General features: G+C 71.9%; 50 protein-coding genes and 1 riboswitch (1 of these 51 running past the window's edge). Of the genes, 27 read left to right on the top strand and 23 right to left on the bottom strand.

Annotated elements, in window-relative coordinates:
• Positions 1-1,679: AAA family ATPase (locus tag AB0K82_RS25520; RefSeq protein WP_364401252.1), on the bottom strand; the 1,679-nt coding region annotated here is incomplete at its 3' end.
• Positions 1,680-1,833: 154 nt separating this feature from the next.
• Here AB0K82_RS25520 and AB0K82_RS25525 point away from each other — a divergent pair.
• Positions 1,834-2,790 carry a quinone oxidoreductase gene (locus tag AB0K82_RS25525; RefSeq protein WP_364401253.1) on the top strand — a complete coding sequence of 319 codons (957 nt, stop codon included), beginning with the start codon at positions 1,834-1,836 and terminating at the stop codon, positions 2,788-2,790.
• Between the two features lie 66 nt (positions 2,791-2,856).
• Positions 2,857-4,566: a serine/threonine-protein kinase gene (locus tag AB0K82_RS25530; protein ID WP_364401255.1), complete on the top strand. Its 1,710-nt coding sequence runs from the start codon at positions 2,857-2,859 to the stop codon at positions 4,564-4,566.
• 7 nt (positions 4,567-4,573) lie between these two features.
• Here the strand turns inward: AB0K82_RS25530 and AB0K82_RS25535 are convergent, their stop codons facing one another.
• The 3 genes from AB0K82_RS25535 to AB0K82_RS25545 all read right to left on the bottom strand — a co-directional run bounded on the left by AB0K82_RS25535 (position 4,574) and on the right by AB0K82_RS25545 (position 7,484).
• On the bottom strand, positions 4,574-5,656 hold the full coding sequence (locus AB0K82_RS25535) for a transposase (protein ID WP_364401256.1): 1,083 nt from the start codon (positions 5,654-5,656) through the stop codon (positions 4,574-4,576).
• Between the two features lie 578 nt (positions 5,657-6,234).
• Positions 6,235-6,990 (bottom strand): class I SAM-dependent methyltransferase, encoded by a 756-nt coding sequence (locus AB0K82_RS25540; RefSeq protein ID WP_364401258.1) that lies wholly within the window; start codon positions 6,988-6,990, stop codon positions 6,235-6,237.
• Positions 6,991-7,055: 65 nt separating this feature from the next.
• Positions 7,056-7,484 carry an ATP-binding protein gene (locus AB0K82_RS25545; protein WP_364401259.1) on the bottom strand — a complete coding sequence of 143 codons (429 nt, stop codon included), beginning with the start codon at positions 7,482-7,484 and terminating at the stop codon, positions 7,056-7,058.
• 175 nt (positions 7,485-7,659) lie between these two features.
• On the opposite strand from AB0K82_RS25545, the gene AB0K82_RS25550 reads away from it, so the two are divergent.
• Positions 7,660-8,562, top strand: coding sequence for a UTRA domain-containing protein (locus tag AB0K82_RS25550; protein ID WP_364401261.1), 903 nt, complete (start codon positions 7,660-7,662; stop codon positions 8,560-8,562).
• A gap of 35 nt (positions 8,563-8,597) precedes the next feature.
• On the opposite strand, the gene AB0K82_RS25555 is transcribed toward AB0K82_RS25550, so the two are convergent.
• The gene (locus AB0K82_RS25555) at positions 8,598-9,524 is read right to left on the bottom strand and encodes an alpha/beta hydrolase (protein WP_364401263.1); all 927 of its coding nucleotides are present in this window, start codon (positions 9,522-9,524) and stop codon (positions 8,598-8,600) included.
• A gap of 295 nt (positions 9,525-9,819) precedes the next feature.
• Between AB0K82_RS25555 and AB0K82_RS25560 the strand changes: the two genes are divergently transcribed.
• The 4 genes from AB0K82_RS25560 to AB0K82_RS25575 all read left to right on the top strand — a co-directional run bounded on the left by AB0K82_RS25560 (position 9,820) and on the right by AB0K82_RS25575 (position 13,975).
• Complete coding sequence (locus tag AB0K82_RS25560; protein ID WP_364401265.1) at positions 9,820-10,674, top strand: endo alpha-1,4 polygalactosaminidase; 855 nt, start codon at positions 9,820-9,822, stop codon at positions 10,672-10,674.
• 94 nt (positions 10,675-10,768) lie between these two features.
• Complete coding sequence (melA, locus tag AB0K82_RS25565; RefSeq protein ID WP_364401266.1) at positions 10,769-12,100, top strand: alpha-galactosidase; 1,332 nt, start codon at positions 10,769-10,771, stop codon at positions 12,098-12,100.
• A complete protein-coding gene (locus tag AB0K82_RS25570) occupies positions 12,097-13,113 on the top strand; it encodes a carbohydrate kinase family protein (protein WP_364401268.1) in 1,017 nt (338 codons plus the stop codon). The genes melA and AB0K82_RS25570 overlap by 4 nt, the downstream gene beginning before the upstream one ends.
• 97 nt (positions 13,114-13,210) lie before the next feature.
• A complete protein-coding gene (locus AB0K82_RS25575) occupies positions 13,211-13,975 on the top strand; it encodes a DeoR/GlpR family DNA-binding transcription regulator (RefSeq protein ID WP_364401270.1) in 765 nt (254 codons plus the stop codon).
• A 123-nt stretch (positions 13,976-14,098) separates the two neighbouring features.
• Here AB0K82_RS25575 and AB0K82_RS25580 read toward each other — a convergent pair whose 3' ends face one another.
• The 6 genes from AB0K82_RS25580 to AB0K82_RS25605 all read right to left on the bottom strand — a co-directional run bounded on the left by AB0K82_RS25580 (position 14,099) and on the right by AB0K82_RS25605 (position 23,586).
• Entirely contained in the window at positions 14,099-14,980 is an 882-nt protein-coding gene (locus tag AB0K82_RS25580) for a carbohydrate ABC transporter permease (protein WP_364401272.1), read from the bottom strand.
• Between the two features lies 1 nt (position 14,981).
• The gene (locus AB0K82_RS25585; RefSeq protein WP_364401274.1) at positions 14,982-15,941 is read right to left on the bottom strand and encodes a sugar ABC transporter permease; all 960 of its coding nucleotides are present in this window, start codon (positions 15,939-15,941) and stop codon (positions 14,982-14,984) included.
• Positions 15,941-17,245 (bottom strand): ABC transporter substrate-binding protein, encoded by a 1,305-nt coding sequence (locus AB0K82_RS25590; protein WP_364401275.1) that lies wholly within the window; start codon positions 17,243-17,245, stop codon positions 15,941-15,943. The genes AB0K82_RS25585 and AB0K82_RS25590 overlap by 1 nt, the downstream gene beginning before the upstream one ends.
• Positions 17,246-17,490: 245 nt before the next feature.
• The gene (gene cobN / locus AB0K82_RS25595; protein ID WP_364401276.1) at positions 17,491-21,129 is read right to left on the bottom strand and encodes a cobaltochelatase subunit CobN; all 3,639 of its coding nucleotides are present in this window, start codon (positions 21,127-21,129) and stop codon (positions 17,491-17,493) included.
• A 62-nt stretch (positions 21,130-21,191) separates the two neighbouring features.
• Positions 21,192-21,314: riboswitch (cobalamin riboswitch) on the bottom strand.
• 255 nt (positions 21,315-21,569) lie between these two features.
• Positions 21,570-22,256: a hypothetical protein gene (locus AB0K82_RS25600; RefSeq protein ID WP_364401278.1), complete on the bottom strand. Its 687-nt coding sequence runs from the start codon at positions 22,254-22,256 to the stop codon at positions 21,570-21,572.
• Positions 22,257-22,383: 127 nt separating this feature from the next.
• A complete protein-coding gene (locus AB0K82_RS25605) occupies positions 22,384-23,586 on the bottom strand; it encodes an MFS transporter (protein ID WP_364401279.1) in 1,203 nt (400 codons plus the stop codon).
• Positions 23,587-23,721: 135 nt separating this feature from the next.
• On the opposite strand from AB0K82_RS25605, the gene AB0K82_RS25610 reads away from it, so the two are divergent.
• The 3 genes from AB0K82_RS25610 (at position 23,722) to AB0K82_RS25620 (ending at position 25,631) form a co-directional block, all read left to right on the top strand.
• Positions 23,722-24,180 (top strand): MarR family transcriptional regulator, encoded by a 459-nt coding sequence (locus AB0K82_RS25610; RefSeq protein WP_364401282.1) that lies wholly within the window; start codon positions 23,722-23,724, stop codon positions 24,178-24,180.
• A 208-nt stretch (positions 24,181-24,388) separates the two neighbouring features.
• Positions 24,389-25,234, top strand: coding sequence for a helix-turn-helix domain-containing protein (locus tag AB0K82_RS25615; protein ID WP_364401283.1), 846 nt, complete (start codon positions 24,389-24,391; stop codon positions 25,232-25,234).
• 4 nt (positions 25,235-25,238) lie between these two features.
• A complete protein-coding gene (locus tag AB0K82_RS25620) occupies positions 25,239-25,631 on the top strand; it encodes a VOC family protein (RefSeq protein WP_364401286.1) in 393 nt (130 codons plus the stop codon).
• Here the strand turns inward: AB0K82_RS25620 and AB0K82_RS25625 are convergent.
• Positions 25,610-26,437 carry an AMP-binding protein gene (locus AB0K82_RS25625; protein WP_364401289.1) on the bottom strand — a complete coding sequence of 276 codons (828 nt, stop codon included), beginning with the start codon at positions 26,435-26,437 and terminating at the stop codon, positions 25,610-25,612. The two genes, AB0K82_RS25620 and AB0K82_RS25625, sit on opposite strands and share 22 nt — an antisense overlap.
• A gap of 103 nt (positions 26,438-26,540) precedes the next feature.
• On the opposite strand from AB0K82_RS25625, the gene AB0K82_RS25630 reads away from it, so the two are divergent.
• Together AB0K82_RS25630 and AB0K82_RS25635 are read left to right on the top strand one after the other, a co-directional pair.
• Positions 26,541-27,548 carry a Gfo/Idh/MocA family oxidoreductase gene (locus AB0K82_RS25630; protein ID WP_364401292.1) on the top strand — a complete coding sequence of 336 codons (1,008 nt, stop codon included), beginning with the start codon at positions 26,541-26,543 and terminating at the stop codon, positions 27,546-27,548.
• 162 nt (positions 27,549-27,710) lie between these two features.
• Positions 27,711-28,004, top strand: a complete 294-nt coding sequence (locus tag AB0K82_RS25635) for a hypothetical protein (protein ID WP_364401295.1) — start codon at positions 27,711-27,713, stop codon at positions 28,002-28,004.
• Positions 28,005-28,193: 189 nt separating this feature from the next.
• Here the strand turns inward: AB0K82_RS25635 and AB0K82_RS25640 are convergent, their stop codons facing one another.
• From AB0K82_RS25640 to AB0K82_RS25650, 3 genes are all read right to left on the bottom strand, one after another.
• Positions 28,194-28,379 carry a hypothetical protein gene (locus AB0K82_RS25640; protein ID WP_364401297.1) on the bottom strand — a complete coding sequence of 62 codons (186 nt, stop codon included), beginning with the start codon at positions 28,377-28,379 and terminating at the stop codon, positions 28,194-28,196.
• Positions 28,380-28,679: 300 nt separating this feature from the next.
• Positions 28,680-30,182 (bottom strand): cobyric acid synthase, encoded by a 1,503-nt coding sequence (locus AB0K82_RS25645; RefSeq protein ID WP_364401439.1) that lies wholly within the window; start codon positions 30,180-30,182, stop codon positions 28,680-28,682.
• Between the two features lie 58 nt (positions 30,183-30,240).
• On the bottom strand, positions 30,241-30,843 hold the full coding sequence (locus AB0K82_RS25650) for a TetR/AcrR family transcriptional regulator (RefSeq protein WP_364401300.1): 603 nt from the start codon (positions 30,841-30,843) through the stop codon (positions 30,241-30,243).
• A 158-nt stretch (positions 30,844-31,001) separates the two neighbouring features.
• On the opposite strand from AB0K82_RS25650, the gene AB0K82_RS25655 reads away from it, so the two are divergent.
• Positions 31,002-32,231, top strand: a complete 1,230-nt coding sequence (locus AB0K82_RS25655; RefSeq protein ID WP_364401303.1) for an MFS transporter — start codon at positions 31,002-31,004, stop codon at positions 32,229-32,231.
• Positions 32,232-32,252: 21 nt separating this feature from the next.
• The gene (locus AB0K82_RS25660) at positions 32,253-32,741 is read left to right on the top strand and encodes a hypothetical protein (RefSeq protein ID WP_364401306.1); all 489 of its coding nucleotides are present in this window, start codon (positions 32,253-32,255) and stop codon (positions 32,739-32,741) included.
• Here the strand turns inward: AB0K82_RS25660 and AB0K82_RS25665 are convergent.
• The gene (locus AB0K82_RS25665; protein WP_364401309.1) at positions 32,710-33,657 is read right to left on the bottom strand and encodes a cobalamin biosynthesis protein; all 948 of its coding nucleotides are present in this window, start codon (positions 33,655-33,657) and stop codon (positions 32,710-32,712) included. The two genes, AB0K82_RS25660 and AB0K82_RS25665, sit on opposite strands and share 32 nt — an antisense overlap.
• Positions 33,658-33,748: 91 nt before the next feature.
• Here AB0K82_RS25665 and AB0K82_RS25670 point away from each other — a divergent pair, with 91 nt between their 5' ends.
• Entirely contained in the window at positions 33,749-34,618 is an 870-nt protein-coding gene (locus tag AB0K82_RS25670) for an SMP-30/gluconolactonase/LRE family protein (protein ID WP_364401312.1), read from the top strand.
• Positions 34,619-34,977: 359 nt separating this feature from the next.
• Positions 34,978-35,367, top strand: a complete 390-nt coding sequence (locus AB0K82_RS25675) for a nuclear transport factor 2 family protein (RefSeq protein WP_364401314.1) — start codon at positions 34,978-34,980, stop codon at positions 35,365-35,367.
• Here the strand turns inward: AB0K82_RS25675 and AB0K82_RS25680 are convergent.
• Positions 35,359-36,426: an FAD-dependent oxidoreductase gene (locus AB0K82_RS25680; RefSeq protein WP_364401317.1), complete on the bottom strand. Its 1,068-nt coding sequence runs from the start codon at positions 36,424-36,426 to the stop codon at positions 35,359-35,361. The genes AB0K82_RS25675 and AB0K82_RS25680 overlap by 9 nt on opposite strands.
• 133 nt (positions 36,427-36,559) lie before the next feature.
• Here AB0K82_RS25680 and AB0K82_RS25685 point away from each other — a divergent pair, with 133 nt between their 5' ends.
• Positions 36,560-37,093: a hypothetical protein gene (locus tag AB0K82_RS25685; protein WP_364401320.1), complete on the top strand. Its 534-nt coding sequence runs from the start codon at positions 36,560-36,562 to the stop codon at positions 37,091-37,093.
• Between the two features lie 18 nt (positions 37,094-37,111).
• On the opposite strand, the gene AB0K82_RS25690 is transcribed toward AB0K82_RS25685, so the two are convergent.
• The 3 genes from AB0K82_RS25690 to AB0K82_RS25700 are packed head-to-tail and all read right to left on the bottom strand — an operon-like array spanning position 37,112 to position 38,979.
• On the bottom strand, positions 37,112-37,612 hold the full coding sequence (locus AB0K82_RS25690) for a GNAT family N-acetyltransferase (protein WP_364401322.1): 501 nt from the start codon (positions 37,610-37,612) through the stop codon (positions 37,112-37,114).
• 9 nt (positions 37,613-37,621) lie between these two features.
• Positions 37,622-38,191, bottom strand: a complete 570-nt coding sequence (locus AB0K82_RS25695) for a GyrI-like domain-containing protein (protein ID WP_364401325.1) — start codon at positions 38,189-38,191, stop codon at positions 37,622-37,624.
• On the bottom strand, positions 38,188-38,979 hold the full coding sequence (locus AB0K82_RS25700) for a MerR family transcriptional regulator (RefSeq protein WP_364401326.1): 792 nt from the start codon (positions 38,977-38,979) through the stop codon (positions 38,188-38,190). Before AB0K82_RS25700 ends, AB0K82_RS25695 begins: the two co-directional genes overlap by 4 nt.
• A 67-nt stretch (positions 38,980-39,046) precedes the next feature.
• On the opposite strand from AB0K82_RS25700, the gene AB0K82_RS25705 reads away from it, so the two are divergent.
• Both AB0K82_RS25705 and AB0K82_RS25710 read left to right on the top strand, forming a co-directional pair.
• Positions 39,047-40,165: a DUF5931 domain-containing protein gene (locus AB0K82_RS25705; protein WP_364401329.1), complete on the top strand. Its 1,119-nt coding sequence runs from the start codon at positions 39,047-39,049 to the stop codon at positions 40,163-40,165.
• Entirely contained in the window at positions 40,155-40,802 is a 648-nt protein-coding gene (locus AB0K82_RS25710; protein WP_364401332.1) for a response regulator transcription factor, read from the top strand. The genes AB0K82_RS25705 and AB0K82_RS25710 overlap by 11 nt, the downstream gene beginning before the upstream one ends.
• A 33-nt stretch (positions 40,803-40,835) precedes the next feature.
• Here AB0K82_RS25710 and AB0K82_RS25715 read toward each other — a convergent pair whose 3' ends face one another.
• Positions 40,836-41,855: a LacI family DNA-binding transcriptional regulator gene (locus tag AB0K82_RS25715; RefSeq protein WP_364401334.1), complete on the bottom strand. Its 1,020-nt coding sequence runs from the start codon at positions 41,853-41,855 to the stop codon at positions 40,836-40,838.
• A gap of 186 nt (positions 41,856-42,041) precedes the next feature.
• On the opposite strand from AB0K82_RS25715, the gene AB0K82_RS25720 reads away from it, so the two are divergent.
• Positions 42,042-43,814, top strand: a complete 1,773-nt coding sequence (locus AB0K82_RS25720; RefSeq protein ID WP_364401337.1) for a carbohydrate-binding module family 20 domain-containing protein — start codon at positions 42,042-42,044, stop codon at positions 43,812-43,814.
• 45 nt (positions 43,815-43,859) lie between these two features.
• On the opposite strand, the gene AB0K82_RS25725 is transcribed toward AB0K82_RS25720, so the two are convergent.
• Positions 43,860-44,276, bottom strand: coding sequence for a DUF6010 family protein (locus tag AB0K82_RS25725; RefSeq protein WP_364401340.1), 417 nt, complete (start codon positions 44,274-44,276; stop codon positions 43,860-43,862).
• 237 nt (positions 44,277-44,513) lie between these two features.
• Between AB0K82_RS25725 and AB0K82_RS25730 the strand changes: the two genes are divergently transcribed.
• The 6 genes from AB0K82_RS25730 to AB0K82_RS25755 all read left to right on the top strand — a co-directional run bounded on the left by AB0K82_RS25730 (position 44,514) and on the right by AB0K82_RS25755 (position 52,502).
• Complete coding sequence (locus tag AB0K82_RS25730; protein ID WP_364401342.1) at positions 44,514-45,503, top strand: LacI family DNA-binding transcriptional regulator; 990 nt, start codon at positions 44,514-44,516, stop codon at positions 45,501-45,503.
• Positions 45,504-45,577: 74 nt separating this feature from the next.
• Entirely contained in the window at positions 45,578-46,873 is a 1,296-nt protein-coding gene (locus AB0K82_RS25735) for an extracellular solute-binding protein (protein ID WP_364401345.1), read from the top strand.
• Between the two features lie 86 nt (positions 46,874-46,959).
• Entirely contained in the window at positions 46,960-47,907 is a 948-nt protein-coding gene (locus AB0K82_RS25740; protein ID WP_364401348.1) for a sugar ABC transporter permease, read from the top strand.
• A gap of 64 nt (positions 47,908-47,971) precedes the next feature.
• Positions 47,972-48,835, top strand: a complete 864-nt coding sequence (locus AB0K82_RS25745; RefSeq protein WP_364401351.1) for a carbohydrate ABC transporter permease — start codon at positions 47,972-47,974, stop codon at positions 48,833-48,835.
• Between the two features lie 14 nt (positions 48,836-48,849).
• Positions 48,850-51,162, top strand: coding sequence for an alpha-xylosidase (gene yicI / locus AB0K82_RS25750; protein ID WP_364401354.1), 2,313 nt, complete (start codon positions 48,850-48,852; stop codon positions 51,160-51,162).
• Positions 51,159-52,502, top strand: a complete 1,344-nt coding sequence (locus tag AB0K82_RS25755) for a GH1 family beta-glucosidase (RefSeq protein WP_364401356.1) — start codon at positions 51,159-51,161, stop codon at positions 52,500-52,502. The genes yicI and AB0K82_RS25755 overlap by 4 nt, the downstream gene beginning before the upstream one ends.
• Here the strand turns inward: AB0K82_RS25755 and AB0K82_RS25760 are convergent.
• Positions 52,465-53,652, bottom strand: a complete 1,188-nt coding sequence (locus tag AB0K82_RS25760) for a transposase (protein ID WP_364401357.1) — start codon at positions 53,650-53,652, stop codon at positions 52,465-52,467. The two genes, AB0K82_RS25755 and AB0K82_RS25760, sit on opposite strands and share 38 nt — an antisense overlap.
• Before the next feature lie 372 nt (positions 53,653-54,024).
• Here AB0K82_RS25760 and AB0K82_RS25765 point away from each other — a divergent pair, with 372 nt between their 5' ends.
• Positions 54,025-56,570, top strand: partial view of a glycoside hydrolase family 3 C-terminal domain-containing protein gene (locus AB0K82_RS25765; protein WP_364401359.1) — the 5' portion only. It continues 415 nt past the right edge of the window; only the first 2,546 of its 2,961 coding nucleotides appear in the window; its start codon is at positions 54,025-54,027; its stop codon lies off the right edge, out of view.

Genomic DNA, 56,570 nt, shown 5'->3' on the forward strand with positions numbered 1-56,570 from the left:
CGGGGACGGGCCGATCGCGGAATCGATTTGCGCGGGGCGTCGTGTCCGCATAACGTAAGGGCACACCGACGCGGGGTGGAGCAGCTCGGTAGCTCCGGGGCGATGCGCGGGAGCAGGCGGCTCGCGAAGTCGATGATCTGGCGCGGCACGCGGTAGCCGCGATCGAGGACGGTCAGGTCCGCGCCCGGCTTCCCCAGGTGCCGCAGCAGTGTCGGCCAGTCGCCGACCGCCCACGGCGTGGTGCCCTGGGCGATGTCGCCGAGTACGGTCACCGAGCCGGTCTCGCAGCGCCGGCCGACCGCGCGGCACTGCATGGCCGACAGGTCCTGCGCCTCGTCCAGGACGACGTGGCTCAGGCTCGAGGTGCGGCTGACCAGGTCGGCGGCCTCGTCGACGAGGACGGCGTCGGAGAGCGTCCAGCGGGCCGACTTCGGGCCGCGCGGCGGCCGGTCCCACAGCAGCGCCGCCTGCTCGGCCGGGTCGAGGAGGCCGTCGGCGGCCCGGCCGAGGAACTCCGCGTCGGAGAGCAGGCGCATCACCACGCGCACCGGGTCCACGGCCGGCCAGACCTGGTCGACCATCGCCTTGACCGGGCGGGTCCGGCGGACCGCCTCGTGGGTCCGGTCGTCGCACACCTCGCCCCCGGTCTCCATCCGCACCAGGACGGCGTGCGCGATCCGGTGGCCGAGCAGGTCGCGGCCGGCGCCGTACCGGACGCCGCGGTCGCGCAGCGCCTCGGCCAGCTCAGTGATCTCGTAGCCGGGGACGCGCCAGCGTCGGGTGCCGCGCGGTACCACGAGCGCCTCGGACGGCTCGCTCAGGTGGCTCCAGACCGCGCGGCGCAGCACCTCCGCCATGCGGGCGTCGCCCTTGATCCGCCCGACGGCGGCCTCGTCCCGGGCCGTCACCGGAACGGCGGCCACGACCTGGTCGAGGGTGCGCTGCTCGACGTTCACCTCGCCGAGGGCGGGCAGCACGCCGCGGATGTAGTCGAGGAAGGACGCGCTCGGGCCGATGACGAGGACGCCGCCCCGGCGCATCCGCTCCCGGTGGGCGTACAGCAGGTAGGCGACCCGGTGCAGGCCGACGGCGGTCTTGCCGGTGCCCGGCGCGCCCTGGACGCACAGCGTATGGTCCGCGTCGGCGCGGACGATGTCGTCCTGCTCGGGCTGGATCGTGGCGACGATGTCGCGCATGGGGCCGACGCGGGGCCGCTCGATCTCCTCGATCAGCAGCCGTGACTCCACGGGAGCGGAGAAGTCCTCGTCCTCGAACGCGGTCAGCTCGCCGCCGGAGTACCCGAACCGGCGGCGCAGCACGAGCCCCATCGGGTCCGCGGTGCTCGCCTTGTAGAACGGCCGCGCCATGGGCGCCCGCCAGTCGATGACCAGTGCCCGGCCGCCGTCGTCGTGCACGTGCCGCCGCCCGACGTACAGGCGTTCGTCCGGATGGTCGACGCGTCCGAAGAACAGGGCGGTGGCGGGGTCGTCCCGCAGCGACTCGGCGCGCTTGGCGAGCTCGGCGCTCAGCACCTCGGCCGAGACCCAGTCGCCGGCCACGGACGCGTCCAGCGCCAGGACGTTCTCCCGCATGCGGTGCAGTGCCTCCCGCGAGAGCGTCAGGTGCGCGCGTTCGGCGGATATCTCGGGGTCGGTGTCCTCCGCCTCTCTTGTGGGCATGACGAAAGCCTTTCGGTCGATGGGAAGCGCGAAGTTCCGAACTTAGTACGTGGGCGGGCCCGCCTCAGCCCGTTTTTCCCGCGCCCGGACCGGCGCGCTAGCGCCCGGACCGGCGCGCTAATGTTCGATGGGAATCGAACGTAAGGAGGTCGCGATGCGCGCGATCCAGATGACCGAGCACGGCGGACCGGACGTGCTGCGGCTCAGCGAGGTCCCGGATCCGCAGCCGGGCCCGGGCGAGGTCGTCATCGAGCTCGCCGCCGCGGGGGTCAACTTCAGGGACGTGTACGAGCGGCAGGGCGTCTATCCGAAGGAGACGCCGGCCGTTCCCGGCGCCGAGGGGGCCGGGCGTGTCACGGCGGTCGGCGACGGGGTGACCGACGTACGGGTCGGCGACGTCGTGGCCTCCGCCGAGCTGCGGGGGGCGTACGCCGAGCGCGCCGTCGCCCCGGCCGACCGGGTCGTCCCGGTGCCCGACGGAGTGGCCCCCGACCTGGCCGCCGCGGTGCTGCTGCAGGGCCTGACCGCCCACTACCTGACGCACTCGACGCATGAGATCAAGCCGGGCGACACCGCGCTCGTGCACGCCGCGGCCGGTGGCATGGGGCTGCTGCTCACCCAGATGATCAAGTTGCGGGGCGGCCGGGTGATCGGCACCGTCTCCACCGACGAGAAGGAGAAGCTCGCCCGCGACGCCGGCGCCGACGAGGTCCTCCGTTACGACGGCTTCGCCGAGGAGGTCCACCGGCGCACCGGCGGCGTGCCGGTCGTCTACGACGGCGTCGGCAAGACCACCTTCGACGGCAGCCTCGCCTCCCTGCGGCCGCGCGGCCTGCTCGCGCTGTACGGCGCCGCCAGCGGGCCGGTGCCGCCGGTCGACCCGCAGCGGCTCAACGCGGGCGGCTCGCTGTTCCTGACGCGACCCACGCTGGTGCACTACGTCGCCACCCGCGAGGAGCTCCTGTGGCGGGCCGACGACCTGTTCGGCTGGATCGCCTCCGGTGAGCTGTCGGTGCACGTCGGCGGGCGGTATCCCCTCGCCGACGCGGGCCGGGCCCACGAGGACCTCGAGGGCCGCCGGACGACCGGCAAATTGCTGCTCGTCCCGTAAGTCCGGAACCGCCCGCCCCGCCCACTAGTCTTATCGCTCATCGAGCGACAGGAGGGGCGGGCCGTCGTGACGGGAACGAGCTCGATCGATCGGCTGCGGCCCGAGGACCCGCCCCGGCTCGGCGACTACCGGCTCGTCGGCCGGATCGGCCGGGGCGGCATGGGCACGGTCTACCTCGGGGAGAGCGCGCGCGGGGAGCGCGTCGCGGTCAAGGTCATCAACCCGGAGCTGGCCGACGACGAGATGTTCCGGGACCGGTTCCGCCGGGAGGTCGAGTCCGCCCGCAGGGTGCGGCGCTTCTGCACGGCTCCGGTGCTGGACGCCCGGATCGACGGCGAGCCGCTGTTCGTCGTGACCGAGTTCGTCGACGGACCCGACCTGGACGCCTTCGTACGCGACGGCGGGCCGATGCGCGGAGCCGCTCTGGAGCACCTGGCGGTCGGGGTCGCCACCGCGCTCACCGCGATCCACGCGGCCGGCGTGGTGCACCGTGACCTCAAGCCCGCGAACGTCCTGCTGTCGTCGGTCGGCCCGCGCGTCATCGACTTCGGGATCGCCCGGGCGCTGGACACCGTCTCCGGCGCGACGCGGACCGGGCAGTTCATCGGGACGCCCGCCTACATGGCGCCCGAGCTGGTGATGGGCGAGACCGCGACGCCGGCCTCGGACATGTTCGCCTGGGGGTGCGTCGTCGCGTACGCCGGCACGGGACGGCCGCCCTTCGACGGCCCGACCGTGCCCGCCGTCCTCTACCGGATCGCGCACGGCGAGCCGGACCTCGCGGACCTGGACGAGGGGATGCGCGAGCTGGTCGTGCGGGCCCTCGACAAGGATCCGCGGCGACGCCCGTCCGCGCAGGAGCTCCTCGACCGGCTCACCGGGCGCCCGCACGAGGACACCGCGCACGCCGCCGACACCCTCGGCCGTACGTGGGCCCTCCCGGACGACCGGACGTCACCGCCTCCGGCGGACCGCACGGTGTCCGCGGCCATGGGACCCGCCCGGGACCGGCCGGTGCCGAACGGCCACGAGACGCGCCCCGACGCTCCTCGCGGCGCCGCGCCGCGTCGCCGGCGATGGCTGCTCGCCGGGGGCGGGGCCGCCGGGGTGCTGGTCGTCGGCCTCGGCGCCGTATTCGCGCTGACCGGCTCCGACGGGCCGCCGTCGAAGACGGTCCCCTTCTACGCCGACGACTTCTCCAACACGTCCTCGGGCTGGTCGGGCTCGACCTGGTACGCCGGGAGCGGCTACTACGCGAGCGGATACCGCATCGACGCGGGGAGCAGCATCTACACGCGCCGGGCGGAGAAGGCCCCGTCCGACAAGGTCGCCAGGGACGCGCCGAAGCGGGCGCTCATCAGCGCGGACGCGACGGTGCTGGGCGGCCCGGCGTACGGGATGCTGGGCGTCTTCTGCCGGAGTACCGGCACGAGCGACGACACCGCCTACTACGAGTTCCTGGTCCGCGCGGACGGCCAGGGCGTACTGATCCGGAAGGCCGCCGGCAGGGCCGGCACCCGGGAGCTGGTCAAGAAACAGTCCGCCGCCGGTTTCGAGCATCGAAAGCGGAACCGCCTCCAGGCGGCGTGCGAGGAGCAGGACGGTGGAGTACGGCTGCGCCTGTGGCTGAACGGCACCCTCGCCGCCGAGACCTCCGACAAGAGCGGCCCCCTCGCCAACGGCGCGGCAGGGCTGGTCGCCGCGCAGGAGAACGGCGGAAGCGGCGGGAACGTGCAGGTGTGGTTCGACAACTTCGACCTGTCCGCGATCCGCTAGTGCCGCGTCAACCAACGTTGGTCGTTTTGGCCGTGTTGGTTGATCCTCGCATGGGGCGAGCGACTCCCCACGGGGGTGGGGCGGGCCGCGGCCGGCCATTGGACCTTTTGACGGTGCCGTGATGGGGGCGTCGTCTTGGGTCACGCCGGGCTGGTCCGGTACCGGGGAGGTGCCGTCCGGCTCGACGGTGCGTGATCACCACGGGGAACGGGTTGTTGGTGGTGATGGTGCCGCCCGGTCCTCGCCGGGCGATGTTGGCGCCGCCGACCAGGTCGCGGTGCCCGCTGAAATCACAATGCGTGCAGGTGAAGCGGCGGCCGGTGGGTTTGGGTACCCGCCGGTCGCAGGACGGGCAGGTCGAGGACGTGCCGCGCTCGTCCACGAGCACGACGCGGATCCCGGCCTGCTCGGCCTTGTCCTTCAAACAGCGGAGCAGGTAGCCGACCCGCCAGTCCCGGACGCGTTTGTTGTGCCGCCGCCCGGCCTTCAGGCCCAGCACCCCGCGCGGGTCACCGATCACCAGCGTCCCGACGCGGCGCTGCACCGCCCAGCCGATCACGGTCTTGGCCGCCTCGTGCTGGGCCTGCCTCACGCGGCGCTTGTGCCGGGCCTCCAGCTTCCGCTGCCGGGCCCGGAACTTCCGCAACCGTCGCGACCCCACCTGCCCCGGCTTCGGTGCTCGGGCGGCCATCGTCCGGCGGCGGTATTTGCCGTCTTTGAGATGCAGGTGGGTTTCGGCGCGGATCGCCCGCCCCGACACGATGAGACCTTCTGCGTCGGGTCCGGCCACCGCGAACGGATGAATCACTCCCGGATCTACTCCGGCCACCCGGTCCGGGTCGGGCTCATAGGTGGCGACGGGGACTTCGGCGGTCACCTCGACGAACAACCGGCGGCCCTCGTTCAGCAAGGTGACCGACCGGACCTGCTCGATCGGGTAGGGCGCCTCCCGGTCCAGCCGCACCCACAACGGCGGACACCCGCGACCGGCGGGAAGTCGTAACCGCTGGTCCTCCAGGGTGAAGATGCCGTGGTAGTACCGGACCGGCACCAGGCGGCGTTTGCGGCGGCGGGAACCGGGCGCAGGCATCCCCGTCCTTGCGGCGTTTGGCGGCGGCGAACCACGCGTCGCTGTAGCGGCGTAGCACCGACCGCGCCCCCTTGGTGTCCAGTTCACCGAACGTGCCCGGACCGGCCGCCGACAACTCCCGGCACAACGCCTGATACGAGGCCACGGCGGGCAGGCCGCGCTGGCGCCGCCACCGGTTCATATCCAGCACGCACGCCCACACGTCCCCGGCTGAGGCAAGCAGCCCGAAACACCGCTCCCGCTGGCCGGGCGTGAGACGCAGGCCGACCCGGGCGGTACGCATCACCGTCCGGGCAGCATCCGGATCAACACGTCGAGGCATGAGGTGATTACAGCAGGTGCCTGCGACAGAACAGAGACGGTCGGCGGTGCCGCACTACCAACCTCCCGAATCGGTGATCGCAAACGCCTCATCTCCCGGAGCCGGCACCAAGACGGCGCGTCATCCCGGCAGGACCAACGTTGCTTGATGCGGCACTACGAACAGGCCTCCGCCGTACAAGGTCATCCGGCGGCCGGGCGGCCCCGCCTGGCGCGCGGCCCAGGTGCGGGACCGGGTATCGGCCGCGAGGCACCGGTCAGGGCTTGCGGGCCTCGATGAGCGTCCGGGTGGATTGCGCTGTGAACGCGCCCTGCTCCTGGATGTGCCGGTGGAGTTCGAGCAGCCGGTCGCGGTACGCGTCGACGGTGAAGCCGGGGACGGTCCAGACGACCTTGCGAAGGAAGTAGACGACGGCGCCGACGTCGAAGAACTCCATCCGCAGGCGTTCCATCCGCACGTCGATGACCTGGAGCCCGGCGGCGCGGGCCTCGGCCGTCTCCAGATCCGGGTGACGCCGGTGACGGGATTCCGGCTGCGGGCCCAGGAAGTACTCGACGAGCTCCCACGAGGTCTCGGGGCCGACGTGCTGGGCGAAGTAGGTTCCCCCACCGCGCAGCACTCGGGCGATCTCCCCCCACCACACGGTGGCGGGATGCCGGGAGGTGACGAGGTCGAAGGCCGCGTCGGCGAAGGGCAGCGGAGGCGCGTCCGGGGAGGCGACGACGACGACGCCGCGCGGGTGCAGCAGCCGGGTCGCCTTCGCCACGTTCGGCGGCCATGACTCGGTGGCGGCCATCGTCGCGGGGAGGACGGGCGCCTCGGCGAGCACCTCGCCGCCACCGGTCTGGATGTCCAGCCCCGCGCTCGCCGACGCCAGCCGCTCACTCATGAGCCGCTGGTACCCCCATGAGGGCCGCTCCTCCGTGGCTCGCCCGTCGAGCCAGGAGAAGTCCCAACCCTCTACCGAGACCACCTCGGCCTCCGCCACGAGTTCTTCGAACGATCTCACCATGCCGACATTCTCCCGGGGAGCAGGGATCGCCTCGCCGGGCGGGGTCCCGCCTCAGGAGCGCGCGGTCAGAGCTCGAACCAGAAGGTCAGGCCGTCGTCGTGCCTGCGGATGCCGCAGGCCGCCGAGAGCTCCTCGATGAGGAAGACGCCGCGCCTGCCCTCACGCAGTTCGTAGCCGTCGTACATCGTCGGGAGCGTGTCACCCCCCTCGTCGCTGACCTCGATCCGCACGCCGGCGGGCGTCTCGAGCACGACCACCGTCACCATCGTGCTGTCGGTGTGGACCACGGAGTTGGTGACCGCCTCACTGGTCAGCAGGACCGCGGTGTCCACCTCCGGGCGACCGGCGAGCGCCTTGGCGACGAACCGCCGGGCCGCCGCCACCTCTCCCGGACGCCCTGGAACGGTGATCGCCCCCAGCACCGACCGGGCCATCAGCCCGTCACCGAGGTGTGACGGAATGTGGCGAACTTGCCGGTAATCCCACCCCTCCATGCCTCCCCTGTAGCAAGATGGGCAGGGTGATCGAGACGAACACGCATGGACCAGAGCCCTCTCAGCGGCGGCCTTTAGGGGGCCTAAACGGGATAGAGTGTGAGCATACGGCGACTTTGTGTAATCGTGCAATAGCGAGGTGGAGGCTCCTTCGAGCGAGAGAGGCCGCAGCGCCATGAGCCACAGCAGACTGCGGGAGATCGCCGCTCTCTCCGACCCGATCGAGCGCGCCCGCGTCCTCGGCACGGTCATGGCGGAGCAGCAGGCGCTGGTCGAAGAGGCGGCCCGGATGCGCCGGCAGGCGATCGCCGAGGCGCGGGAGAACGGCCACCGCCTCGAGGACCTCGCCCACACGCTCGGAGTCTCGCCCGGCCGGATCTCGCAGATGCGCAAGGGGTCGGCCACCCGCGCCCCCGAGCCGCTCGTGCCCACCCCCGAGCCGCGCGCCCCCGAGCCGGTAGCCCCCGAGCCGCTCGCCACACGCGCAGCCGAGCCGCGCGCGTCCGACCCCGAGCCGCTCGCCGAGCGCATGCCGCCGGTCGTCGTGCGGCGGTCGCTGCCGACCGAGCCGCCGGCGAGCGGCGCCGGGTGGACGTTCGTCAGCATGACCGAGCGGAACGACATCCGCACCGAACTGCGTCTCCTGGGCGTCGACCGGGAGCCCGCCCGTGAGCACATCGCGACCTGCCTGCGCGTACGGCCCGGCGAGGACGTCATCGCCCGCCGCCGACTGATCCTCGCCGGCGGCGTTCCGGTACGCGCCGCCGCCTCGTACTTCCGCGTCGACCTGTTCGCGGACACCTCCATCGTGCAGCCCGAGCTGCTGGCGCCCTCCCTGCACGAGGCGGTCGCCGCCCACGGGCACGCGTTCGGGCACGCCGAGGAGACACTGATGGCACGGCGGGCCACCGAGTCGGAGACCGGCCTGCTCCGCCTCGATCCCGGCGACTGGGTCGTGCAGGTCCTCCGGGCCGCGTACTCCATCGAGGACACGCCGGTGCACGTGCTGGAGACCGTCTGCGCCGCCACGCGCCACGTGTTCTCGGTCAGCCAGGCCGGCGGGAGCGACCAGTTCTGAAGGCCCCGGCTCGGCGACGGTTCTGAACGCCCGGCTCAGAGATAGGCCGTCAGCCAGCGCTCCAGCTCGTCGAAGACCTTCGCCCGTACGGGCTCGGCGGACAGCACCAGGTCGTGCAGCCCGTTCTCGACGCGCACGCAGGTGACGTGCCGGCCGAGGCGCGTCGACCAGCGGGCGATGTCGTCGGCGTTCAGCACGCCGTCGCCGGTGGAGAAGTCGCCGTTCCTGCCGCGTACCGTCGTCGTGGAGGCCATCACCAGGACCGGCACGTCGATGGCGAGGCCCGCCTTGACCTGGCGCTGCGCCTTGATGATCGCCGACAGCCAGCCGAGCCGGACGCCGAAGCCCTCGGCCGGCTTCCAGGCCAGGTCGAAGTCCCACTCCCCGTCGTGGTCGCGGTGGATGCTGCGGACGTACGCCGTGCTGACGCCGGCCGGGATGGCCATCTTCGGGCGGCCCTTGGCCAGGGCACGGACGACGGGGCCGAGCGTGCGGCGGGCCCCTGCGGGGACGTTCAGCTCCAGGAACGGGCTGTTGAGGAACAGGCCGTCGACGACTCCCCGGCCGCGGACGCGATCGGCCCACAGGGCGGCGACCAGCCCGCCCGTCGAGTGGCCGTTCACCAGCAGCGTGTCGTTCTCCGCGCGGATGAGGCGGACCGCCTCGTCGATCTCCGGGAAGTAGTCGGACATGCTGTGGGCGAAGTTGGGCGTCTGGTGGTCGAGCAGCGAACGCCCGTACTTGCGCAGGTCCAGGGCGTAGAAGGAGTACCCGCGTTCGACGTAGAAGTCGGCGAGGTGCGTCTGGAAGAAGTAGTCGACGAACCCGTGGATGTAGAGCACGGCCTTCCGGCTTCCGGGGCAGGGCCGCCGGACGAGCGTGGCGACCACCTCGCCCTCGGCGTCCTCGTCCAGCGTCAGCCGGATCGCCTCGTAGTCCGCCCCGAGCACATCCTGTTCCATGGCGGCACAGCGTAAGGCGTGGCCCCGGACCGCGCCACGGCCGATCCCCCTCCGTGCGGTCGAACGGTCAGGATTATGCTCGTTTCTGCACCGAAGCCTTGCGAACAGAGCATGAATGAGCAATCCTCATCCTGAACGATGGAAGGAGAGCTCTTTCGCGTGCTGGCGTCAGTCCTGCGGATCCATATGGGCGACGCCACCCCGGCCGCCGCGGAGATTCCGGGGCCGGCGCGTACGGGGAGTGCGGAACAGCACGCATGCCGCCCCGTGTTTCATCGACTCACGAGGAGCGCCCATGCGCGAAAGAGCACGTCTCGTCATCGCCGCCCTCGGCGCGGCACTCATCGCCTGCCTCGGCCTGGTCCTCCCGGCTGACGCGGCGACCCTGCCGAGCCCGGTCTCCTGCGGCGGCTGCTGGAAACCCGCCCTGAACACGAGCTGGCAGTGGCAGCTGAAATCCGTACCGTCCGCGCCGTACCTCGACGTGGCGATGTACGACATCGACGGCTTCGACGCCACCGCCGCCGACGTGGCGAACCTGCACTCGAGCAGGTCCGGCCGCAAGGTGGTCTGCTACATCAGCGCCGGAACGTACGAGAACTGGCGGAGCGACGCCGGCGACTTCCCGAGCAGCGTGCTCGGCAGCAACGTCGACAACTGGCCCGGTGAGCGCTGGCTGGACATCCGGCAGTACGGCGGCACGCTCGGCACGATCCTCACCAAGCGCATGGACATGTGCAAGGCGAAGGGCTTCGACGCGATCGAGTTCGACAACGTCGACGGCTACACCAACAAGCCCGGCTTCCCGCTGACCGCGACCGACCAGCTGAACTTCAACACCTGGCTGGCCAACGAGGCGCACAAGCGCGGGCTGTCCGCGGGCCTGAAGAACGACATCGACCAACTGCAGACGCTCCAGCCGTACTTCGACTGGGCGCTGAACGAGGAGTGCTGGGCGAACGACGAGTGCACCACCGCGCAGACCGGCTACGGCTATGACAAGTACGTGGCCGCGGGCAAGGCCGTGTTCAACGTGGAGTACACCTTGAGCACCTCGAAGTTCTGCACCAAGGCCAACGCGCAGAACTTCAACTCCCTGAAGAAGAACCTCGATCTCGACGCCTACCGCGTGCCCTGCCGCGGCGTCTGACCCACCCCTGTAACCCGGCTGTACCGGCCGGCGGCGGTTCTCGTACCCGCGGGGCCGCCGTCGGCCACCCCTGTAAGTGGAAGGTTCACCCTGTATGTCCCCGTCCATCCGTATCGCGTTCATCGGCGCCGGCTCCGTCGAGTTCACCCGGCAGCTCCTGCGCGACATCCTGTCCTTTCCCGAGCTCGCGGATGTCCGCCTCGCCCTGCACGACATCGACCCCGAGCGGCTGTCGGTCGCCGAGTCGCTCGCCCGGCGTACGGCGGAGCAGTTCGGCGCCAAGCCGGAGATCGTCGCGGAGCTCGACCGCCGGGCCGCCCTGGACGGCAGTGACGTCGTGGTGAACATGGTCGCGGTCGGCGGTCACCGCGCCACGACAATCGACTTCGAGGTCCCGGCACAGTTCGGGCTGCGGCAGACGATCGGCGACACGCTGGGCATCGGCGGGATCTTCCGGGCGCTGCGGACGTTCCCCCTGCTGGAGGGGCTGGCCGCCGACATGGCCGCCGTGTGCCCCGACGCGTGGCTGCTGAACTACACCAACCCGATGGCCATGAACCTGCAGTACCTCGCCACGGTGGCGCCGCGCCTCAAGGCCGCCGGCCTCTGCCACTCGGTCTACTGGACCGTGCGCGGGCTGTCCGACATCGTCGGCGTCCCGCACGAGGAGGTCGACTTCCTGTCGGCCGGCGTCAACCACCAGGCGTGGATCCTGCGCTGGGAGCACCGGGGCCGGGACCTCTACCCGGCGCTGGACGCGGCGATCGAGCGCGACCCCGAGCTGCGCCGCCGGGTGCGCGTGGACATGTACCGGCGGCTCGGCTACTACCCGACCGAGACCAGCGAGCACTCCTCCGAGTACGTCCCCTTCTACCTGCGGCATCCCGCCGAGATCGAGCGGCTGCGCATCCCCGTCGGCGACTACCTCGGGATCAGCGCGGGCAACGTCGCCGAGTACGAGTCGATCCGGGAGCGCCTGGCGGCCGGGCTGGACCCGGAGCCGCGCGAGGAGGAGGACGCGACCGAGTACGCCCCGCAGGTGATCCACAGCCTCGTCACCGGAACGCTGCGCTCAATCCAGGTCACCACCGCCAACACCGGTCTGATCACCAACCTGCCGGCGGGCGCGGGCGTGGAGGTCCCGGCGACCGTCGACCGGCTCGGCGTCCACCCGCACGGCGTGGGGGCGCTGCCGCCGCAGCTCGCCGCTTTCAACCGGAGCTTCCTCAACGTCGTCGAACTGGTCGTCGCCGCCGCCGTCGAGGGCGACCCCCGGCACATCCGGCACGCGGCGATGTCCGACCCGGCCGCCGCTGCCGCGCTGACCGTCGACCAGATCTGGGAGCTGTGCGACGCGATGGTGGCCGCGCACGGCGACGCCCTGCCCCCGGCCCTGCGGGCCCAGGTCTCCCCGGGGTCGCGGTGACGGCCGCGGGGCGCCGATCCGGCGCCCTGGACCTCCTGGTGGTCGGCGACGCGAACCCGGACGTGCTGGTGTCGGGGGCTCCGGAGAGGCCGCCCGCCGGCCAGGCCGAGACGCTCGTGGACAGTGGCGCCCTGGCGCTGGGCGGCTCGGCGGCGATCGTCGCGCACGGCGCCGCCCGGCTCGGCCTGTCCACGGCGCTGGTCGCGATGGTCGGCCGGGACCCGGCGGGGGACTTCGTCCTCGACACGCTGTCGGCGGCGGGCGTGGACATCAGCGGGTGCACGCGGCACGACACTCTGCCGACGGCGCTGACGGTCTGCCTCAACCGGCCGGACGGCGACCGGGCGATCCTCACCGCGCCCGGCTGCCTGCCCGCCTTCGGTCCGGAGCACGTTCCGGACCTGACCGCCCGCCACGTGCACGCCGCGTCCTACTTCCTGCAGCCGCGGCTGGCGGCCGGCCTGCCGCGGCTGCTGGCCGACGCGGCGGCCGGCGGCGCGTCGACGTCGCTGGACACCAACGACGACCCGTCCGGCGCGTGGCGGCTCGCTCCCGGCCTGCTCGCCGCCTGCACGTTCCTCCTGCCCAACGAGGCGGAGGCGCTGTCGCTGGCCGGCGCGCTCGGAGCCCGAGGAGACGGGCCGGACCGGGGAGCCGACGAGATCGACGGGTTGAACGACGCGCTCGACGTCCTCCGCGCGGCGGGGCCCGTACCGGTGGTGAAGCGCGGCCGCCACGGAGTGGTCGCCCGGACCGGCACGGAGACCGTCACGGCGCGCGGCCCCGAGGTCGTCCCGGTGGACACGGTGGGCGCCGGTGACGGCTTCGACGCGGGCTTCCTGGCCGGATGGCTGGCCTCCGGGGCGCTCCCGCGGGCGCTGGCCTGGGGGTGCGCCTGCGGGGCGCTGTCGACCCGCGCCGCCGGTGGCACGGCGGCGCAGGCCGGCCCCGACGAGGCCGCGGCGCTGGCCGCGCGGGTCGAGGTCGGCGTCGCCCCGCTGGCCGCGGTGTGACGCGGGTGCGGAGGCGGGACCAAGTGAGCAACGCCGTGAGCGATTTGCCCCGAAATTAATCGTTCACGAGCGGCCGCGATCGTCTTATAGTGATCGAATGCGGCAAGAGGAGCGTCTCGGTCTGATCCTCGACCGGTTGGCCCGGGACGGTTCCGTCTCCGTGGCGGACCTCACCGGCGACCTGGGCGCGTCCCCCGCCTCCGTCCGCCGTGACCTGCGTGTTCTCGAAGAGCAGCAACTGCTCAAGCGCACCCACGGCGGCGCCGTCTCGGCCGAGGTGCTCTACGAGCTGCCGATCCGCTATCGCACGGGCCGCCATCACGAGGAGAAGCTGCGCATCGCGCAGGCCGCGGCCCGGCTGGTGACCGACGCGGTGCACGCGGTCGGCCTGGGCGGCGGCACGACGGTGACGGAGCTGGCCCGGATCCTCGGCGCGTCGGCCCGCCCGCTGAAGGTGATCACGAACGCGCTGAACATCGCCGGGGAGCTGTCCGTGCGCCCCGCCATCGACCTCGTGGTGACCGGCGGCAGTGTGCGCTCGGCGTCGTACGAGCTGGTCGGCCCGCTCGCCGAGCAGGCCCTCGCCGGAATCAACCTGGACATCGCCTTCATCGGCGTCGACGGCATCGAGGCGGGCCGGGGCATCAGCACGCACGACGACGTGGAGGCGCAGACCGACCGCAGTTTCCTGCACACCGCCGACCGGGTGGTCGTGCTGGCCGACGGCTCGAAGGTCGGCAAGCGCGCGTTCTCCCGGATCGCGGGCATCGAGGAGATCACCATGCTGGTCACCGACTCGGGCGCAGACCCGGCCGAGCTGCACCGGCTCCGCGCGGCGGGCGTCGAGGTCACCATCGTCTGACCGCCCGGCGCCGAACGCCGTGGCCCCCGGCCGGCGTACCGGTCGGGGGCCACGGCGGGTCCGGGTCGCTCCGGCCCGGACGAGGTCCTCCGGGTCACTCCGGCCCGGACGAGGCGGCCGGCGTCACTTGAGCCCGGACGAGGCGATGGAGCGGACGAAGAAGCGCTGCGCGAGGACGAAGAGGACGAGCACCGGGATCTGGCTGGTCACGGTGCCGGCCATCAGCACGGGCCAGTTCGTGAAGTGCTGCCCCTGGAAGTTCTGCAGGCCGAGCTGGATCGTCATGTTCCCGGGGCTCTGCACGGCGATGAGCGGCCACAGGAAGTCGTTCCAGACGTTGAGGAAGGTCAGGACCGACAGCGTGGCGAGCGTCGGGCCCATGAGCGGCAGCAGGACGCTCGCGAGCGTCCGCAGCCGTCCGGCGCCGTCGATGCGGGCCGCCTCCTCCAGTTCCTTCGGCACGGTGGTGAAGAACTGCCGCATCAGGAACACCCCGAAGGGCGTGGCGAGGTTCGGGGCGATCAGCGCCCCGAGCGTGTCGGTCAGGTGCAGGTGCTGCATCACGATGAGGGTGGGCAGCATGACGATCTGGAACGGCACCATCAGCGTGGCGAGGACCACGACGAACAGCACCCGGTTGCCGAGGAACGGGATCCGGGCGAAGGCGTAGCCGGCCAGCGAGCACAGCACCAGGTTGCCGATGACGCAGCTGACCGACACGATCGCGCTGTTCAGCAGCCAGTGCCCGAACGGACCCTGGTGCCAGGCGTCGAGGTAGTTCTGCCAGTGGACGCCGCTCGGCAGCCCCGGGGGGAACCGCCGCGTCTCCGCCTCCGTGGAGATCGACAGCAGCACCATCCAGATGAGCGGGGCGAGCATCACCGCCGAGAGCGGGATGAGGATCAGGTGCAGGGGGCTGGGCCGGCGGGACCGCCGGCGAGGCGGACGCCCCTGCTCGGCCGCGCGGACGTGTCCCCTCGACCGGGCGAGCGCGGTGTCGGCCATCTCAGTTCACCTCGTAGTGGGAGGCCCGGCGGCTCAGCCAGAGCTGGACCATGGTCACGGCCAGGATCACCACGAACAGCGCGCTGCCGATCGCGGCGGCGTAGCCGCCGTCGAAGTCCACGAACGCCTGCTGGTACAGGTAGTAGACCAGGACCGTGCTGGCGTGCAGGGGGCCGCCCTTCGTGGTCACGTAGACCTCGTCGAACAGCTGCAACGCGTTGATCGTCAACCAGACCAGGAGGAAGGACGAGGCCGGCGCGAGCAGCGGCAGTTCGACCTTCCAGAACGCCTTCACCCGTCCGCAGCCGTCCAGGGCCGCGGCCTCCATGAGCTCACGCGGGACGTTCTGCAGGGCCGAGAGATAGATGATCACCGCGAAGCCGAGCCAGCCCCAGACGGTCATCCCCACGACCGCGGGCAGCGCCTCGCCCGTGCTCTGGAAGAACCCCTGCTGGGGCAGGCCCACCTTGCCCAGGGCGGCGTTCACCAGGCCGAACTGCGGGTTGAGGAGCCAGCTGAAGATCACACCGGTGGCGACCGTCGAGGTCACCAGCGGGACGTAGACCGCCATCCGGTAGAACGTCATGCCGCGCACCTTCTGGTTGAGCAGCACGGCGATGGGGACGGCCAGCAGCATCGTGATCGGCACGAACAGCACGCAGTAGACCAGGGTCTGCCGGGCCGCCTGCCAGAAGACCGGGTCGTGCACCATCTTCTGGTAGTTGGCGGCTCCGGTCCACGTGCCCGGCGACGTCAGGTCCGTCTCCTGGAAGGACAGCAGCAGCGACCAGACGACCGGGACCAGGCCGAACAGCCCGATGAGGAGCACGGCCGGGGACACGAAGGCCCAGCCGGCGAAGTGGTCGGCCCGGCGCATCCGGGGGCCGGGCCCGCGGACCCGGCGGCCACGCGGGGCGGACCGGCGTTCGCGCGCGGCCCGGTCGGCCGCCGCGACCGCCATTACGCGCCCGCCATGACGGTGTTGACCTGGTCACGCGCCTGATCCAGCGCGGCCTGGGGCTGCGCCTTGCCGAGCAGCACCGCCTGGACCGCCAGGCCGAGGGCCTGGGAGATCTTGGAGTACTCGGGGATGTTCGGCCGCGACTTCGTGGCGTTCTTCTCCAGGTTGTCGACGAAGACCTTGTTGCCGGGGTACTTCTTCAGGAACTGCTGGTAGCCCGGCAGCTGCGTCTCCGACTGCCGCAGCGGCAGGTCACCGGTGGCGGTGGAGAAGCGCAGGTGGACCTCCGGGGAGGTCAGCCACTGCAGGAACGCCCACGCGGTCTTGCGGTCGGACTTGTTGAACAGCATGTAGTTGTCCGGCCCGGCGATCGTGGCGTGGGTGACCTTGCCGGGCAGGATCTGGACGCCGTACGACACGTCCTTGGTGATGGAGCCCAGGTCCCACGGGCCCGTCCACAGCATCCCGATCTTCCCGGAGTTGAACAGGTTGAGGTACTGCTGGTCGCCGCCGTCGAGGTAGACCGAGTGGTCGGTCACGGACATGTCGTGCAGCAGCTGCATGGCGGACAGGCCGGCGGGCGAGTCGAAGGCGGCCTTCTTGCCGTCCGGGGTGAGCAGGTCGCCGCCCGCCTGCCACAGCAGCGCGAGGAACCGCCAGACGGTGTCCTCGGTGCCGTCGTTGACGTAGGCCCAGCCGTACTGCTTCTTACCCGCGTCGGTCAGCTTGCGCGCGGCGTTCTGGAAGTCGGTCCAGGTCCAGGACGGCGTCGGGTACGAGAGGCCGGCCGCGTCGAACAGCTTCTTGTTGTAGACCAGCGCCAGGTTGTCCACCAGCGCGGGAACGCCGTAGATCTTGCCGTCCGGGGTGGTGGCCGCCTGCCGGGCGGCCGGGAAGAAGTCGTCCCACTTGAAATCGGCGGTGCCCTTCACCAGCGAGGTGATGTCCTGCGTCTGGTGGCGCTTGGCCAGCGTGGTGATCGACGAGCCGAATTCGTAGGCCACTCCGGGCGTCTTGCCGGACACGAACGCGCCGAGCGTCTTCTTCAGGGCGTCGTCGTTGCTGCCGGCGAACGTGACGTTCACCTTCTCGTCGGGATGGGCCTGGTTCCACTCCTGGCCGAGTGCGGCGATCTCCTTGGCCTCCGGCCCGGTGTAGCCGTGCCAGAAGATGGCCGCGCCGTGGGAGGATCCGGATCCTCCTCCGGAGCAGGCCGCCACGGCCCCGAGAGCGAGCGTGGTGGCCATCGCCATGAGCCGCGTACCGGCCGTACGGCCGAGCAGACGAGTTCTTGCGCGCGTCATTGATACTCCCTGGGCTGGCCGCCCGCGCATGCGCTTCAGTCAGATTCGGTGCTCGTTTGCGAGCAATGCATGGGACTTTAGATCAGAATCAATCACGTATACAAGGCGTTCTGCGAACAACACGGTCACATTGCCGCAACCGATCAGCGGTCGATCATCGACGTTCGCGCACGACGGAGCCCCGGGCCGCGCCTGCGAACCCGGGGCTCCGTCTCGTCGTCGGGCGGCCGTCGGCCGCCTCTCGGCTACTCGCCGGCCTCCAGGTCGCCTTCCAGGTCGAGATAGGTCCGGCGCAGCCGGTCCAGCGTCTCCGGGTCGGGTTCGGCCCACAGGCGGCGGTCGGCGGCCTCCAGAAGGCGTTCGGTGATGCCGCGCAGCGCCCAGGGGTTCGACTGCTCCATGAACGCGCGGTTCTCGGCGTCGAAGACGTACTCCTGGGCGAGCTTCTCGTACATCCAGTCGTCCACCACCCCGGCCGTCGCGTCGTACCCGAACAGGTAGTCGACGGTGGCCGCGAGCTCGAACGCGCCCTTGTAGCCGTGCCGGCGCATCGCGGCGATCCAGCGCGGGTTCACGACGCGCGCCCGGAACACCCGGTGCGTCTCCTCCCCGAGCGTCCGCGTCCGGACCTGGTCCGGCAGCGCGGAGTCGCCGACGTACGCGGCCGGGTTCCGCCCGGTCAGCGCCCGGACCATGGCGACCATGCCGCCGTGGTACTGGAAGTAGTCGTCGGAGTCCATGATGTCGTGCTCACGGGTGTCCTGGTTCTTGGCCGCGACCGAGATGCGGCGGAACGCCGCCTCCATGTCGCCGCGCGCCTCCCGTCCGTCCAGGCCGCGCCCGTACGCGTAGCCGCCCCACACGGCGTACACCTCGGCGAGGTCCCGGTCGTCCCGCCAGTTGCGGGCGTCGATCAGCGGCAGCAGCCCCGCCCCGTACGCCCCCGGCTTGGAACCGAAGATCCGGCTGGTCGCGCGCCGCCAGTCCCCGTGCTCGGCGAGGTCCTCCAGGGCGTGCGCACGGACGTGGTTATCCGGCTCGTCGAGCCGCGCGACCGCGCCGATCGCGTCGTCCATCAGCGCGATGACGTGCGGGAACGCGTCCCGGAAGAAGCCGGAGATGCGCAGCGTGACGTCGACGCGGGGCCGCCCCAGCTCCTCGCGCGGGATGACCTCGAAGCCCGTGACGCGACGGGACGCCTCATCCCAGACCGGGCGGACGCCGATCAGCGCGAGCACCTCGGCGATGTCGTCGCCCTGCGTCCGCATCGCGGACGTGCCCCACACCGTGAGCCCGACGCTGCGCGGGTACTCGCCGGTGTCGTCCAGGTGCCGCCGGACCAGGGACTCGGCGAGGGACACCCCCACGTCCCACGACGTGCGGGACGGGATGGCCTTCGGGTCGACGGAGTAGAAGTTGCGGCCGGTCGGCAGCACGTTGACCAGCCCGCGGGTCGGCGACCCGGACGGCCCGGCGGGGACGTACCCGCCGTCGAGCGCGTGCAGGACCGCGTCGAGCTCCCCGGACGTCGCGTCCAGCCGGGGCACGACCTCCCGTGCCCCGAACTCCAGCAGCGCCACGACCTCGGAAACCTCGCGGCCGAGCACCTCGGCGCACACGGTCGCCGCCCGGGAGGCGTCCCAGCCGAGCGTCTCCATCCCGACGACGAGCCGGCGCGCGGCCGCCTCCAGCAGGTCGACCACGTCCGACGCGGTACGGGCGGGCCCGTCCACGACCTCGGTCAGCGCCGTCGCCTCGACCCGCGCGCCGGGCACCGCGAGCAGCTCCCGCTCGTCCAGCCCGTACGCCGCCGCGATCGCCGCGCGCAGTCCGGGCAGCGCGCCGGCCCGCCCGGCCCACACCTGCGCGGCGCGCAGCACCGCGAGCACCAGGTTCACCCGCTGCTCCGCCTCCGGCGCCTGCCCGAGGATGTGCAGGCCGTCCCGGATCTGCACGTCCTTGACCTCGCAGAGGTACCCGTCGATGTGCAGGACGAAGTCGTCGAAGTCGGCCTCGCCCGGCTCGTCGGTGACGTGCAGGTCGTGGTGGAGCTGGGCGGCCTGCACGAGCGTCCAGATCTGGGCGCGTACGGTCGGCAGCTTCGTCGGGTCGAGCGCCTGCACGGTGGCGTACTCATCGAGGAGCTGCTCGAGCTTGGCCAGGTCGCCGTACGTCTCCGCGCGCGCCATCGGCGGCACGAGATGGTCGACGATGACGGCGTGGCCACGCCGCTTGGCCTGCGTGCCCTCGCCGGGGTCGTTGACGATGAACGGGTAGACGAGCGGCAGGTCGCCGAGGACCGCGTCCGGCGCGCACTCGGCCGCGAGCCCGAGGCCCTTGCCGGGCAGCCACTCGAGCGTGCCGTGCTTGCCGAGGTGGACCACGGCGTCCGCGCCGAACACCTCGTCCAGCCAGCGGTACGCCGCCAGGTAGTGGTGCGAGGGCGGCAGGTCGGGGTCGTGGTAGATCGCCACCGGGTTCTCCCCGAACCCGCGCGGCGGCTGGATCATCAGCACGACGTTCCCGAACCGCAGCGATGCCAGGACCACGTCGTCGCCGTCGGTGTACAGCTCGCCCGGCGGCTCGCCCCAGTGCTCCCGCATCCGCTCGCGCAGCGGCTCCGGCAGCGCGGTGAACCACCGCTCGTAGTCCTTCAGCGGGACCCGGGCGGGCGCGGCGCGGAGCTGTTCCTCGGTCAGCCACTCGACGTCGTGCCCGCCCGCCGCGATCAGCGAGTGAATGAGCTCGTCCCCGTCCTCGGGGTACTCGCCGACGTCGTAGCCCGCCGTACGCAGCGCCCCGAGCAGGCGGACCGCCGAGGCGGGGGTGTCCAGGCCGACGGCGTTGCCGACCCGGGAGTGCTTGGTCGGGTACGACGACAGCACGATCGCCAGCCGGCGCTCGGCGACCCGCGTGTGCCGGAGCCGGGCCTGGCGGACGGCGATGCCGGCGACCCGCGCGGCGCGCTCCGGGTCGGCGGCGTAGACCGGGATGCCGTCCGGCCCGTCCTCCTTGAAGGAGAACGGCACCGAGATCAGCCGGCCGTCGAACTCGGGGATCGCGACCTGCATCGCGGCGTCCATCGGGGATAGCGCGGCGTCCGACGCCTCCCAGGTCGCGCGGGACGTCGTCAGGCACAGGCCCTGGACGACGGGCACGTCCAGCGTGGCGAGCGCCCCGGCGTCCCAGGCGTCCTCGTCCCCGCCCGCCGACGCGTCCGCGGCCACCGCTCCCCCGCCGGCCAGCACGGTGACGACGAGTGCGTCCGCCCGCCCGAGCAGCGCCAGCAGCCCTTCGTCGGCGGAGCGCAGCGAGCCGCAGAAGACGGGCAGCGCGTTCGCGCCCAGCTCCTCGATCCGCGCGCACAGCGTGTCCACGAACGCGGTGTTGCCGGAGAGTTCGTGCGCCCGGTAGAAGACGACGCCGACGGTCGGCCGGCCGTCCTTCGGCTCGCCGCCCGTACGGTGCAGGCCGTACGCGGGCATCTCCCGTGGCGCCTCGAACCCCTCACCGGTGAGCAGCAGGGTGTCGGACAGGAAGCGCGCCAGCTCCCGCAGGTTGTCCACGCCGCCTTCGCGCAGGTACGCCAGCGCCTCCGCGGCGACCCCGGCGGGCACCGTCGACAGCGCCATCAGCTCCGCGTCCGGCGCGGCCTCGCCGCCGAGCGCGATGAGCGGCACGTCCCTGCGGCGCAGATCCTCGACGCCCTCCCGCCAGGTCTTCAGCCCGCCGAGCAGCCGGACGACGACGACGTCGACGCCCTCGCACAGGGCGTCCAGGTCGGCGACGTCGAGGCGGGACGGATTGCCCGTCGCGTACCCGGCGTCCGCGGAACGCGCGGACAGGAGTTCGGTGTCGGCGGTGGAGAGCAGCAGGACACGCACGTGTCGGTTCCTTCCCTCGGGAGTCCTCGCCCCGGCTCGGGTGAAAGGTCGCCGACGGCGGGAAGTCTCCTGACTTCCAGGTCGCCGCTCCCCCGCGGCCTTCCAGCTCATCGCCGTGGCCGTACGTGCGGGCTCGCTACCTGGTCACAGTTGCGGGACAGCCCCGGACTCGCACCGGGTTCCTTCCCTCGCCGTCGCGCGCCCAGTCTACGAGCGCGCCCCCACCGGCGCACCGCCCCGGGACCCCACGATCCGGCCCGTTCCGCGCTCACGTCTTCGGGGCGGACACGACAGAGCCCGCCCCGCGAAGGTGCGAGGCGGGCTCCAGTGTGCCGGTCACCGGCCGTCCGGGCGACGGGCTCACCGGCCGCGTGGCGGCCGGCGGCCGTCGTCAGGCCATGCCGGCGGCCTGGTGGAACGGGTCCGGCGATCCGGACCCGTCAGCGCTCGTACTCCCGAGGCCAGGAGCCCATGAGGATCCTGCCGTCGGGGTACATGATCGTGCCGTCGGTGTACAGCACCGGGCGTGCCTTCTCCTGCGGGAGGAAGCACCGGTCGGCCGTACGGATCGTGTATCCCCGGGGGGCCCTGAAGTCGAGCACCGCTGCGACCATCCAGAACCGGTTGCCGCCGTCCTGGCGCAGCGGGATCTCCACACGGGTCTCCAGGCTCTTGGTGACGTCGTCGGCGATGGTGACGGTCGCCCCCAGCTCCGAGAAGGCATGGGCACCCCTCTTCTGGTGCGCCAGCAGTGCCACGAACCGCTGCCTGTTGAGCATGGTGATCCGGAGCCTCGCGAAGCCCGCCCGCTCCGAGTCGTTGAGGAACTCCACGAAGGGCGCGGACGTCAGGTCGCCCCTGTTCTTGCGGTGCACGACGCTCGGGCCGGCCGAGGCCCGGCGCCATCCGATCTTCTTCTTCGGGGGCGCGGGGTGGTTGTCCCCGGCGGTCAGGGCGTACAGCTGCAGACCGGACCTGCCGCGCGGGCCGCCGGCACCGGGCCGCCAGGTGAGGTCGGCCGTGACCGTGATCCCGCCGCCCGGCCGACCTGCGTAGTCGGCCCCGACGACCGTGCCGTCGCACTCGTTCGGTTCGGGCGCCTGCTGGGAGCTGAGGCTTTCGAACATTTCCGCGTCCTTTTCATCGAGGTTGGCGAGAGGCGCTTTCGCCTCTCGCCAACGACTGTGCGCCGCGAGCCCGAAGCGCAAGTCGGGAACCCCGTGACACCCACCTCGACGTCGGCGAAGGCGGTGCTCAGCGGTTGTGCGCTCCGGCCGGCAGGACGGGCTCGGCCGGCCGGGGCGACACGGGGCCGCGGCGGTCGAGGGCGCCGGAGACGAGCGCCACCGCGAGGCCGGCCACGCCGAGGACGGCGGCGATCCAGGTCGTCGAGGCGTAGCCGAGGCCGGCGTCGATGGCGAGGCCGCCGAGGAACGGCCCGACCGTGTTGCCGAGGTTGAACGCCGCGATGTTGGCCGCGGACGCCATCGTCGGCGCGCCCGCCGCCGTGTCCAGCACGCGGGTCTGCAGCGGCGCGATCGTGGCGCTGCCGACCACGCCGAGCAGCAGCATCACGACGACCACCGCGGCCTTGCTGTGGACGACGAGGAGCAGGAGGACCGACACGGCGATCACGGCGGCGAGGATCGCGTACAGGCTGGGCATGAGGGCGCGGTCGGCGAGCCGGCCGCCGAGCGCGTTGCCGGCCACCATGCCGAGGCCGAACAGCACCATGAGGATCGGCACCGCCCCCGAGGAGAACCCGGTGACGCGGGTCGCGATCGGCGCGACGTAGGTGATGACGGTGAAGACCGGGGCCCAGCCGAGGGCCGTCATGGCCAGCGCGAGCCAGACCTGACCGTGCCGGAAGACCGACAGCTCACGGCGGAGGCCGGTGTCGGCGGACGGCCGCGGCTGTCCCGGGACCAGGGTGACGATGCCCGCGAGGGCGACCAGGCCGATCGCGGTGACCACCCAGAACGTGGACCGCCAGCCGAGGGCCTGGCCGAGCGCGGTGCCGCCCGGTACGCCGAGGACGTTGGCGACGGTCAGGCCGGTGAACATCATCGCGATCGCGCCGGCCCGCTTCTCGGGCCGGACGAGGTCGGCGGCGACGACGGAGCCGATGCCGAAGTAGGCGCCGTGGGCGAAGGCGGTCACCAGCCGGGCGACCATGAGCACGCCGTACGTGGGGGCGAGCGCGCACAGGAGGTTGCCCACGGTGAACAGCGCCATCAGCGCCACGAGCATGGTCTTGCGGGAGATCCGCGACCCGAGCGCGGTCAGCAGGGGCGCGCCGACGACGACGCCGAAGGCGTACCCCGACACCAGGAGCCCGGCGGTGGGGATGGAGACGTGGAGGTCGGTGGACAGATCGGGAAGCAGGCCACTGATGACGAACTCGGTGGTGCCGATGCCGAAGCCGCCGATCGCCAGGGCGAGCAGCGCGATGGGCATGGAGTCTCCTCCGCGTAGACTGGGCGGCGTGAGCAATAGTCAGCGCAAGCATTAGTTGCACACGCCTGCTACTTGCAGACGCCGACTATCTCACCACGCAATCGGTGAGATGCCAAACGAGAAGAGGGGTGACCCATGCCACTGCCCGATGACGCGGCCGAGGCCCGCGCCCAGGGCTGGCGTACCCTCGCCGCCCTGCACGCCCGGATCGAGGACAGGGTCGAGCGGGCCCTGCAGGCCGAGCACGACCTGAGCGTGAACGAGTACTGCACCCTCCACCTGCTGTCCCGCCAGGCGGACTGGCACATGCGGATGCAGCAGCTCGCGAACGCCCTGGTCCTGAGCCAGAGCGCCACGACCCGCCTCGTCACCCGCCTGGAGAAGCGCGGCCTGCTCCGCCGCTACCTGTGCGAGGACGACCGGCGGGGCATCTACACGGAGGTCACCGAGGCGGGCGGGGAACTCCTCGCCAAGGCCACCCCCACCCACAACGCGGCACTGGAGGCCGCGCTCGCCGACGCCGCCGCGCTCCCAGAGCTGGCCCCGCTGGTCCGGGCGCTGGAGACCCTCCCGAACCTCACCCCGAGCGGCTGACCGCGCACGAAGGCATCCGGCCGCGCGCATCCCGTCGCGGGTTTGGAATCACGAGAGCATCGCGTCCATCGCCCGCAGCACGGAGCCCTCTACTCCGAGAGTCCGCGCGGCATCGCATCGCCTCTCGCCCCGCTGGCGGCGAGCAGTTCCCTACCCTGACGCAGGGGCGCTGAACAGGCAATGTGCCGCAGCGGGATAGCGTGGGGACGTGGGCGGGGCTGGGCGGGTCGGTCAGAGCGTTCGGGTTCGGCCGCCGGCGCGGCTGGCGGCGGTGGTGGCGCGGTGTGTCGGGTATCGATACGAGGGCTTCCCGCCGGGCACGCATCTGGGGCTGCCGTCCCGGCACCTGACCGTGGTTCTCAGCCTGGGCGCCCCGACCCGTACGAGCGGCCCGTCCGGCCGGGCGGCGGCCGCCTTCACCGCCCTCGCCGGAGGGCTGCACACCCGGCCGGTGCGGATCTCGCACGACGGCGACCTCGCGGGCGTACAGCTCGACCTCACGCCGGAGGGGGCTCGTTCGCTGTTCGGGCTGCCCGCCGCCGAGCTCGGCTCGGCGGTCCTGTCCCTCGACGACCTGATCGGCACCCGTGCCGGGGAGCTCGTCGAACGGCTGGCCGAGGCTTCGACCTGGCCGGCGCGCTTCGCCGCGGTCGACGACGTGCTGTCGCGGGGCATCGGCGGGCTGCCGGCCCCGGCGCCCGAGGTCGGGTACGCCTGGCGGCGGCTCGCCGACACGGACGGCACCGTGCGGATCGGCGACCTCGCACGCGAGGTCGGGTGGAGCCGGCGGCACCTGGGCGAGCGGTTCGCGGCGGAGTACGGCCTGCGGCCGAAGGAGGCGGCCCGCGTCATGCGGTTCGAGCGGTCCAAGCGGCTCCTCAAGGAGCCCGGCCGCCCGTCACTGGCGGCCGCGGCGGCGGCGTGCGGCTACTACGACCAGGCGCACCTCGCCCGCGAGTGGAACGAGCTCGCCGGGTGCCCCCCGTCCGTGTGGCTGACCGGCGAGGAGCTCCCATTCGTCCAAGACGGTGACGACACCGCCGGGGAACGATGAGGCCATGAGCGAAACACGAGTCTGGCCCGCACTCCGCTACAAGGACGCCCACGCCGCCATCCGGTTCCTCGTCGACGCCTTCGGGTTCGAGGAGGTCGCGGTCTACGAGGACGACGGCCGGGTCGCCCACGCCGAGCTGCGCGTCCCCGGAGGAGGCGGCGTCATGCTGGGCGGCGCCGACCGGGCCGACAGCCCGATCGCCGGCCTGCCCCCGGGCACGGGGTCGGTGTACGTCGTCACCGACGCGCCCGACGCGCTGTACGAGCGGGCGGTGGCGGCGGGCGCGACCGTGGTCCAGGGCCTGACCGACCAGGACTACGGTTCCCGCGACTTCACCGTACGGGACCCCGAGGGCGTCTTCTGGAGCTTCGGCACCTACGCCGGCGCCGGGTCCTGAACCGGGGCGAAGACCGGGCAGCCGAGCCACTCCTCGGCGTGCACCGGCGGCGGGGCGCCCTGCGACACCGCGATGCGCAGCGGCCAGAACGGCTCGCGGGGCGCCTCGGCCGCCAGCCTCGTCAAGAACGCGGACGTCGAGAGCAGCACGCTCGCCCGGTGCCGGCGCACCCGCTCGGCGACCGCGGCGATCGACCGCCGCCCGGAGTCCAGCACCGCGCTGGCCCCGGAGTACAGCGGTAGGAAGACGGTGTTGCGCAGCCCCGCCGGGTCGTAGGTCTTGGGAACGGAGAACAGCACGTCGTTCTGCCGCAGCCCGAACGGCTCCATCGCCAGGAAGGACGCCTCCGGATCGCCGTGCGCGTACACCTCGCCGTACTGCGCGAACGCCGGCGTGCCCGGATGCACCGGGTACGCCGGCGGCGTGGTCGCCCGCGCCATGCCGACGACGAGCTCACCGGGGGTGATGACCTTCTCGTGCCGGCCGGGCGCGCACACCCCGACCTCGCCCGGCGGGAGCATCGACGCCTCCGGGTCGGCGATCAGCGCGATCGCCCCGATCCGTACGGCGCCGAGGAACGCCCACACGAACTCGATCGACGCCGGCAGCCCGATCACCACCCGGTCGCCCGGCCGTACCCCGTGCGCCCACAGGAACCCGGCCGCACGCCCCGCCCCCCGGTGGACCTCGCCCTGCGTGAAGACGTCCTCCCCGTACAGGAACGCCGCCCGGTCACGCCAGCCGAACGCCCGCGTCCACTCGCTCAGCGACTCGGCCAGATTGGCATCCGGCGACGGGTCGGGCATGCGTGCTCCTTCACCGATCGATGGCCCCCATGGGAGATTAGGCCGATCCCTCGTGCCGGGACAGACCCGCAGCGTGATCAAATGGCCATGAAGGAGGCCATCTGTGGACAACCTGCGCGTCGCTTTGATCGGGTATGGGACCGGAGGCGCGGTCTTTCACGCCCCGCTCATCTCCGCCGCTCCCGGCCTGGAGCTGGCCGCCGTCGTGACCCGGGACCCGGCGCGGCGGGCCGCCGTCCGCGACCGGTACGCCGGCGCGGAGCTGCTCGACGCGCCCGACGACGTCTGGTCCGGCGGGTACGACCTGGTCGTCGTGACGACGCCGAACCGCACGCACGCGCCGCTCGCCCGCGCGGCGCTCGACGCGGGCCTCCCCGTCGTCGTCGACAAGCCGGTCGCGGTGACCGCCGCCGAGGCCCGGTCGCTGGCCGGCGGCCCGCTGGTCGTGCCGTTCCACAACCGCCGCTGGGACGGCGACTTCCGGACCGCCGCCCGGCTCATCGGCGACGGAACGCTCGGGCGGGTGCTGCGGTTCGAGTCGCGGTTCACGCGCTGGCGCCCGCAGATCAAGCCGGGTTGGAAGGAGACGGCCGACCCGGCCGCCGCCGGCGGCGTCCTGTACGACCTCGGCGCGCACCTCATCGACCAGGCGATCACGCTGTTCGGGCCGCCCGTGGCCGTCCACGCCGAGCTGGACGTACGGCGGCCCGGCGCCGAGGCGGTCGACGACGCGTTCGTCGCGCTGACCCACGCGAACGGCGTCCGGTCCCACCTGTGGATGGGCGCGATCAGCGCGGACCTCGGCCCGCGCTTCCGGGTGCTGGGGGATCGCGCCGCGTACGTCACCCACGGCCTGGACGTCCAGGAGGACCAGCTCCGCGCCGGCCGCACGCCGGAGGACCCGGAGTACGGCGTGACGCCGCCCGAGGCGTACGGGCGGGTCGGCACCCCCGGCGACACCCGCCCGGAACCGACCGACCCGGGCCGCTACCAGGACTTCTACCCGGCCGTCGCCGCGGCGGTCCGCGGCGAGGGCCCACCCCCGGTCACGCTCGAGGATGCCGTGGCCGGCCTCGATGTCATCGAGACCGCGACCCGCCAGACGGGATGACGCCTCCGGTCGGCGGCGTGGCAGGCCCCGCCCGGGAACGCGTCCCGCGAGTCACGCGACGGCCAAGGAACTTACGAGCCGTATGGCCGTTCCCCCCGGCGCGCGGACAGTACGAGGCCGAAGGCTAAAGCGATCCTTCGCCTGCATGGAGGTACAACGAAAATGCGAAACGAAATGCGCCGGTGGGCCCTGCCCACCGTCCTGGCCGTAAGCGTCATGCTGGGCCTGTCCGCCTGCGCCGGCCGTAACGACGGCCACGTGCACCCCTGCACGACGCCCACGCCGCATCACAGCACGCCGCTCAACAGCACGCCGTGCTACACCACTCCGGCTGCCCACAAGACGCCGTCCCACAAGACGCCGTCCCACAAGGCGCCGTCGCTCAACAAGGTGCCGTCCCACAAGGCGCCGTCGCTTCACAAGGCGGCGGCGAACCGGAGCGGGAAGCGCCGCTGAGACACCGGCGGGCACCGCGCGCTGACTCGCGGCGCCGCCACTGAGCACCTGCGCAGGCAGCAGAGGCTCGTCAGCTGACGGCTGACGCCATGTGATGTCCCGGCGGTTCGGGGTGGGATCGGCTCCAGGCCGCGCCCCTCCCCACCGCCGGGACATTCTTCTATTTCCGCCCCTATTCCGACCGAGCGGTCATCGTCCCGGGTGCTGCCGGGCGATGACGTGGAGGAGGGCGGCCACGCCCCGGTACGGGCCGGTGTGGCCGGCGCGTTCCTCGCAGGACAGGAGCGCAGCCAGTTGCTCGGGCTCGGGGAGGGGCGCGTCGTCGGCGGCGGTGTCGGTGAAGACCCGGACGCCGTACCAGGCGATCCGGGTCATGCGGCGCTCGTCCAGCGCCGCTGTCAGGTCGGCGAGCCGGTCGGCTCGGGCGTCGACGCCGATCCGGTTGCGGTGCCTGCGTGCCCTGGCCGCATCCGATGTCCAGGACGTCCCCCGGCTCGGCGTCCTGAAGGTGGTGGGCGAGCTGCCGGGTCACCAGTTCCTGGCGGACGACCTGCCGCAGCGTCCCGAGGCCCGCCCGCCAGCGGTCCTCGCCCGGGGTGAAAGTACTCATGCGCCCTCCATCATCGGAGGAACGACCAGAGACGCCGCGCTCATCGATTCACTCGCTCCGCTCGCTCATGGGGTCGCCCCGGCCGGCGGGACGACGGGGAGGTTCGCGGGCGCGCCGCTCTCGATGAGGCGCCACAGGGCGTCGGTGTCGAGGTGCTGGTCGACCAGGTCGCCGAGGGCGTCGAGCTGGGCCTCCCGCAGCGCGGCGAAGTCGGTGTCCGGTGCCGGGGTGAAGTCGCGTCCCGCCACCTGCGCGACCTCGCGGAGGAACGCGCGGCGGAAGCCGTCGTTCTCCAGCGCGCCGTGCCAGGTCGTGCCCCAGACCGCCCCGTCGCGGCAGCCGTCGAGGAACGGCTCCCCGCCCTCCACCGCCGCCACGCCGTGGTGGATCTCGTACGCGCGCACCGGTTCGCCGTACGCCGTGCCGCCGGGCCTGCCGAGGATCTTCTCGGGCCCGAACTCGACGCGGACCGGCAGCAGCCCGAGGCCCGGCACGGGCCCGGCCATCGACTCGATGTCGTCGAGGATCTCGCGGGCCAGCATCTGGTAGCCGCCGCAGATTCCGAGCACCGGCCGGCCCGCCCGCGCCCGGCGTACGACCTCGGCGGCCAGTCCGCGCTCGTGCAGCCAGGCCAGGTCGGAGACGGTGGCCCGGGAGCCGGGCAGCACGACCAGGTCGGCGTCGGCCAGCTCGCCGGGCGTGGTCGCGAACCGCACGCTGACGCCGGGCTCGGCGGCCAGGGCGTCGAGGTCGGTGAAGTTCGAGATCCGGGGCAGGCGGGCGACCGCGACCCGCAACGTCTCCCCCGCGACCGCCGGGCGCGTCTCGGGGCGCGCGTCCAGGGCGAGGGAGTCCTCGACGTCCAGCCAGAGCCCGCCGAGCCAGGGCAGCACGCCGTACACCGGCCGACCGGTCAGCGCGGTGATCTGCGCCAGGCCGGGGGCCAGCAGCTCCGGCGCGCCGCGGAACTTGTTGATGACGAACCCGGCGATGAGCCGCTGGTCCGCGGGCTCCAGCAGGCCGACCGTCCCGTACAGCGCGGCGAACACCCCGCCTCGGTCGATGTCGCCGACCACGATCACCGGCATGCCGGGCCCGTCCGGGGAACCGGCGGCGCGTGCCAGTCCCATGTTCGCCAGGTCGCCGGCGCGCAGGTTGATCTCGGCGGGGCTGCCCGCGCCCTCGCAGATGACGACGTCGTACTGGGCGCGCAGCTCGGCGAGGCTGCCGAGGACCACCCGGCGCAGCCGCTCCTTGTGCGCGGCGTACCCCATCGCGTCGACCTCGGCGACCGGGTGGCCGAGCACGACCACCTGGCTGCGCCGGTCGCTGCCGGGTTTGAGGAGGACCGGGTTCATGTGCGCGGTCGGCTCGATCCGCGCGGCGGCGGCCTGCATGGCCTGCGCCCGCCCGATCTCCGCGCCGTCGGCGGTGACCATGGAGTTCAGCGACATGTTCTGCGCCTTGAACGGCGCGACCTTGACGCCCTGGCGGGCGAGCCACCGGCAGATCCCCGCCGTGAGGATGCTCTTGCCCGCATCCGAGGTCGTTCCGGCGACCAACAACATCCCGTTGCGCGTGTCCACGGTCGCCGAAGCTAGCAGCCGCGCCGCCGGTCGCGATCGGTCAGGAGGCGCCGAGGCCCCGGTGTGCCAGCTCGAGGACGGCGGCGGTCACCTCCGCGACGTCGATCGGCGTGTCCGCGGCGATGAGGTCGTCGAGCAGGCCGTCGGCCGCGTGGTAGACCATGCGGAACGTCATCGCCGGGTCGCGGGCCTGGAACGCCCCGGCCTCGGCGCCCTCGGTGACGTACGCGCAGATCAGGTCGATGACGCGCTGGTTGGCGCGCTTGCAGATCTCCAGCGCCGTGGCGTTCGCGGAGCCGTAGACGATCCGGTGCAGGTCGGCGTTCCGTACGGCGTGCTCGATGAGCGCGGTGAGCAGCCGGTCGACGGTCGGCCACCAGCCGGCGTCCGCGCCGAGGATGTCCTGGGTCGTGGTGACGATCGCGTCGACGTATCGCTCCCAGAGCGCGCCGAGCAGGTGGTCCTTGGAGTCGAAGTACAGATAGAAGGTGCCCTTGCCGATCTCGGCGGCGTCGGTGAGGTCGCCGATCGTGGCCGCGGTGAACCCGATCGAGCCGAACACCTCCTGACCCGCCCGGAGGATGTCCTCCCGGCGGTCGTCCGGGCTCTTCGTCACCCGCTTGCGCCGGGTCCCCGTCACCATCGCGCCGATCTCCTCTCCGCCGAGGCTCAGGCTACTACGACTGACCCGAGTTCAGTCGGTTGACCGAACGTCGGTCATTCGTGTTGACTGACCGCCAGTCAGTCACAGGGATCTTTGATCGTCCCTGGTCAGATCGCGCTGTGAGGAGTGAGGCCGCGATGTCAGCGACCACCGCCGACGCCGTGCTCCGGGCCCCCGACCAGACGAGCAGGTTGCGGTTCTGGAGCGCCGCGTACACCCTGCTGGTCCTCCTGGCGGGCACCAACCTGCCCACGCCGCTGTACCGGGGCTACCAGCGGACCTTCGGGTTCTCCCCGCTGGTCGTGACGCTGATCTTCGCCGCCTACGTCGCGGCGCTCATCCCGTCACTGCTGGTGGCCGGGCCGCTGTCGGACGCCGTCGGCCACCGTCGGATCCTGCTCCCCGCCGTGGGCGTGGCGGCCGTCGGGGCACTCCTCTTCGCCCTGGCGACCGGGACGGCCTGGCTGTACGCCGCCCGCGTCGCCCAGGGCCTGGCCCTCGGAGCGGCGTCCGGAGCGCTCAGCGCCGTGCTGACGGAACTGGAACCGAACGGCGACCGCCGCCGCGCGGCCCTCGTGACGACCGTCGCGTCGGCCGGCGGGTTGGGTTCCGGGCCGCTCCTGTCGGGTCTCCTGGCCCAGTACGCGCCGGCTCCCCGGGTCCTCCCCTACGTCGTCGAACTCGTCCTCCTGGCCGTGGCGGCCGTGGCGGTGGCGGCGCTGCCGCCGGCGCGCCGGACCACCCGATGGCGGCCCCGGCGACCACGGATTCCGGCGGCGATGCGACCGGTGTTCGTCACCGGTGGCGCGACCGCGTTCCTGGCGTTCGCCGTCGTCGGGCTGTTCCTGACGCTGGTCCCGACGTACGTGACGACGCTGTCGGGCAGCGCGAACCTCGCCCTCAGCGGCGGGTCGGCCACCCTGCTGCTCGGCGCCTCCGCCCTCGCCCAGTTCGTCGCGTACGGGCGGCGGCCCGCCCCGGTCCAGGCGACCGGCCTGGCCCTGCTGGCCGCCGGGCTTCTCCGGCTCGCCGCGGCCGGCGCGGCGGCGTCCCTGCTCCTGCTCCTCACCGCGACGGTGGTGGCCGGGGTGGGCCAGGGCCTGGTGTTCCTGGGCTCCCTCACCGAGGTCAACGGCGCGGCGCCCGCCGACCGCCGGGCCGAGGTCGCGGCCGGCTTCTTCGTCATCGTCTACCTCGGCGTCGGCGCCCCGGTGATCGGCGTCGGCTTCCTCGCCACCGTGACCGGCCTCCTGACCGCCGTACAGGAGTTCGCGTACGCGGCCGCCGCCCTGTGCGTACTGCTACTGGCCGCGCTGACCGTCCGGCGCCGCCGGAACACGCGCCCGATCCCGCCCTCCACCGACTGAACCGCAGAAAGGAACCCGACGATGGACACCACTCATCTCGGCCGGGCCTACCGCGACCTCACCGCCGCGGCCTCGGCGATCGGCGAGGCCGCCCTGCCCGCCGCGCGGCGAGCGGACGTCGACTGGACGCTCGCACACGTCGCGCTGAGCGACGAGATGCTCGCCACCGCGGCCGAGCGGCTGCTCGCCGGTGAGCCGGTCACGGTCGACAACCGGACCGCCATGGACGAGACCGTCATCGCCGGCCTGATCGCCCGGACGTCGCACGCCGAACGGGTCGCGCTGGTGCGGCGCAACGGCGCGGCCTTCGTCGGCCTGGTCCGGCGGATCCCGGCGGAGACGGCCGAAGGGCCGGTCGACCTCCACGTCTTCGACCGCGCGGGCCGCCAGGTCGCCGACGAGCGGATGCCGTGGGGACGGATCGTCCGGATGCGCGCGGAGGAGCACCTGCCGGGGCACGCCGCACGGCTCGCCGCCATCAGGGACGCCGCCTCCGCGACCAGGCCCTGACGGCGGCGCGGGCACCGATCGTGACGGCGGCCGAGGCCACCGTGACCGCACGGGACAGGCGGACGGCGCGCCGGATGTCCGCGAGCTCGGCGGCGCGGCCGTCGCCGAGTTCGGGCCGGTGCTCGACGCGGTTCCCGTACACGTTGACGCCGCCGAGCCGGACGCCGAGCGCCCCGGCGAATGCCGCCTCGCACCGCCCGGCGTTCGGGCTCGGGTGCGCCGCGCCGTCACGGCGGAGGATCGCGTACGAGGCGCGCGGCGAGCCGCCGACGAGCGGGGCGCAGGCCGCCGTGAGCAGCCCGGTCAACCGGGCGGGCACCCAGTTCGCCGCGTCGTCCAGCCGCGCGGCGACCCGCCCGAACCTGAGGTACCGGGGGCTGCGGTGCCCCACCATCGCGTCCAGCGTGTTCACCGCCCGGTACGCGAACAGCCCCGGCACGCCGAGGACCGCGCCCCAGAACAGCGGCGCGACGGCCGCGTCGGAGGTGTTCTCGGCGATCGACTCGACCGTGGCCCGCGCGAGCTCCTTGGCGTCGAGTTCACTCGGATCGCGCCCGCACAGGTGCGGCAGCCGCCACCGCGCCGCCTCGACGTCCCCGGCCTCCAGAGCGGCCGCCATCGCCAGGCCCTCCCGCCCGAGCGACGTCCCCCCGACCACCGCCCACGTCGCGGCGCCGGTGAGCACCGTCCGCGCGGCGGCACGCCGCCCGACGGCGTCCACGACGGCACCGGCACCGGCCGCCCCGAGCACACAGGCGGCCGTGAACACCGCGCCACGCGCCACCGAGTCCCGGTACAGGCGCCCCTCCAGCATGCTCGCGACCCGCCCGAACCCCGCCACCGGATGTCCCCGCCGCGGATCCCCGACCAGCGCGTCCAGCACCAGGCCCGCCCACAGCCCCTTCTCCACCGTCACGAACGAAGACGATAGGCCCCGGACGCTCTCCGGCTCCGGAGCGGGTAGTGGAAGGATGACGCTGATCACGCATCACGGTTGGAGCCGAGGCATGGAACTCACCGCGGAACCCTGTTCGCCGGTCAAGGTCGAGCACGCCGAGGGGCCGTTCTGGTACGGCGACCGGCTCGGCTGGGTGGACATCATGGCCGGGCGACTGTGGCTGGCCGGCTACGACGGCAAGACGCTGACCGACCCGCGTTCGCTGGAGGTCGACCGTCCCATCGGCGCCGCCGTGCCGCGGGTGGTTAGCGGGTGGATCATCGCCGCGGGCACCTGTTTCATGGAACTGGACGAGGACGGCAGGGCGACGGCGTTGACCGGTGACCTGGCCGACTCCGCCACCATCCGGATGAACGACGGCAAGTGCGACCCGGCGGGGCGGTTCTGGGCCGGCACGATGGCGTTCGACGAGACGTCCGGCGCGGGCTCGCTGTTCGTCTTCGACGGCTCGATCCGCACGGTGCTCGAAGGGGTCACCATCTCCAACGGCCTCGGCTGGAGCCCCGACCACCGCACCATGTACTACATCGACACCCCGACCGATCGGGTGGACGCCTTCGACTACGACCTGGAGACCGGCGCGGCGACGAACCGGCGGCCGTTCACGGAGGTCGAGGGCGGCCACCCGGATGGCATGACCGTTGACGACGAGGGCTTCCTGTGGGTGGCGCTGTGGGGCGGCGGCGCGGTGCACCGCTACGCGCCGTCCGGGGAGCTGGTCGCCACGGTGCGCCTGCCGGTGACGAACGTCTCGAGCTGCTGCTTCGGCGGCACCGACCGTTCGACGTTGTTCATCACGACGTCGCAGCAGGGCCTGTCTCCGGACCAGCGGGAGGCCGAGCCGGACGCCGGCCGCATCTTCCGCGTCGCCCCGGACGTGCGGGGCCCGGTAGCGACACCGTTCACGGGTGCCCGCTGAAGCTCCCGAGCACTTCCACTGGCGTTCGCTGCCGTTAGAGCGCAGCGGACGCCAGTGATCAGCCCTCGGATGTGCGGGTTGGCCGACTCACCACTCCCTCACGGCCGACCGCGCGGGACTTCGCCGCCGTCACGGTCACATTGCCGCCGTCGTTGACGGCGCGTTGACCGGTTTGCCGGTCTTGGTGGGTCCACGCCGACGTCAACGTGGCTGATCGATCCGGCCGATGGCCCCACGGCGTGGATGGGCCGGGCGGAAGTCTCGGTGACGGTTCGCACTGCCGACGGTTTGTCCCGGTAAGGGGCCCCATCCCGGCGGCTTTACCGAGCATTACGCCCGGCTCCCGGCCCGTACAGTGCGTGCAGTGCGGCGGCGGTCTCCGCCATGCGCCGCCGCAGCTCGAGGTGTTCGCCGAGAAGGTCGGCTGGCGGCTCGACTGGCCCGCCGAGGGCCACCCGGCCGTGCCCTGGATCCGGCCCCGCTCGACGCGCGCCGACGTCGCCGACCACTTCCGTACCATCCAGGAGTTCCACGTCCCGGAGGGGCACGGAGCCTCGGCCCCCGAGGTCCTCGTCGACGGGGCGGACGCGGTGGTCCTCGTGGAGATCCGGCAGACGGTCAGGGCGACCGGCGAGCCGTACACCGTGCTCTGCGCGGTCCGTCTCACGGTCGAGGACGGCCTGATCACCCGCTACCACGTGTACGAGGACAGCCTGACCGTCGCGCGGGCGCTCACCACCTCACCGTAGGGCGAATCTGGGGATCGGCGGGTGGCCGTCGACGAGGTCGGCGGTCAGCTCGCCGATCAGCGGGGTGAACTTCGCACCGTGCCCGGAGCAGGCGGAGCAGACTACGAACGGCCCTCTCCGGTCCAGCACGAAGTCCTCGTCGGGCGTCGACGTGTAGAGACAGGTCAGCTCCGAGCGCGGCTCCGGGTCCACGCCCGGCAGCCAGGTCCGGGCGTACTCGATCGCGCGTTCGCGGGCGGCCGGGTCCACGATGGAGTCCCGGCCGGCCGCGGTCGTCACCGCGCCGCCCACGTGCTCGCCGAACTTGACGTACGGGCCCTCCGGCAGCGCGTACACGTCGAGGGACGTCTCGCCGTGCACGATGGTCGGCCAGGGCCCGGGGTCCCTCGTCTCGAAGAAGAAGACCTGCTGCTGGGTCACGGTCAGCGGCGGGAGCGGGACCAGGCCGCCGAGCAGCGGGCCGGTCCAGCCGCCCGCCGCGACCACGACCGTACGGGCGTGCCAGGGTTCCTGATCGGTGTGGAGGAGGACGCCGGTGGAGTCCGGCTCCAGAGCGCGGACCGGGGTGTCGTACGCGAGGTGCGCGCCGGCCTCGGCGGCGAGCCGGACCATGGCGGCCATCGACGCCTCCGGGTCGAGGACCCCGCCCTCCGGGTCGAAGACCACGGGGCCGGTGAAGCGGATGCCGGGCCAGCGGTCGGCGGCCTCGGCGGGATCGAGCAGTTCGGCGGCGACGCCGTGGCTCCGGAGCAGGTCGGCCATGTGCGACGGCTCCCGGCCGGGGCCGTGGTCGACGCCGCCGGTCCGGGTCAGGAGGGGTTCCCCCGCCTCGTCGCTCAACTCTTCCCAGAGCCGCCCGGCGCGGCCGGTCAGCTCGACGTACAGCGGGTCCAGGTAGGCGCGGCGGAAGATCCGGGCGCGACCGTGTGAGCTGCCGCGCCGGTGGCCCGGCCCGTACGCCTCGAAGGCGGCCACGCTCCGGCCTCGTCGGCTCAGCGCCCAGGCGGTGGCGGATCCCGCCAGGCCGAGCCCCACGATCGCTACGTCAATGTCGTTCATGCCCCGAATAATGCCTGGTTAGAGGGGTAGGTTACGATAACTGCAGAATACAGATAAACCGTGGGAGGACTCCGGTGACCCAGCCCCGCCCCACCGCGTCCGCAGTCGCGGGCACCGGCCGAACGGCGCCCCGATGAGCACGCCGACCTCCGCCGCCTGCGGCCACGCCCCGCTCGACGACGCGACCCTGGGCACGCTCCTCGCCGGGGCGGCCGCGCGGCGCACCGCGCCGGTACGGCTCGTCGGGCCCGGCCTGCACGACCTGGCCGCCCGGCTGATCGCCGACGGGGTGCCGGTCGAGGTGTCCGTGCCGCGCCGACGCGACGCCCGCGCCCTGCGGCGGGCCGCGCGCCGGGCGGGCGGGAGCGTCCCGCCGGTCGGCGTCGGCGAGATCGACATCGACCTGCCCTTCTCCGCCGCGAGCCTCCCCGTGCTCGTCTGCCGCCTCGATCCGAAGACCTTCGCGTTCCCGCGCCACACCGTCCGCGAACTCGGCCGGGCGGTGGCGCCCGGCGGCGTGGTCGTCGTCCTCCCCGGCGAGCGGGCGTCCTGGCCGGCCGGTCTGGTCGACGCGTGGGCCGCGGCCGCCGGGCTCACACCGCCCGACGAACGGGAGACCGGCGGCGCGCTGCCGTTCGCCGGCGGGGTGTACCGAACACGCGACTGACCCGACCCGGGAAGGATCTCAGGCGGGGACCTGGACGAAACCCATCGACTCGTAGAGGGCGCGGGCGCGCGTGTTGCCCTCGGTCACGGCGAGCGAGAGCCGGTCGTACCCGTGCTCCGCCAGCGCTCCCATCGTCGCGCGGATGAGCCGCCGGGCCAGGCCGCGGCCGGTGTGCGACGAGGCGGTGAACACGAACGCCAGCAGCGGTGTCCCCCGCCACACCGTCACCAGCGCGGCCGCGACGGGGCGGCCGTCCTCCTCCGCGACGAACGACGCCTCGGGCAGGAAGGGGCCGTACTCCCCGTCGAAGGTCAGCCGGATCTCCGCCACGGCCGACGCGACGCCGTCGCCGGCGTCCCGCTCGTCCGGGGTGCCGCGATAGGCGTCCCACATGAGGGCGCCGAGGAGCGGCAGGTCCTCCCGCGTCGGCGTGCGGAAGGACCCGTCCACCGGTGCCGGCGGACCGGACAGCGTCACGTCGAGTCGCAACCGCCGGGGCTCGTCAGGAGTCTGCGTCACACGGCGAGACTAGACGGCCGGACGGACCGGCATCCGCAGGATCGTGCGCGTCTTCTCCGGGTCGGTCTCCCGCACGTCGGACAGGTACACCTCGTGGTGCAGGCCGTTCGGGACCATCCCCGTCTCCCTCATGTAGGCGTCCATCCGCGCGAGGGTGCGCGGCTCGTCGGCGTAGGGCCCCCGGTGCAGCACCTGGACGCAGCGTCCCTCGGTGTAGGTGACGAGTTGCACCCGCGCGGCGGCCGGGTGCGGCGCGGCCTCGCGCGCCTCGTCGTACCAGGCGTCCTCCACCGTGGCGGGCAGCCGGAGGAACAGCTGCCAGTGCCACTCCTCCCGTGGCACGTCGAACGGCGACCGCTCGTCCTCGACCCACCACCGGCCCTCGAGCGGCGGCAGGTCGAACGCCCGCCCGTTCCGGGCGGCCACGCCGCACAGGCCGCCCGCGACGGCGTACAGCGCTCCGACGCACGTGCCGTACGCGGCGCCGCCGGGCTCGCCCTGGCCGACGACGCCCAGGCCACGGGCCGGGCCGAACTCGACGAGCTCGGGCTCGTCGGCGGCGGAGTAGAGGTTCGTCATTCGGACTCCTTCACTTCGATCATCAGGTGGGTCACGAGCCGCTCCGGTGGCGTGCTCGCGGGATCGGAGACGTAGACCTCGCGCAGCGCCCCGGCGGGGGTGTGCCCCCGGTCGCCCGCCCAGGCCAGCAGCGCGTGCGCGGTCAGACCGATCTGGTCGTACGGCCCGACGTGGGTCGCGGACGCGAACAGCCCGCCGCGCAGGACGTCCGGCGCGGTGCCCGGCACGGCCGTGTCCGTCTCGACGCCGACCGTGACCAGGACCTCGGAGGTCAGGTCCAGCGGGAACAGTCCGATCGGCGCCCGGACGACCCCGGCCGCCGCGCACGCGTCCATGAGGCGCGCGACGCACGCGGACGTCACGGCGCCGATGCCGTCCGGTGGCGCGACGTCGCGGACGGCCGCGACGCGGCGGGCCGGTTCGCGGACCAGGCTGACGTCGGGGCGGGGCAGCCCGTCGGCGAGGATGCGCTCCAGCGCCGCGAGGTTCCGCCGCCGGCGCGCCAGGTCCGCCTCCATCGCGTCCCGTACGCCGCCCAGCGCGCCGGTCCCGGCGGTCAGCACCCGGCCGATCGCCGGGAGCGGCACGTCGAGGGAGCGCAGCAGGCCGATGACGAGGGCGTCCCGGGCCTGGTCCGGCCGGTAGTACCGGTATCCGGTGTCCGGGTCGACGTGGGCCGGGACCAGCAGCCCCAGGTCGTCGTAGTTCCGCAGTTGCTTGACGCTCAGCCGGCACAGCCGGGCGAACCGCCCGATCGGCAGGTATCCCTCGTTCACCCGCATCAGCATGGGCTCTCCCGCAGTGGGAGAGTCCAGCCGGAGGCGATTCAGGCCGTTAGCCCGTAATGTCGCAGTCGTGGTCGAGCAGATGTGGCGGGCGGTCGGGGTCTACCGGTTCATCGCCCTCCTCTACGCCGCGGTCATCATCGTGCGCGACCACCCGCGGTACGCGCATCCCACCGGCGGCCTGGCCGTGCTCGCCGTGATGGCGGCGTGGTCCGTGCTGGCCACGGCGGCGTACTCCCGGGCGTCGGCACGCCGGCCCTGGCTCGTCGGCGCCGACGTCGCGGTCGCCGCGGCCCTGGTCCTCGCCACCCGGCTGGTCGACACGGCCGCCCGCATCGACCACGGCGCCGGGACGCTGCCCCTGTGCTGGGCCGCGGGCTCCGTGCTGGCCTGCGCCGTCGCCGGCGGCCCGTGGGCGGGGTGCGCGGGGGCGGCCGTCCTGTCGGTCGCCGACCTGCTCGAACGCCAGGCGCTGCCGCGCAACACGTTCAACGGCATCGTGCTGTTGTTCATCGCCGGCGCGGTCGGCGGTCACGTCGTACGGCTCGTGCTGCGCGCGGAGGCCGCCCTCGATCGCGCGGCCCGGCGGGAGGCGGCGACCGCCGAGCGGCAGCGCATCGCGCGGGACATCCACGACTCGGTGCTGCAGGTCCTGGCGCTGGTCAGCGCGCGCGGCCGGGAGCTGGGAGGTGAGGCCGCCGAGCTGGGCCGGCTCGCCGGCGAGCAGGAGACGGCGCTCCGGTCGCTGATCGCCCTTCCGCCGACCCCGGCCCCGGACGGCCGGCTCGACGTGCGGACGCTGCTGGAACCCCTGGCCGGCGACCGGGTCACCGTCTCCTGCCCCGCGCAGGAGGTGCTGCTGCCCGAGGCGGCGGCCCGGGCCCTGGCCGCCGCGACCGGCGAGGCGCTCGACAACGTCCGCCGCCACGCGGGGCCGGACGCGCGGGCCTGGGTGCTGCTCGACGACGAGGGCGAGGCCGTCGCGGTGAGCGTCCGGGACGACGGGGTGGGGTTCGCGGCCGGCCGCCTGGAACAGGCGGCCGAGGCCGGACGGCTCGGCGTCGCGCAGTCGATCGTCGGCCGCGTCGGCGAGCTCGGCGGGGAGGCGGCCGTGACGTCGGCGCCCGGCCGGGGAACCGAGGTCGAGCTACGGGTACCGAGGAACGAGGTCGCACGCCATGGACGCTGACGGTCCGCCCCGCCTGCTCGTGGTCGATGACCATCCGATCTGGCGCGACGGCATCGCGGAGCGGCTGACGGCGGCCGGCCTCCCGGTCGTGGGCACGGCCGGCGACGGCGCGCAGGCGCTGCGGGTCGCGAAGGCCACCCGGCCGCAGGTCGTCCTGCTCGACCTGCACCTGCCGGACCTCGGGGGCGCGGAGGTGACCCGGCGGCTGCTGGCGGCGGACCCGTCCGTCCGCGTGCTGGTCCTGTCGGCGAGCGGGGAGCGCCAGGACGTCCTCGACGCGGTCACGGCGGGCGCCACCGGCTACCTGACCAAGTCGGCGTCCCTCGACGAGGTGGTCGCGGCGGTGCGCGCGGCGGCGGTCGGCCAGGCGGTGTTCACCCCCGGGCTGGCCGGCCTCGTCCTCGGGGAGTACCGCAGGCTGGTCGCCGCGCCGGAGAAGGAGACGCCCCGGCTGACGAACCGGGAGACCGAGGTGCTGCGGCTCGTCGCCAAGGGTCTGACCTACCGCGAGATCGCCGAACGGCTCGTGCTGTCGCACCGCACGGTGCAGAACCACGTGCAGAACACGCTGACCAAGCTGCAACTGCACAACAAGGCCCAGCTCGTGCGCTACGCGCTCGAACAGGGCCTGGACTGACCCGGCGCGGTTTCTTGCGGGAAGTTGCCGCAATCACCGGTCGGCCGCGCCGAGCGGTCCGGTGGAGCCGCGGACGACCAGCTCGGGCCGGAAGACCAGCTCGGTGTGCGGCGCGCCGACGCCCTGGATCTCGTCGAGGAGGCTGCGCACCGCGACCAGGGCCATCTCGCGGACCGGCTGGCGGACCGTGGTCAGCGGCGGGTCGACGTAGGCCATCAGCGGGGAGTCGTCGAAGCCGATGACGGAGACGTCCTCAGGCACGCGCAGGCCGCGCTGCCGGACCGCCCGGATCGCCCCGATCGCCATCATGTCGCTGCCGCAGCAGATCGCCGTGCACCCCTGGTCGAGCAGCCGCTTCGCCGCGGCCTCGCCGCCCTCGACGGTGAAGATGGTGTTGACGATCCAGTCGTCCACCTCGGCGACTCCGAGGTGCTCGGCCATCCCCCTCCGGTAGCCCTCGGTCTTGCGGATGACCGGCACGAACCGCTCCTGCCCGACGGCCAGCCCGATGCGCCGGTGTCCCAGGTGCGCCAGGTGGGCCACGGCCAGCTCCATCGCGCCGACCTCGTCGCTGGAGACGAACGTCGCGTCGACCCCCTCGGCGTAGCCGTTGATCAGCACGATCGGCAGCCCGCGGTCCGTGAGGCGCTTGTAGCGGCCATGGTCGGCCTGCGAGTCGGCGTGCAGCCCGGAGACGAAGACGATCCCGGAGACGCCGCGTTCGAGCAGGAGGTCGGTGTAGTCGTCCTCGTTGATGCCACCGGGCGCCAGCGCGCCCAGCACCGCGGTGTAGCCGTGCACGGCCAGGGTGTTCTCGATGACCTGCGCGAACGCGGGAAAGATGGGGTTGTCCAACTCGGCGACGATCAGGCCGATCAGCCCGCTGCGCGGCGGCCGGAGGCGGACGGGGCGTTCGTACCCGAGGACGTCGAGCGCGTCGATGACCGCCTGCCGCGTGGCCGGCGCGACGCCCTGCCTGCCGTTGAGCACCCGGCTCACGGTCGCCTCGCTCACTCCGGCTTGGGCGGCGATGTCCGCCAGGCGCATGCTCACACGCACGAATGTACCGCCGGACGGAACGGACCGGATCTGGCTCGTTGCCACATCCTTTCGCAAGCTTGCAGCAAAGTCTTGCCAGCAACCGGCGCACGGGTTACCGTCGCGGCAACACAGCGGAAACACAGCGGCCGCCAGACCCTCGGGGGACCCCGCCCACTCTCCTCACCCAGGAGGCCCCGCATGCTGAAACGCCTGCTGCCCGCGCTGGCCGTCGCGCTGGCGGCCACGCTCACGCCCCTGGCCGGCACCGCGCCCGCCGAGGCGTCGCCCGCCGGCGACCACGACGTCATCGCCAACCTCTTCGAGTGGAACTGGAACTCCGTCGCCTCCGAGTGCACGAACGCGCTCGGCCCGAAGGGGTACGGCGCCGTCCAGGTCGCCCCGCCCGAGGACTCCCTCACCCGCAGCGGCCACCCGTGGTGGGAGGTCTACCAGCCCGCCGACTACGACGTGAACAGCCGCATGGGCACCCGGTCGCAGTTCGCCGCCATGGTGTCGGCCTGCCACGCCGCGGGCGTCAAGGTGTACGCCGACGCGGTCATCAACCACATGACCGGCCAGGGCAGCACGAGCTACGGCGGCAAGAGCTTCACCAAGTACGCCTACCCGGGCATCTACTCCTCGGCCGACTTCCACAACTACCCGTCCGACTGCCCGGAGTCCGACGACCAGATCCACAACTGGAACGACTTCACCGAGGTCACCAAGTGCGAGCTGAGCAGCCTGTCGGACCTGCGCACCGAGTCCGACTACGTGCGCGGCAAGATCGCCGGCTACCTCAATGACCTGCTGTCCCTCGGAGTGGACGGGTTCCGGGTCGACGCGGCCAAGCACATCGGCGCGACCGACCTGGCGGCCATCGAGGCGAAACTGACCAGGTCCGCGTACATCTACCAGGAGGTCATGCCCGGCAGCGGCGGCAGCCTCGCGCCCAGCGCCTTCGAGGGCACCGGCGACCTGCTGGAGTTCACCTACGGCCAGAAGCTCAAGGAGCAGTTCAACGGCGGCATCGCCAACCTGCAGAGCTTCGGGCAGTCGTGGGGCATGGAGCCGAGCGCCAAGTCGGTCGTCTTCGTCGCCAACCACGACACCGAGCGGAACGGCAGCACGCTGTCCTACAAGGACGGCACCAAGTACCGGCTGGCCACGATCTTCTCGCTGGCCTGGCCCTTCGGCACCCCGCAGGTCTACTCCGGCTTCGACTTCAGCGGCACCGACGACTCCCCGCCCGCGGACGGCAACGGGTACGTGACGAACACCGACTGCGCGAGCGGCTGGCAGGGCTGCCTCGACCGCACGCTGGGCGGCATGGTCGGCTGGCACAACGCCGTGAAGGGCACGTCCGTCGCGAACTGGTGGTCCGACGGTTCCAACGAGATCGCCTTCGGCCGCGGCGCGAAGGGCTACGTCGCGATCAACAACTCCGGCGGCACGCTGAGCCGTACGTTCGCCACCGGCCTGCCCGCCGGGACGTACTGCGACGTCATCGGCGGCGGCGTGGGCGTTTCACCCCCTTGGCTACGCCCCGCCGCCCCCGCCGGGAAGTGCACCGGCACGGCGGTCACGGTCGACGGCTCCGGCAACGCGACGTTCTCGGTGAGCCCGGGCGGCGCGGTGGCGATCGACGTCGCGGCCACCGGGACCGGCGGCGGTGGCACCGGCGTCGTCCAGGTGACGTTCAACGAGTACGCGACGACCTACTACGGGCAGAACGTCTTCGTCGTCGGCTCGATCCCCGCGCTGGGGAACTGGGCGCCGGGCAGCGCCGTCGCGCTGTCGTCCGCGGGCTACCCGACCTGGTCCGCCGCCGTGTCCCTGCCGGCGAACACCACCTTCCAGTACAAGTACCTCAAGAAGAACCCGGACGGCTCGGTCACCTGGGAGTCCGATCCCAACCGGTCGTACACCACCGGGTCCGGCGGCACCGCCACGATCAACGACAGTTGGCGCTGACCCGCCCAGGCGCCCGGGACGCGTCGCGTCCCGGGCGTCCGCGCGTCAGGCCGTCCGCTCCCGAAGCCTCGTACGGCGGAACAGCTCGCGCGGTGACCGGCCACCGGCGAAGCACCACAGGGCGATGACGGGGTCGCAGATGGCGCATCCCATGGACGAACCGTGGGCGAAGGGGATGATGGGATGGCCCTTGAGGTGGTGGACGACGTCCCAGGCGGTGTGCAGCAGCCAGCCGACGCCGATCCACCGCCACGAATCCAGGCCGCGGAAGGCGACGTAGGTGACCAGCCCGGTGAAGGCGAACTCCCAGCCGCCCATGCCGCCGCCGCTGAGGTAGGCGGCGCCGGCGCCGGCGATCATGAGGGCGTTGACGCGCCGCCGGTGCGGTTCCCGGATGAGGGACATCAGCAGCGCGTAGGCGAGACCGACGCCGATCGGCGCGATGTAGGGCAGAAACTCCATGCTCCATGGGTACGCGGACGGCGCGGCGGCTCCCAGTGGCGTAAGTGACAGGTTCCAACGGGAACTCGCCAATCGGCGTCGAACAGGCCGCTGACCGGCCACTTCGATCCGACCGACGACGATGTGGAGCGTGGGAGCGCTCCCAGATTCCGGTTGCGTTCTCGTAACGGCCCATTGCGCCACTCATGCGACAGGCTTAACATTCCGGCAATCGAAGCGCTTCGACAGGAGCGGACCTTGGTAAAGATCTCTGACGTGGCCCGCCACGCCGGCGTCTCCCCCAGCACGGTGTCGTACGTGCTGAGCGGCAAGCGGTCCATCTCGGACCAGACGCGCCGCCGGGTCATGGACAGTATCCGGGCCCTGGGCTACCGCCCGCACGCGGGTGCCCGCGCACTGGCCAGCAACCGTTCCAACGTCATCGCGCTCGTCGTCCCGCTCCGCTCCGGCATCCACGTGCCGATCGTGATGCAGATGGTCATCGGGGCCGTGACCAGCGCCCGCACGTACGATCACGACGTCCTGCTGCTGACCCAGGACGAGGGCGTCGACGGCCTCGAGCGGGTGGCCGGCTCCGCCCTCGTCGACGCGCTCCTCGTGATGGACGTCGAGTTGCACGACGTACGGCTGCCGGTGCTGCGCTCGCTGGACCGGCCGTCGGTGCTGATCGGGTTCCCCGCGGACCCGACCGGGCTGACCTGCATCGACTGGGACTTCGAGGCGGCCGGCGCGGCGTGCGCCGAGCACTTGGCCGACCTCGGGCACCGCGAGATCGCGCTGGTCGGCGCGCCGCCCGCGGTGTACGAACGCGGCACCGGCTTCGCCGAGCGCACGAAGGCCGGCTTCCAGCGGGCCGCCGCCGAACGCGGCGTCCACGCGGTCGTCCGGCCCTGCGACCCGGACCACGCCCGGGAGGCCGCCGACGACCTGCTGCGGGACCATCCGGGCCTGACCGGCGTCGCGGTCCACAACGAGCCCGCGGTCGAACCGCTGCTCTCGGCGTTCCGCGCGACCGGGCGCCACATCCCCGACGACCTCTCGTTCATCGCCATCGCTCCCGACGACCTCGCGGAGCGGCTCGACCTCACCTCGATCTCCATCCCCGCCGAGGAACTCGGCCGCCAGGCGGTCGCCCTGCTCATGGAGAAGCTGGACGGCCACCAGCCGCCCGGTGCCACCCTGCTCCCCTCCCGCCTCGTCGTCCGGTCCAGCACACCGGCGGCCTGACGAATTCCACGACTCCTTTTTTCGGCACTCGTCGAAGCGCTTCGACACTTTTTCACCCCCCTGGAGGATCCCCGATGTTCAAGGCGACAAAGGCGCTCGCGGCCCTGGCCGTGGGAGCGCTGGCCCTGTCCGCGTGCGGCGGCGGTGGCGGTGGCGGCGGCTCTTCGTCGAAAGAGCTGAAACTGTGGCACTACGAGACCCAGGACAGCGCCATGGGGATCGCGTGGAACCAGGCCATCAAGGAGTTCGAGGCCGCCCACCCGGGCGTCAAGGTGAAGTTCGAGGAGAAGGGCTTCGAACAGATCCAGAAGACGGCGCCCATGGTCATGAACTCCAAGGACGCCCCGGACATCCTGGAGTACAACAAGGGCAACGCGACGGCCGGTCTGCTGTCCAAGCAGGGCCTGCTCACCGACATGACCGCCGAGGTGACCAGGCGCGGCTGGGACAAGCTGCTCCCGCCGAGCGTCGCCGAGACCGCGAAGTACGACGCCAAGGGCGTCATGGGCGGCGACAAGTGGTACGGCGTCCCGAACTACGCCGAATACCTGCAGGTTTATTACAACAAGGCGATGTTCGACAAATACGGCATCAAGGTGCCCACGAACTTCGACGAGTTCACCAAGGCGATGGACACGTTCGTGAGCAAGGGCGTCACGCCGCTGTCCAACGCGGGCGCGGAGTACCCGGCGCAGCAGTACCTCTACCAGCTCGCGCTGAGCAAGGCGGACCGGCCGTGGGTCGACCGGTTCGAGCGCTACACCGGCAAGGTCGACTTCCACGACCAGGCGTGGACGTACGCCGCGAACACCTTCGCCGACTGGGTGAAGAAGGGCTACATCGCCAAGAACTCCTCCGGCGTCAAGGCCGAGGACGCCGGCACGTCCTTCATGAGCGGCAAGTTCCCGATGTTCTTCTCCGGCAGCTGGTGGTACGGCCGCTTCGAGAAGGAGATCAAGAACTTCCAGTGGGACACGTTCCTCTGGCCGGACACCAAGCTGACGCTCGGGTCGAGCGGCAACCTGTGGGTCGTCCCGAAGGGGTCGAAGAACAAGGACCTCGCCTATGACTTCATCAACATCACGATGCAGAAGGAGATCCAGAACCTCCTCGCCGACAACGGCGGCGTGCCGGTCGCGGGCGACCCCGCCGGGGTGAAGGACCCGAAGAACAAGAAGCTCATCGAGAACTACCAGACCCTGGCGAACAACGACGCGCTGGGCTTCTACCCGGACTGGCCCGCGCCGGGCTACTACGACGTGCTCGTGGCCGGGACGCAGAAGCTGATCAACGGCTCCGCGTCGCCGAGCTCGGTCCTGGACGGCTTCGCCAAGCCGTACAACGAGAACCTCTCGAACATCGGCCACTAGCGACACCGCCGACCGCGGGGTGCGGGCCGGCCCAGGGCCGCCCCAGGGCAGGCCCGGCCGCCCGCCCCTCGCACCGGAGACACACGATGACTCAAACCCTGAGCGCGCCGCCCGCGAAGGCGGTGTCCAAACCCGCCGGCCGGCCGCGCCGCGGCCTGTCCTACTCCGTCTACCTGATCCCCAGCACGGTGCTGTTCGTCGCCGTCATCCTGGTGCCGTTCGTGATGAACATCGGCTTCAGCCTGACGAAGTGGGACGGCATCGGCTCGCCGGAGTGGGTCGGGCTGGACAACTACACCAAGCTGCTGTCCGACGGCGCCTTCTGGGCCTCCTTCGGGCACAACGTCGCGCTCGTCATCGCCATGGCGATCATCCCGCTGGTCATCGGCCTGATTCTGGCGGCCGCGCTGTTCGACTTCATCGCCAAGCGGTTCGGCCCGCGCACGGCCGCGATCCTGCGCGCCTGCATCTACCTGCCGCAGGTGCTGCCGTTCGCGGTGGCCGGGATCGTGTGGGCCTGGATCCTCGCGCCCGACAACGGCGCGCTCAACGCGGTCCTCAAGGCGATCGGGCTGAAGTCGCTCCAGGAGGACTGGCTGGGCGACCCGAAGCTCGCGCTCTACACCGTGATGGGGGTGATGGTCTGGGTGCAGATCGGCTTCCCGCTCGTCGTGTTCATGGCGGGCCTGCAGCGGGTCGACCCCTCCCTGTACGAGGCGGCGGAGATCGACGGCGCGTCGTGGTGGCGGCGGTTCTGGCACATCACGATCCCGCAGATCCGCCCGGAGATCTACGTGGTGCTGCTGACCTGCACGGTCGCCGCGATCAAGAGCTTCGACAAGATCTACATCCTGACGAAGGGCGGCCCCGGCGGCGCGACGAACGTCCCCGCCTACTACTCGTACCAGAACTTCTTCGAGAAGACCCAGGTCGGCTACGGCGCCGCGATCGCGACCGTGCTGACGCTCATCATCATCGTGGTCATGGCGGTGCTGATCAGCCGCCAGAACAAGGCCGAGGGGGCCGACACGTGACCGAGCGAAGCGAGGGAGCCGGTAGGCAGAGCACCTTGGTCATGAGGCCGACGAAGGAGGACTCATGACCACTGTCAGTGTGAAACGGGGAACGCCCGCCGCGCACCGGCGCACTCCGGGGGCCTGGGCGGTGCTCGCGTCGCTCGCGGTGCTCGCCGTGGTGATGCTGCTGCCGTTCGTCATCATCACGTTCAACGCTTTCAAGACCCCGGCGGAGTACTCCAGTAACGGGCCGCTCGCCATGCCCAAGGGCCTCTACCTGCAGGGCATCAAGGACTTCTGGGAGCGCGTCGACTTCGGCGCCAAGCTCGTCAACAGCCTGATCATCAGCGGCTCGGTCGCGATCCTCGCGGTGATCCTCGCGGTGCTGAACTCCTACGCCCTCGGCATCGGCCGGATCAAGGGCCGGGTGTGGATCCTCGTGCTGTTCCTGCTGGCCAACACGATGCCGCAGGAGGTGCTGGTCTACCCGCTGTACTTCCTGTCGAAGAAAGTCGGCCTGTACGACACGCGGCTCAGCGTGATCATCATCCTGACCGCGATCCAGACGGCGTTCGGTACCTACCTGCTGTCGTCGGTGCTGTCGACGTTCCCGCGCGAGATCCTCGAGGCGGCGCGGATGGACGGCGCGGGCCGGTTCCGCATCCTGTGGCGCGTCGTCGTCCCGATCAGCCGGCCGACCCTCGGCGTGCTGTTCGTCTTCTTCTTCATCTGGACGTGGAACGAGTTCTTCCTCCCGATGATCTTCCTGATCTCCAACGAGAACCAGACGGTGCCGGTCGCGCTCGGCGTGCTCCAGGGCCAGAAGATGATGGACGCCACCATGACGAGCGCGTCGGCCCTGCTCGGCATCATCCCGGCGGTCGTCTTCTTCCTGATCTTCCAGCGCACTCTCAGCCGCGGCATCACCGTCGGTGCCGTCAAGTAAGAGAAGGACCACCTTTGAGATTCACCAACGGCTACTGGATGCTGCAGGACGGCGTGCGGGCCTCGTACCCCGTCGAAGTGCTCGACGTGCAGGCCGCGCCCGACTCGCTCAGCGTCTACGCGCCGACCCAGCACATCCGGCACCGGGGCGACCTGCTCAAGGGCCCGCAGCTCACCCTGACCTACACCTCTCCCATGCCGGACGTCATCGGGGTGACGGTCACCCACTTCGATGGCGAGGTCCCCCGCGACCCGAGGTTCCGGCTGAACGAGGAGCGGGTCGACATCGAGGTCACCGTGGACGACGAGGCCGCCGTCCTGACCTCGGGCGCGCTGTCCGTACGGGTCGCCCGGCAGGGTCCGTGGCGTGTCGACTTCTCCGCCGGCGGCCGGGTCATCACCGGCGGCGGCGCCAAGACCACCGCCATCATGGAGACCGGCGACGGGAAGCACTACATCCGCGAGCAGCTCGACCTCGGCGTCGGCCACCACGTGTACGGCCTCGGCGAGCGGTTCGGCCCGCTGGTGAAGAACGGCCAGACCGTCGACGTCTGGAACGCCGACGGCGGCACCGCCAGCGAGCAGGCGTACAAGAACGTCCCGTTCTACCTGACCGACGCGGGCTACGGCGTCTTCGTCGACCACCCCGGGCACGTGTCGTACGAGGTGGCCTCCGAGGTCGTCACCCGCGCGCAGTTCAGCGTCGAGGGCCAGTCGCTGCGCTACTTCGTCATCTACGGCCCGACCCCGAAGGACGTCCTGCGCAAGTACACCGCGCTGACCGGCCGCCCGGCCCGGGTGCCCGCCTGGTCGTACGGCCTGTGGCTGTCCACCTCGTTCACCACCTCCTATGACGAGGAGACGGTGTCGAGCTTCATCGACGGCATGGCGGAGCGGGACCTGCCGCTGTCGGTGTTCCACTTCGACTGCTTCTGGATGCGCGAGTTCCACTGGTGCGACTTCGAGTGGGACCCGCGCACGTTCCCCGACCCGGAGGGCATGCTGCGCCGGCTCAAGGCGCGCGGCCTGAAGATCTGCGTGTGGATCAACCCGTACATCGCGCAGCGCTCGAAGCTGTTCGAGGAGGGGAGGGCACGCGGCTTCCTGGTCAAGAAGCCGAACGGCGACGTCTGGCAGTGGGACAAGTGGCAGCCCGGCATGGGCCTGGTGGACTTCACCAACCCCGAGGCCCGCGAGTGGTACGCCGCGAAGCTGGACGCGCTGCTCGACATGGGCGTGGACTGCTTCAAGACCGACTTCGGCGAGCGCATCCCCACGGACGTCGTCTACTTCGACGGCTCCGACCCGGAACGGATGCACAACTACTACACGTACCTGTACAACGAAACCGTCTTCGAGCTGCTGCGCAAGCGCCGGGGCGAGGGCGAGGCCGTGGTGTTCGCCCGGTCCGCGACGGCGGGGACGCAGGCGTTCCCGGTGCACTGGGGCGGCGACTGCGAGTCGACGTTCGAGGCGATGGCCGAGGACCTGCGCGGCGGGCTGTCGCTGAGCATGTCGGGGTTCGGCTACTGGAGCCATGACATCGGCGGCTTCGAGGGCACGCCCGACCCGGCGCTGTTCAAGCGGTGGATCGCGTTCGGCCTGCTGTCCTCCCACAGCCGGCTGCACGGCAGCCACTCCTACCGGGTGCCGTGGCTGTTCGACGAGGAGGCCGTCGACGTCCTGCGCGTCTTCACGAGGCTGAAGGCTCGGCTGATGCCGTACATCCTGGGCGCGGCGCGCGAGACGTACGGCGAGGGCATCCCGATGATGCGCTCGATGGTCGTGGAGTTCCCCGACGACCCGGCCGTCAGCCACCTCGACCGGCAGTACATGCTCGGCGGCGACCTGCTGGTCGCGCCGGTCTTCTCGGCCGACGGCGAGACCGCGTACTACGTGCCCGAGGGCACCTGGACGCACGTGCTGACCGGCGAGCCGGTGACCGGCGGGCGCTGGGTGCGGGAGCGGCACGACTTCCTGTCCGTCCCGCTGCTGGCCCGGCCGGGCTCGGTGATCCCGATGGGCGCGATCGAGGACCGCCCCGACTACGACTACGCCGACGGCGTCACGCTGCACGCGTACGCCCTGGCCGACGGCGCGCGGGTCACCACGGAGGTCCCGGACGTCTCGGGCGAGGTGGCGGCGACGTTCACGACGGGGCGCGACGGCGACGTGGTCACGGTGACCACGGCGAACGCCGAGAGCTGGCGGGTGCTGCTCGTCGGCGTGCGGTCCGGCGACGTGGAGGGTGGCACGATCGTCCAACACGATCACGGCCTCCTCATCGAGGCGGCCGGCCCGACCGTCACGATCCGAGGTGTTCAATGACCGATTTTCTGTGGGGCGCCGCGACCGCCGCGTACCAGATCGAGGGTGCGGCCAACGAGGACGGCCGGGTGCCGTCCATCTGGGACACCTACAGCCACACGCCCGGCCGGGTGCTGAACGGCGACACCGGCGACGTGGCCGCCGACCACTACCACCGGTGGCCGGAGGACGTCGAGCTCATGCGGGAGCTGGGCCTGGGGGCGTACCGCTTCTCCATCGCCTGGCCGCGCGTGTCCGACCAGCGCGGGATCGACTTCTACTCCCGGCTCGTCGACGCGCTGCTCGAGTACGACATCAAGCCCGTCGCGACCCTTTACCACTGGGACCTGCCGCAGGAGCTGGAGGACGCCGGCGGCTGGACGGCGCGCGATACCGTCTACCGGTTCGCCGAGTACGCGGAGCGGATCGGCGCGGCGCTCGGCGACCGGGTGCACCTGTGGACCACGCTGAACGAGCCGTGGTGCTCGGCGTTCCTCGGCTACGGCTCGGGCGTGCACGCGCCCGGCCGGACCGACCCGGTCGCCGCGCTCACCGCCGCCCACCACCTCAACCTCGCGCACGGGCTGGCCGCGCAGGCGCTGCCCGGCCCGGTGTCGGTGACGCTCAACCTGCACCACGTGCGGGGCGACGACGCCGACGCGGTCCGCCAGGTCGACGCGGTCGCCAACCGGGTGTTCCTCGGCCCCATGCTCGACGGCGCCTACCCCGCCGACCTGATCGAGGACACCCGGCGCCTCACCGACTGGTCGTTCGTGCGGGACGGCGACGAGGCGACCTGCAAGGCGCCGCTGCAGATGCTCGGGGTGAACTACTACGCCCCGACGCTCGTCCGGCGCTGGGACGGCGTGTCGCCGCGCGCCACCGCGGACGGGCACGGGGACGGGACGGCGTCGCCCTGGGTGGGCTGCGACGACATCGACTTCCTCCCGCAGCCGGGCCCGTACACGGAGATGGGCTGGCCGATCGACGCGACCGGCCTGACCGAGCTGCTGCTGCGCCTGCACCGCGAGTACCCGGGTCTCCCGCTCGTCATCACGGAGAACGGCGCGGCGTTCGACGACCGCGTCGACCCGGACGGCCGGGTGCGCGACCAGCGCCGGATCGACTACCTGCGCGACCACCTCACGGCGGTCGAGCGGGCACGCGAGGCCGGGGCGGACGTGCGCGGCTACTTCGTCTGGTCACTGCTGGACAACTTCGAGTGGGCGTACGGCTACTCGAAGCGGTTCGGCATCGTCCACGTGGACTACGCGACCCAGAAGCGCACCTGGAAGGACAGCGCGCACTGGTACCAGTGCCGTATCAAGCAACGCCGGTCGTGTGATGACCGTATTGGTTGATCCTCGCCTTGGTGGCGAGCGACTCCCCACTGGGGGGTGGGGCGGGCCTCGGCCGGCCAGGGGACCCTTGTGCGGTGCCGTGATGGGGGCGTCGTCGGGGGTCACGCCGGGACCATCCGGCACCGGGGAGATGCCGTCCGGCTCGACGGTGCGTGATCACCACCGGAAACGGATCCTTGGGACTGGTGGTGATGGGTCCGCCCGGGTCACGCCGGGCGATGTTGGCGCCGCCGACCAGGTCGCGGTGCCCGCTGAAACCACACTGCATGCAGGTGAAACGGCGGCCAGCGGGTTTGGGGACCCTCCGGCCGCATGCCGGGCAGGTGGAGGAGGTGCCGCGTTCGTCGACCAGCTCGACGCGGATCCCGGCCTGTTCGGCCTTGTCCTTGAGACAGCGGATCAGATAGCCGGGCCGCCAGTCACGGACCCGCTGGTTGTGCCGCCGCCCGGCCTTCAACTCCAGCACACCGCGCGGGTCGCCGATCCGCAGCGTCCCGACCCGTCGTTGCACGGCCCATTGGATGACCTGTGTGGCCGCCTCGTGCTGGGCCTGTTTGATCCGGCGCTTGTGCCGGGCCTCGAGTTTGCGCTGGCGGGCCCGGTACTTGCGCCACCGCCGCGACCCGGCCTGCCCTGGCTTCGGTGCCCGCTGGGCGACGGCCCGGCGGCGGTGTTTGGTGTCTTTGAGGTGCAGGTGGGCCTCGGCGCGCATCGCCCGCCCTGACACCAACAAAGCCTCTCCATCCGGTCCGGCCACCGCGTACGGGTGAATCACCCCAGGGTCGACTCCGGCGACCCGGTCGGGGTCGGGCTCGGTTCCGGGCGCGTAGGTGGCGACGGGGACCTCGGCGGCCACCTCCACGAACAACCGCGAGCCCTCGTTGATCAGGGTGACCGACCGGACCTGCTCCACCGGATAGGGTAGTTTCCGGTCCAGGCGCACCCACAGGGGAGGGTGGCCACGGGCGACCGCCAGCCGCAGCCGCTGCCCATCAACGGCGAAACAACCGTGGCGGAACCGCACCGGGAGCAGGCGGCGTTTACGGCGCGGGAGCCGCGCCGAGGTGTCCCCGTCGGCGCGACGCTTGGCGGCAGCGAACCAGGCGTCGCTGTAACGCCGCAGAACGCCTTCAGCGCAGATGGAGCTCAACTCACCAAACGTCCCCGGACCGGCCTGGTGCAGCTCCCGGCACACTGCTGGAAGCTGGCGATCGGCGCCAGGCCGCGCTGACGCCGCCACCGGTTCATATCCAGCGCACACGCCCACACATCCCCCGCCGCCACCAACAACCCGAAACACCGCCGCCGCTGCCCAGGCGTCAGGCGCAGACCGACCCGGGCGGTCCGCAACACCGCCCGGGGAGCGTCAGGATCGACACGTCGAGGCACGAGGCGATTACAGCAGGTACCTACGACAGAACTTGTCCTCCAAGGATCGCTGGGCAACCGGGCCATCAAACGATCAGGGCCAACCGGCTAATTCACGAACGAGGTTGTTTGACACGCTAGGAGGTAATGGCAAGTGGAATTCCGACCCCGGATCGCCGCGACGCTCGGCGTGGCCGTACTGGCCACGCTCGGGCTGAGCGGTCCGGCCCACGCCAAGACCACGTACCCCTTCCAGAATCCCCGCCTCCCCCTCAAGACCCGCGTCGACGACCTGCTCAAGCGGCTGACCGTCGACGAGAAGATCTCCCTCCTCCACCAGTACGAGCCGGCCATCCCGCGGCTCGGGATCAAGGCGTTCAAGACCGGCACCGAGGGGCTGCACGGCGTCGCCTGGTCCACCGACATCCACAACAACGGGGCCGTCGTCACCGCGAACGGCACCGTCTTCCCGCAGGCCGTCGGCCTGGCCTCCACCTGGAACCCGGCGCTGATCCAGAAGGTCGGCTCGGCCGTCGGCGACGAGGCGCGCGGCTTCAACTCCGAGAACCCGGACGTGTGGGGCCTGCAGCTCTGGGCGCCGGTCGTCAACCTGCTGCGCGACCCGCGCTGGGGCCGGAACGAGGAGGGCTACTCCGAGGACCCGTACCTCACCGGCGCCATCTCCACGGCGTACGGCTCCGGCATCGAGGGACCCGACAAGGACCACCTCAAGGCCGCGCCCGTCCTCAAGCACTACCTGGCCAACAACAACGAGGTGAACCGCGACACCACCTCGTCGGACCTGCGGCCGCGGGTGAAGAAGGAGTACGACGAGAAGGCGTTCTCCCCGGCGATCTCCGCCGACGCGGCGACCGGCGTGATGGCGTCGTACAACCTGGTCAACGGGCGGCCCAACACCGTCAGCCCCGACCTGAACGACGTCGTCCGCAAATGGACCAGGCGTGACCTGCTGAACGTCACCGACGCGGGCGCGCCGAACAACCTGACCGGCAGCGAGCACTACTACGCCACCCAGCCCGAGGCGGACGCCGCGCTGATCAAGGCGGGGCTGGACAGCTTCACGGTCGACGACACCAACGGCGGGCCGACCACCGCCGCGGTCAAGTCGGCGCTGGACCAGGGCCTGCTCAAGCAGTCCGACCTGGACACTGCGGTCTCGCACATCCTCAGCCTGCGGGTCCGGCTCGGCGACTTCGACCCGGACGGCGGCCCGTACGCCAAGATCGACAAGTCGGTCATCAACAGCGCGGCCAACCAGGCGCTGGCCCGGCAGACCGCCGACCAGGCGGCCGTGCTGCTGAAGAACTCCGGCAACGCCCTCCCGCTGAACGCTTCCAAGACCAAGAAGCTCGCGGTGGTCGGCCCGCTGGAGAAGACCCTCTACACCGACTGGTACTCCGGCTCCCTGCCGTACAAGGTGACCCCGCTGGACGGCCTCAAGGAGAAGCTCGGCAGCGGCGGCACCGTGTCCGACAGCGAGGGCGCCGACCGGATCGCCCTCAAGGACGTCAAGACCGGCAAGTACATCACCGCCGGGACCGGGGCGTCCGGGGCGGCGCTGAAGGAGAGCGCCACCACCGCCGACACCACCGCCCAGTTCGACGCGTTCGACTGGGGCCAGGGCAAGCTGACCCTGCGCAGCGTCGCCAACGGCAAGTACGCCGGCCGGTACAACTGGGGCGACACGGTCGTCAACGACCAGGACCAGCCGAACGGCTGGTTCGTGCAGCAGATGTTCTCGCTGGAGCAGCAGAGCGACGGCAGCTACCTGCTGCGGTACGCCGGCTACGAGACCGACGAGTCCTGGTACGGCAACAACAAGTACCTCAAGGCCGGCTCCGACGGCACGCTCACGCTCACCACCAAGTCCGGGGCGTCCCACTTCAGCAAGGACGTGATCAGCAGTGGCGCGGACGAGGCGGTCAAGGCCGCCAAGGGCGCGGACGCGGCGGTCGTGGTCGTCGGCAGCATGCCGTTCATCAACGGCCGTGAGGCGCACGACCGTACGACGATGGCCCTCGCCGAGAGCCAGGAGAACCTGATCAAGGCGGTGCGGGCGGCCAACCCGAACACGATCGTGGTGGTGGAGAACAGCTACCCGACCACGCTCAACTGGGAGCAGCGACACGTCCCGGCGATCCTGTGGACGACGCACGCCGGCGCGGAGACCGGGCACGCCCTCGCCGACACGCTGTTCGGCGACAGCGACCCGGCCGGGCGGCTCACCCAGACCTGGTACCGCTCGGACGGCGACCTGCCCGACATCCTCGACTACGACATCATCAAGTCGAACCGCACGTACCTCTACTACCAGGGCGAGACCCTCTACCCGTTCGGCTACGGCCTGTCGTACACGACCTTCACGTACGACCGGCTGCACGTCAGCCAGTCGAGCGACAAGGTCACCGCGACCGTCCACGTGACCAACACCGGCAAGCGCGCCGGTGACGAGGTCGTCCAGCTCTACACCCACCAGCGGACCTCGCGCGACAAGCAGCCGGTCAAGCAGCTCCGCGCGTTCCAGCGGGTGCACCTGGCGGCCGGTCAGACCAAGACCGTGCACCTGACGTTCAAGGTGTCCGACCTGGCGCACTGGGACGTCACCCGGAACAAGGACGTCGTGGAGACCGGCGCCTACGACGTGCTCGTGGGCGCGTCCTCCGCCGACATCCAGCAGCG

Source organism: Actinoallomurus sp. NPDC052274, assembly GCF_040679475.1.
GTDB classification, from domain to species: domain Bacteria; phylum Actinomycetota; class Actinomycetes; order Streptosporangiales; family Streptosporangiaceae; genus Actinoallomurus; species Actinoallomurus liliacearum.

What these genes read in the sequence shown, in the direction of transcription:
- AB0K82_RS25755 (WP_364401356.1), top strand. Translation starts at nt 51,159, where the DNA reads ATGACCGATTTTCTGTGGGGCGCCGCGACCGCCGCGTACCAGATCGAG.
- AB0K82_RS25635 (WP_364401295.1), top strand. Translation starts at nt 27,711, where the DNA reads ATGCGAAACGAAATGCGCCGGTGGGCCCTGCCCACCGTCCTGGCCGTA.
- AB0K82_RS25525 (WP_364401253.1), top strand. Translation starts at nt 1,834, where the DNA reads ATGCGCGCGATCCAGATGACCGAGCACGGCGGACCGGACGTGCTGCGG.
- AB0K82_RS25720 (WP_364401337.1), top strand. Translation starts at nt 42,042, where the DNA reads ATGCTGAAACGCCTGCTGCCCGCGCTGGCCGTCGCGCTGGCGGCCACG.
- melA (WP_364401266.1), top strand. Translation starts at nt 10,769, where the DNA reads ATGTCCCCGTCCATCCGTATCGCGTTCATCGGCGCCGGCTCCGTCGAG.
- AB0K82_RS25550 (WP_364401261.1), top strand. Translation starts at nt 7,660, where the DNA reads ATGAGCCACAGCAGACTGCGGGAGATCGCCGCTCTCTCCGACCCGATC.
- AB0K82_RS25660 (WP_364401306.1), top strand. Translation starts at nt 32,253, where the DNA reads ATGGACACCACTCATCTCGGCCGGGCCTACCGCGACCTCACCGCCGCG.
- AB0K82_RS25680 (WP_364401317.1), bottom strand. Translation starts at nt 36,426, where the DNA reads ATGAACGACATTGACGTAGCGATCGTGGGGCTCGGCCTGGCGGGATCC.
- AB0K82_RS25605 (WP_364401279.1), bottom strand. Translation starts at nt 23,586, where the DNA reads ATGCCCATCGCGCTGCTCGCCCTGGCGATCGGCGGCTTCGGCATCGGC.
- AB0K82_RS25700 (WP_364401326.1), bottom strand. Translation starts at nt 38,979, where the DNA reads ATGCTGATGCGGGTGAACGAGGGATACCTGCCGATCGGGCGGTTCGCC.
- AB0K82_RS25590 (WP_364401275.1), bottom strand. Translation starts at nt 17,245, where the DNA reads ATGACGCGCGCAAGAACTCGTCTGCTCGGCCGTACGGCCGGTACGCGG.
- AB0K82_RS25735 (WP_364401345.1), top strand. Translation starts at nt 45,578, where the DNA reads ATGTTCAAGGCGACAAAGGCGCTCGCGGCCCTGGCCGTGGGAGCGCTG.
- AB0K82_RS25620 (WP_364401286.1), top strand. Translation starts at nt 25,239, where the DNA reads ATGAGCGAAACACGAGTCTGGCCCGCACTCCGCTACAAGGACGCCCAC.
- AB0K82_RS25545 (WP_364401259.1), bottom strand. Translation starts at nt 7,484, where the DNA reads ATGGAGGGGTGGGATTACCGGCAAGTTCGCCACATTCCGTCACACCTC.
- AB0K82_RS25655 (WP_364401303.1), top strand. Translation starts at nt 31,002, where the DNA reads ATGTCAGCGACCACCGCCGACGCCGTGCTCCGGGCCCCCGACCAGACG.
- AB0K82_RS25625 (WP_364401289.1), bottom strand. Translation starts at nt 26,437, where the DNA reads ATGCCCGACCCGTCGCCGGATGCCAATCTGGCCGAGTCGCTGAGCGAG.
- AB0K82_RS25640 (WP_364401297.1), bottom strand. Translation starts at nt 28,379, where the DNA reads ATGACCCGGATCGCCTGGTACGGCGTCCGGGTCTTCACCGACACCGCC.
- AB0K82_RS25585 (WP_364401274.1), bottom strand. Translation starts at nt 15,941, where the DNA reads ATGGCGGTCGCGGCGGCCGACCGGGCCGCGCGCGAACGCCGGTCCGCC.
- AB0K82_RS25645 (WP_364401439.1), bottom strand. Translation starts at nt 30,182, where the DNA reads ATGTTGTTGGTCGCCGGAACGACCTCGGATGCGGGCAAGAGCATCCTC.
- AB0K82_RS25710 (WP_364401332.1), top strand. Translation starts at nt 40,155, where the DNA reads ATGGACGCTGACGGTCCGCCCCGCCTGCTCGTGGTCGATGACCATCCG.
- AB0K82_RS25650 (WP_364401300.1), bottom strand. Translation starts at nt 30,843, where the DNA reads ATGGTGACGGGGACCCGGCGCAAGCGGGTGACGAAGAGCCCGGACGAC.
- AB0K82_RS25555 (WP_364401263.1), bottom strand. Translation starts at nt 9,524, where the DNA reads ATGGAACAGGATGTGCTCGGGGCGGACTACGAGGCGATCCGGCTGACG.
- AB0K82_RS25535 (WP_364401256.1), bottom strand. Translation starts at nt 5,656, where the DNA reads ATGCCTGCGCCCGGTTCCCGCCGCCGCAAACGCCGCCTGGTGCCGGTC.
- AB0K82_RS25670 (WP_364401312.1), top strand. Translation starts at nt 33,749, where the DNA reads ATGGAACTCACCGCGGAACCCTGTTCGCCGGTCAAGGTCGAGCACGCC.
- AB0K82_RS25575 (WP_364401270.1), top strand. Translation starts at nt 13,211, where the DNA reads ATGCGGCAAGAGGAGCGTCTCGGTCTGATCCTCGACCGGTTGGCCCGG.
- AB0K82_RS25540 (WP_364401258.1), bottom strand. Translation starts at nt 6,990, where the DNA reads ATGGTGAGATCGTTCGAAGAACTCGTGGCGGAGGCCGAGGTGGTCTCG.
- AB0K82_RS25725 (WP_364401340.1), bottom strand. Translation starts at nt 44,276, where the DNA reads ATGGAGTTTCTGCCCTACATCGCGCCGATCGGCGTCGGTCTCGCCTAC.
- AB0K82_RS25560 (WP_364401265.1), top strand. Translation starts at nt 9,820, where the DNA reads ATGCGCGAAAGAGCACGTCTCGTCATCGCCGCCCTCGGCGCGGCACTC.
- AB0K82_RS25600 (WP_364401278.1), bottom strand. Translation starts at nt 22,256, where the DNA reads ATGTTCGAAAGCCTCAGCTCCCAGCAGGCGCCCGAACCGAACGAGTGC.
- AB0K82_RS25745 (WP_364401351.1), top strand. Translation starts at nt 47,972, where the DNA reads ATGACCACTGTCAGTGTGAAACGGGGAACGCCCGCCGCGCACCGGCGC.
- AB0K82_RS25740 (WP_364401348.1), top strand. Translation starts at nt 46,960, where the DNA reads ATGACTCAAACCCTGAGCGCGCCGCCCGCGAAGGCGGTGTCCAAACCC.
- AB0K82_RS25580 (WP_364401272.1), bottom strand. Translation starts at nt 14,980, where the DNA reads ATGGCCGACACCGCGCTCGCCCGGTCGAGGGGACACGTCCGCGCGGCC.
- AB0K82_RS25695 (WP_364401325.1), bottom strand. Translation starts at nt 38,191, where the DNA reads ATGACGAACCTCTACTCCGCCGCCGACGAGCCCGAGCTCGTCGAGTTC.
- AB0K82_RS25685 (WP_364401320.1), top strand. Translation starts at nt 36,560, where the DNA reads ATGAGCACGCCGACCTCCGCCGCCTGCGGCCACGCCCCGCTCGACGAC.
- AB0K82_RS25610 (WP_364401282.1), top strand. Translation starts at nt 23,722, where the DNA reads ATGCCACTGCCCGATGACGCGGCCGAGGCCCGCGCCCAGGGCTGGCGT.